50 protein-coding genes and 1 pseudogene are annotated in these 49,024 nt (G+C 73.6%); 33 read left to right on the forward strand and 18 right to left on the reverse strand.

The window, feature by feature from the left end:
• Positions 1–103: 103 nt before the first annotated feature.
• Positions 104–523 (reverse strand): TOBE domain-containing protein, encoded by a 420-nt coding sequence (locus ACTT8P_RS22505; RefSeq protein ID WP_442833500.1) that lies wholly within the window; start codon positions 521–523, stop codon positions 104–106.
• 265 nt (positions 524–788) lie between these two features.
• Between ACTT8P_RS22505 and ACTT8P_RS22510 the strand changes: the two genes are divergently transcribed.
• The 3 genes from ACTT8P_RS22510 to ACTT8P_RS22520 all read left to right on the forward strand — a co-directional run bounded on the left by ACTT8P_RS22510 (position 789) and on the right by ACTT8P_RS22520 (position 3,922).
• Positions 789–2,081, forward strand: a complete 1,293-nt coding sequence (locus ACTT8P_RS22510) for an extracellular solute-binding protein (protein ID WP_442833501.1) — start codon at positions 789–791, stop codon at positions 2,079–2,081.
• A gap of 6 nt (positions 2,082–2,087) precedes the next feature.
• Positions 2,088–3,086, forward strand: a complete 999-nt coding sequence (locus ACTT8P_RS22515; RefSeq protein WP_442833502.1) for a carbohydrate ABC transporter permease — start codon at positions 2,088–2,090, stop codon at positions 3,084–3,086.
• 71 nt (positions 3,087–3,157) lie between these two features.
• Complete coding sequence (locus ACTT8P_RS22520) at positions 3,158–3,922, forward strand: carbohydrate ABC transporter permease (protein WP_442833543.1); 765 nt, start codon at positions 3,158–3,160, stop codon at positions 3,920–3,922.
• A 12-nt stretch (positions 3,923–3,934) separates the two neighbouring features.
• Here the strand turns inward: ACTT8P_RS22520 and ACTT8P_RS22525 are convergent, their stop codons facing one another.
• Positions 3,935–4,141, reverse strand: a complete 207-nt coding sequence (locus tag ACTT8P_RS22525) for a DUF5999 family protein (protein WP_361167322.1) — start codon at positions 4,139–4,141, stop codon at positions 3,935–3,937.
• Positions 4,142–4,520: 379 nt separating this feature from the next.
• The gene (locus ACTT8P_RS22530) at positions 4,521–5,105 is read right to left on the reverse strand and encodes a hypothetical protein (RefSeq protein WP_442833503.1); all 585 of its coding nucleotides are present in this window, start codon (positions 5,103–5,105) and stop codon (positions 4,521–4,523) included.
• 575 nt (positions 5,106–5,680) lie between these two features.
• On the opposite strand from ACTT8P_RS22530, the gene ACTT8P_RS22535 reads away from it, so the two are divergent.
• Together ACTT8P_RS22535 and ACTT8P_RS22540 are read left to right on the forward strand one after the other, a co-directional pair.
• Entirely contained in the window at positions 5,681–7,180 is a 1,500-nt protein-coding gene (locus ACTT8P_RS22535) for a glutamate--cysteine ligase (RefSeq protein WP_442833504.1), read from the forward strand.
• A 126-nt stretch (positions 7,181–7,306) separates the two neighbouring features.
• A complete protein-coding gene (locus ACTT8P_RS22540) occupies positions 7,307–8,104 on the forward strand; it encodes a CPBP family intramembrane glutamic endopeptidase (protein WP_442833505.1) in 798 nt (265 codons plus the stop codon).
• 62 nt (positions 8,105–8,166) lie between these two features.
• On the opposite strand, the gene ACTT8P_RS22545 is transcribed toward ACTT8P_RS22540, so the two are convergent.
• Positions 8,167–8,982 carry a PhzF family phenazine biosynthesis protein gene (locus ACTT8P_RS22545; RefSeq protein WP_442833506.1) on the reverse strand — a complete coding sequence of 272 codons (816 nt, stop codon included), beginning with the start codon at positions 8,980–8,982 and terminating at the stop codon, positions 8,167–8,169.
• A 152-nt stretch (positions 8,983–9,134) separates the two neighbouring features.
• Here ACTT8P_RS22545 and ACTT8P_RS22550 point away from each other — a divergent pair, with 152 nt between their 5' ends.
• The 4 genes from ACTT8P_RS22550 (at position 9,135) to ACTT8P_RS22565 (ending at position 12,982) form a co-directional block, all read left to right on the forward strand.
• On the forward strand, positions 9,135–9,779 hold the full coding sequence (locus tag ACTT8P_RS22550; RefSeq protein ID WP_442833507.1) for a PadR family transcriptional regulator: 645 nt from the start codon (positions 9,135–9,137) through the stop codon (positions 9,777–9,779).
• A 188-nt stretch (positions 9,780–9,967) separates the two neighbouring features.
• On the forward strand, positions 9,968–10,510 hold the full coding sequence (locus tag ACTT8P_RS22555; RefSeq protein ID WP_442833544.1) for a Clp protease N-terminal domain-containing protein: 543 nt from the start codon (positions 9,968–9,970) through the stop codon (positions 10,508–10,510).
• A 213-nt stretch (positions 10,511–10,723) separates the two neighbouring features.
• Positions 10,724–11,722, forward strand: coding sequence for an EamA family transporter (locus ACTT8P_RS22560; protein WP_442833508.1), 999 nt, complete (start codon positions 10,724–10,726; stop codon positions 11,720–11,722).
• Positions 11,723–11,917: 195 nt separating this feature from the next.
• Positions 11,918–12,982 (forward strand): DMT family transporter, encoded by a 1,065-nt coding sequence (locus tag ACTT8P_RS22565; RefSeq protein ID WP_442833509.1) that lies wholly within the window; start codon positions 11,918–11,920, stop codon positions 12,980–12,982.
• Here the strand turns inward: ACTT8P_RS22565 and ACTT8P_RS22570 are convergent.
• Positions 12,904–13,596 (reverse strand): pyridoxamine 5'-phosphate oxidase family protein, encoded by a 693-nt coding sequence (locus ACTT8P_RS22570; RefSeq protein ID WP_442833510.1) that lies wholly within the window; start codon positions 13,594–13,596, stop codon positions 12,904–12,906. The two genes, ACTT8P_RS22565 and ACTT8P_RS22570, sit on opposite strands and share 79 nt — an antisense overlap.
• A 35-nt stretch (positions 13,597–13,631) precedes the next feature.
• On the opposite strand from ACTT8P_RS22570, the gene ACTT8P_RS22575 reads away from it, so the two are divergent.
• Positions 13,632–14,963 carry an aminotransferase class I/II-fold pyridoxal phosphate-dependent enzyme gene (locus ACTT8P_RS22575; protein ID WP_442833511.1) on the forward strand — a complete coding sequence of 444 codons (1,332 nt, stop codon included), beginning with the start codon at positions 13,632–13,634 and terminating at the stop codon, positions 14,961–14,963.
• Positions 14,964–15,080: 117 nt separating this feature from the next.
• Here the strand turns inward: ACTT8P_RS22575 and ACTT8P_RS22580 are convergent, their stop codons facing one another.
• Positions 15,081–15,548, reverse strand: coding sequence for a pyridoxamine 5'-phosphate oxidase family protein (locus ACTT8P_RS22580; RefSeq protein WP_442833512.1), 468 nt, complete (start codon positions 15,546–15,548; stop codon positions 15,081–15,083).
• 36 nt (positions 15,549–15,584) lie between these two features.
• Positions 15,585–16,088, reverse strand: coding sequence for a Rieske (2Fe-2S) protein (locus ACTT8P_RS22585; RefSeq protein ID WP_442833513.1), 504 nt, complete (start codon positions 16,086–16,088; stop codon positions 15,585–15,587).
• 188 nt (positions 16,089–16,276) lie between these two features.
• Between ACTT8P_RS22585 and ACTT8P_RS22590 the strand changes: the two genes are divergently transcribed.
• From ACTT8P_RS22590 to ACTT8P_RS22620, 7 genes are all read left to right on the forward strand, one after another.
• On the forward strand, positions 16,277–17,050 hold the full coding sequence (locus ACTT8P_RS22590) for a HipA family kinase (protein ID WP_442833514.1): 774 nt from the start codon (positions 16,277–16,279) through the stop codon (positions 17,048–17,050).
• Positions 17,047–17,496 (forward strand): DUF3037 domain-containing protein, encoded by a 450-nt coding sequence (locus ACTT8P_RS22595; RefSeq protein WP_442833515.1) that lies wholly within the window; start codon positions 17,047–17,049, stop codon positions 17,494–17,496. The genes ACTT8P_RS22590 and ACTT8P_RS22595 overlap by 4 nt, the downstream gene beginning before the upstream one ends.
• Positions 17,497–17,668: 172 nt before the next feature.
• Positions 17,669–18,430 (forward strand): 3-oxoacyl-ACP reductase FabG, encoded by a 762-nt coding sequence (fabG, locus tag ACTT8P_RS22600; protein WP_442833516.1) that lies wholly within the window; start codon positions 17,669–17,671, stop codon positions 18,428–18,430.
• 13 nt (positions 18,431–18,443) lie between these two features.
• A complete protein-coding gene (locus tag ACTT8P_RS22605) occupies positions 18,444–19,211 on the forward strand; it encodes an SDR family oxidoreductase (RefSeq protein ID WP_442833517.1) in 768 nt (255 codons plus the stop codon).
• A 172-nt stretch (positions 19,212–19,383) separates the two neighbouring features.
• Positions 19,384–20,985 (forward strand): ABC transporter substrate-binding protein, encoded by a 1,602-nt coding sequence (locus ACTT8P_RS22610; protein ID WP_442833518.1) that lies wholly within the window; start codon positions 19,384–19,386, stop codon positions 20,983–20,985.
• Positions 20,986–21,075: 90 nt separating this feature from the next.
• Entirely contained in the window at positions 21,076–21,759 is a 684-nt protein-coding gene (ung, locus tag ACTT8P_RS22615) for a uracil-DNA glycosylase (protein WP_442833519.1), read from the forward strand.
• 141 nt (positions 21,760–21,900) lie between these two features.
• On the forward strand, positions 21,901–22,458 hold the full coding sequence (locus tag ACTT8P_RS22620; RefSeq protein ID WP_442833520.1) for a hypothetical protein: 558 nt from the start codon (positions 21,901–21,903) through the stop codon (positions 22,456–22,458).
• Positions 22,459–22,471: 13 nt separating this feature from the next.
• Here ACTT8P_RS22620 and ACTT8P_RS22625 read toward each other — a convergent pair whose 3' ends face one another.
• Positions 22,472–22,987 (reverse strand): hypothetical protein, encoded by a 516-nt coding sequence (locus ACTT8P_RS22625; protein ID WP_442833521.1) that lies wholly within the window; start codon positions 22,985–22,987, stop codon positions 22,472–22,474.
• 412 nt (positions 22,988–23,399) lie between these two features.
• Between ACTT8P_RS22625 and ACTT8P_RS22630 the strand changes: the two genes are divergently transcribed.
• Positions 23,400–24,305 (forward strand): Gfo/Idh/MocA family protein, encoded by a 906-nt coding sequence (locus ACTT8P_RS22630; RefSeq protein ID WP_442833522.1) that lies wholly within the window; start codon positions 23,400–23,402, stop codon positions 24,303–24,305.
• Here ACTT8P_RS22630 and lnt read toward each other — a convergent pair.
• Positions 24,229–25,812, reverse strand: a complete 1,584-nt coding sequence (gene lnt / locus ACTT8P_RS22635; protein WP_442833523.1) for an apolipoprotein N-acyltransferase — start codon at positions 25,810–25,812, stop codon at positions 24,229–24,231. The genes ACTT8P_RS22630 and lnt overlap by 77 nt on opposite strands.
• Positions 25,813–25,889: 77 nt before the next feature.
• The gene (locus ACTT8P_RS22640; RefSeq protein WP_442833524.1) at positions 25,890–26,588 is read right to left on the reverse strand and encodes an NADPH-dependent F420 reductase; all 699 of its coding nucleotides are present in this window, start codon (positions 26,586–26,588) and stop codon (positions 25,890–25,892) included.
• Between the two features lie 100 nt (positions 26,589–26,688).
• Between ACTT8P_RS22640 and ACTT8P_RS22645 the strand changes: the two genes are divergently transcribed.
• Together ACTT8P_RS22645 and ACTT8P_RS22650 are read left to right on the forward strand one after the other, a co-directional pair.
• The gene (locus ACTT8P_RS22645; protein ID WP_442833525.1) at positions 26,689–27,072 is read left to right on the forward strand and encodes a winged helix-turn-helix transcriptional regulator; all 384 of its coding nucleotides are present in this window, start codon (positions 26,689–26,691) and stop codon (positions 27,070–27,072) included.
• Positions 27,073–27,111: 39 nt separating this feature from the next.
• Entirely contained in the window at positions 27,112–27,852 is a 741-nt protein-coding gene (locus ACTT8P_RS22650) for an SDR family NAD(P)-dependent oxidoreductase (RefSeq protein WP_442833526.1), read from the forward strand.
• Positions 27,853–27,953: 101 nt separating this feature from the next.
• Here ACTT8P_RS22650 and ACTT8P_RS22655 read toward each other — a convergent pair whose 3' ends face one another.
• The 3 genes from ACTT8P_RS22655 to ACTT8P_RS22665 all read right to left on the reverse strand — a co-directional run bounded on the left by ACTT8P_RS22655 (position 27,954) and on the right by ACTT8P_RS22665 (position 29,985).
• Positions 27,954–28,133: a hypothetical protein gene (locus tag ACTT8P_RS22655; RefSeq protein WP_361167251.1), complete on the reverse strand. Its 180-nt coding sequence runs from the start codon at positions 28,131–28,133 to the stop codon at positions 27,954–27,956.
• A 71-nt stretch (positions 28,134–28,204) separates the two neighbouring features.
• On the reverse strand, positions 28,205–29,080 hold the full coding sequence (locus tag ACTT8P_RS22660) for an undecaprenyl-diphosphate phosphatase (RefSeq protein WP_442833527.1): 876 nt from the start codon (positions 29,078–29,080) through the stop codon (positions 28,205–28,207).
• Positions 29,081–29,220: 140 nt separating this feature from the next.
• A complete protein-coding gene (locus tag ACTT8P_RS22665) occupies positions 29,221–29,985 on the reverse strand; it encodes a TVP38/TMEM64 family protein (RefSeq protein WP_442833528.1) in 765 nt (254 codons plus the stop codon).
• A 49-nt stretch (positions 29,986–30,034) separates the two neighbouring features.
• Between ACTT8P_RS22665 and ACTT8P_RS22670 the strand changes: the two are divergent.
• The 3 genes and pseudogenes from ACTT8P_RS22670 to ACTT8P_RS22680 all read left to right on the forward strand — a co-directional run bounded on the left by ACTT8P_RS22670 (position 30,035) and on the right by ACTT8P_RS22680 (position 33,124).
• A pseudogene (locus tag ACTT8P_RS22670) lies at positions 30,035–30,756 on the forward strand (DNA alkylation repair protein).
• 258 nt (positions 30,757–31,014) lie between these two features.
• Positions 31,015–32,184 (forward strand): elongation factor Tu, encoded by a 1,170-nt coding sequence (gene tuf, locus ACTT8P_RS22675; RefSeq protein WP_442833529.1) that lies wholly within the window; start codon positions 31,015–31,017, stop codon positions 32,182–32,184.
• Between the two features lie 142 nt (positions 32,185–32,326).
• On the forward strand, positions 32,327–33,124 hold the full coding sequence (locus tag ACTT8P_RS22680) for a spermidine synthase (protein ID WP_442833545.1): 798 nt from the start codon (positions 32,327–32,329) through the stop codon (positions 33,122–33,124).
• A gap of 132 nt (positions 33,125–33,256) precedes the next feature.
• Here ACTT8P_RS22680 and ACTT8P_RS22685 read toward each other — a convergent pair whose 3' ends face one another.
• Entirely contained in the window at positions 33,257–34,558 is a 1,302-nt protein-coding gene (locus tag ACTT8P_RS22685) for an MFS transporter (protein WP_442833530.1), read from the reverse strand.
• Between the two features lie 132 nt (positions 34,559–34,690).
• On the opposite strand from ACTT8P_RS22685, the gene ACTT8P_RS22690 reads away from it, so the two are divergent.
• Positions 34,691–35,128: a DUF4442 domain-containing protein gene (locus tag ACTT8P_RS22690; protein WP_442833546.1), complete on the forward strand. Its 438-nt coding sequence runs from the start codon at positions 34,691–34,693 to the stop codon at positions 35,126–35,128.
• A gap of 70 nt (positions 35,129–35,198) precedes the next feature.
• Here the strand turns inward: ACTT8P_RS22690 and galU are convergent, their stop codons facing one another.
• Entirely contained in the window at positions 35,199–36,161 is a 963-nt protein-coding gene (gene galU, locus ACTT8P_RS22695; protein WP_442833531.1) for a UTP--glucose-1-phosphate uridylyltransferase GalU, read from the reverse strand.
• Positions 36,162–36,324: 163 nt separating this feature from the next.
• Between galU and ACTT8P_RS22700 the strand changes: the two genes are divergently transcribed.
• Entirely contained in the window at positions 36,325–38,877 is a 2,553-nt protein-coding gene (locus ACTT8P_RS22700; protein WP_442833547.1) for a beta-glucosidase, read from the forward strand.
• Positions 38,878–38,926: 49 nt separating this feature from the next.
• Complete coding sequence (locus ACTT8P_RS22705) at positions 38,927–39,562, forward strand: DedA family protein (protein WP_442833532.1); 636 nt, start codon at positions 38,927–38,929, stop codon at positions 39,560–39,562.
• A gap of 81 nt (positions 39,563–39,643) precedes the next feature.
• On the opposite strand, the gene ACTT8P_RS22710 is transcribed toward ACTT8P_RS22705, so the two are convergent.
• Entirely contained in the window at positions 39,644–40,174 is a 531-nt protein-coding gene (locus ACTT8P_RS22710) for a gamma carbonic anhydrase family protein (protein ID WP_442833533.1), read from the reverse strand.
• Between the two features lie 111 nt (positions 40,175–40,285).
• Between ACTT8P_RS22710 and ACTT8P_RS22715 the strand changes: the two genes are divergently transcribed.
• The 3 genes from ACTT8P_RS22715 to ACTT8P_RS22725 all read left to right on the forward strand — a co-directional run bounded on the left by ACTT8P_RS22715 (position 40,286) and on the right by ACTT8P_RS22725 (position 42,269).
• Positions 40,286–41,050: an acyltransferase gene (locus ACTT8P_RS22715; RefSeq protein WP_442833534.1), complete on the forward strand. Its 765-nt coding sequence runs from the start codon at positions 40,286–40,288 to the stop codon at positions 41,048–41,050.
• 68 nt (positions 41,051–41,118) lie between these two features.
• Entirely contained in the window at positions 41,119–41,691 is a 573-nt protein-coding gene (locus ACTT8P_RS22720; protein ID WP_442833535.1) for a helix-turn-helix domain-containing protein, read from the forward strand.
• A gap of 20 nt (positions 41,692–41,711) precedes the next feature.
• On the forward strand, positions 41,712–42,269 hold the full coding sequence (locus ACTT8P_RS22725; RefSeq protein ID WP_442833536.1) for a YbaK/EbsC family protein: 558 nt from the start codon (positions 41,712–41,714) through the stop codon (positions 42,267–42,269).
• 7 nt (positions 42,270–42,276) lie between these two features.
• Here ACTT8P_RS22725 and ACTT8P_RS22730 read toward each other — a convergent pair whose 3' ends face one another.
• Both ACTT8P_RS22730 and ACTT8P_RS22735 read right to left on the reverse strand, forming a co-directional pair.
• Positions 42,277–43,488, reverse strand: a complete 1,212-nt coding sequence (locus tag ACTT8P_RS22730; RefSeq protein ID WP_442833537.1) for a 4-hydroxybenzoate 3-monooxygenase — start codon at positions 43,486–43,488, stop codon at positions 42,277–42,279.
• A gap of 7 nt (positions 43,489–43,495) precedes the next feature.
• Positions 43,496–43,918: a CoA-binding protein gene (locus tag ACTT8P_RS22735; RefSeq protein WP_442833538.1), complete on the reverse strand. Its 423-nt coding sequence runs from the start codon at positions 43,916–43,918 to the stop codon at positions 43,496–43,498.
• Between the two features lie 119 nt (positions 43,919–44,037).
• Here ACTT8P_RS22735 and ACTT8P_RS22740 point away from each other — a divergent pair, with 119 nt between their 5' ends.
• From ACTT8P_RS22740 to ACTT8P_RS22755, 4 genes are all read left to right on the forward strand, one after another.
• Positions 44,038–44,751: a hypothetical protein gene (locus ACTT8P_RS22740; protein WP_442833539.1), complete on the forward strand. Its 714-nt coding sequence runs from the start codon at positions 44,038–44,040 to the stop codon at positions 44,749–44,751.
• A 30-nt stretch (positions 44,752–44,781) separates the two neighbouring features.
• Positions 44,782–45,408: a YigZ family protein gene (locus ACTT8P_RS22745; RefSeq protein WP_442833540.1), complete on the forward strand. Its 627-nt coding sequence runs from the start codon at positions 44,782–44,784 to the stop codon at positions 45,406–45,408.
• 107 nt (positions 45,409–45,515) lie between these two features.
• Complete coding sequence (locus ACTT8P_RS22750; protein ID WP_442833541.1) at positions 45,516–46,679, forward strand: exonuclease SbcCD subunit D; 1,164 nt, start codon at positions 45,516–45,518, stop codon at positions 46,677–46,679.
• On the forward strand, positions 46,676–49,024 hold a 2,349-nt coding region (locus ACTT8P_RS22755), incomplete at its 3' end, for an AAA family ATPase (protein ID WP_442833542.1). The genes ACTT8P_RS22750 and ACTT8P_RS22755, both read left to right, overlap by 4 nt.

The following is a 49,024-nucleotide window of genomic DNA, read 5'->3' on the forward strand; positions in this document are numbered from 1 at the left end:
CGGCCTTCACCACCCACAACCAGGCGATGAAGGCCGACGTCACGCACAGGGACCGGACCATTTACCAACAGTGTCCGACCGGCGGGGCCCCTTCTCGTCGTCGTCACGCGCCGGCGAGGGCCACCTCGGTGGACTTGACCAGCGCGACGACGGGCAGGCCGGGGGCCAGGGCCAGGTCGTCGGCGGCGTCCCGGGTGATGGCGGCGGTCAGTTCGGCGCCCTCGACGGAGATCTTCACGGCGGCCATCGCGTCGCCGGCGGTGAGCGCGGTGACCGTACCGGGCAGCCGGTTGCGCAGGGACAGGCCCGCGACGGAGGCGGTGGCCAGGGACACCTCCGTCGACTTCACCAGGGCCCGGACGGCCGAGCCCGGGGCGAGCGCGAGGTCGTCGACGGCCTCCCGGGTGATCGCCGCGGTGAGGTCCTGGCCGCCGGCCAGACGGATCCGGACCGTCGCCATCGCCTCGCCGGGGGTGACGGCGGTGACGGTGCCGGGGAGCTGGTTGCGGATGCTCAGGCGCATGGGTGCCTCGCTGGGGTCGGACGGGTGGAGGGCAAGCCCACGGTAGTCCGATATGCCCGTTAAGTGGGCTGATTCGTGGCGTTGCGTCGCGTAAAAGGTTCGCGGATTAATCCGAATGTTTCGAGACGCCGAGGCGGCTGGGCTTCCATGACCAAAGATTCGTGGTGCACAGGGGGTTGCCACCGTTTGTGCGCTGTCTCTAGGGTGCGGCAACAGCGCAGCTTTCTGGATTTTCTCCGAAACTTTCGTACCCAAGGAGCGCATCATGGGCGACCCGGCACTGTCCCGCCGCGGCTTCCTGGCGGCCTCGGCCGCGGCCGGTCTGGGCATGACGGCACTGAGCGGCTGCGGCGGTGACTCGGACGAAGGGTCGTCCGGGACCACCACCATCGAGTGGTGGAACATCTCCACCACCCAGCCGACCAAGGACGTCTGGGCGGCCCTCGCCAAGAAGTTCGAGGCGCGGAACCCCCAGGTGAAGATAAAGATCGTCCAGCTGGAGAACGACGCCTACAAGTCGAAGATGACGGCGCTGATCGCCTCCGGCAAGCTCCCGGACATCTTCCACACCTGGGGCGGCGGCGTCCTCAAGCAGCAGGTCGACGCGGGCCTCGTCGAGGACCTCACCGACCGCACCAAGGAGTGGGCCGACGGCATGCTCCCGGTCGCCAAGGAGCCGTACCTGATCGACGACAAGCTCTACGGCATCCCGTTCGACAGCGGCATGGTCGGCTTCTGGTACAACAAGGCGCTCTTCAAGAAGGCCGGTATCAGCGCACCGCCCACCACCTGGAGCGGTTTCCTGACCGCCGTACGCGCGTTGCAGTCGGAGAACATCGCGCCGCTCGCCCTGGCCGGCAAGGAGAAGTGGCCCGGCATGTACTACTGGGCCTACCTGGCGATGCGGGTCGGCGGCGCGGCGGCCGTGCAGCAGGCCGCCGACGACAAGGACTTCACCGGGGACGCGTTCGTGCGGGCCGGGCAGCTCCTGAAGGAACTGGCCGATCTCCAGCCGTTCCAGAAGGGCTTCCTCGGCGCCGCGTACTCCGCGCCGAACGGGCAGGCCGCCGCCGTCGGCAACGGCAAGGCCGCGATGGAGCTGATGGGCCAGTGGGCGCCGGTGGTGCAGGCCGACTCGGGCAAGGGGCTCGGGGACGACCTCGGCTTCTTCCCGTTCCCGGCGGTCGAGGGCGGCAAGGGCGCCCTCACCGAGGTGTTCGGCGGCGCCAACGGACACGCCCTGCGACGCGACGCCCCGCAGGCCGCCGTCGACTTCCTGAAGTTCTTCGCCTCCGAGGCCACCGACCGGGAACTGGTCACCAAGACCGGTGTGCTGCCGGTGGTCCCGGCCGCCGAGAGCGCCTTGAGCGACGTCAACCTGAAGGCCGTACAGAAGCAGCTGAAGGCGGCCACCGGCTTCCAGCTCTATCTCGACCAGGCGTACGCGCCCGCCGTCGGCCAGGAGGTCAACGACAGTGTCGCCGCGCTCGTCGCCGGCTCCAAGTCGCCCGAGCAGGTCACCGAGTCGATCACCAAGGTCGCGAAGGAAGAGCAGTAACCGCCGATGACCTCCACGTTTCTGCCGGACCAGCGGACCGGCCCCGGTGACGGCCCGCCGCCTCCGCCGGCCGCCGCGGCCCGGGGGCGGTCCCGGCGCCGGATCACCCACTGGCTCACCGCGGTCGGCTTCCAAGTGCCCGCCCTGGTGCTGTTCCTCGTCCTGGTCGTGCTGCCGATCCTGTTCGCGCTGTACGCCGCCTTCTTCCGGTGGGGCGGCTTCGGCATGCCCTCGGACTACATCGGCACCGAGAACTTCACCCGGCTCTTCGACGACCCGGTCTTCCTCGGCGACCTGTGGCGCTGCCTGGTCCTGGTGGTGCTGTCGCTGCTGCTGCAACTGCCGTTCGCGCTGGCCATGGCGGTCCTGCTGAACCAGCGGATCCGCGGCCGGGCGCTCTACCGGATGCTGTTCTTCGCGCCGTACGTGCTCTCCGAGGCGATCACCGGGGTGCTGTTCGGCATGATCTTCGCGCCGGACGACGGGCTCGCCGACCGGGCGCTGGGCGGCGTCGGTCTGGACGGGCTGGGCGGCGAGTGGTTCGCCGATCCGTCGATGGTGATGGCGACCCTCTTCCTCGTCATGACCTGGAAGTACTTCGGCTTCCACATGATGCTCTACCTCGCCGGACTCCAGTCCATCCCGAAGGAGTTGACGGAGGCCGCGCTCATCGACGGCGCGAACGCCTGGCAGCGCTTTCGCAGTGTCACCCTGCCGCTGCTGGCGCCCACCCTGCGGATCAGCGTGTTCCTGTCCGTCATCGGCGCCATCCAGCTGTTCGACCTGGTGTGGGTGGTCACCCAGGGCGGTCCCGACCACCACTCCGAGACCATGGCCGTCACCCTGTTCCAGTTCGGGTTCAAGCGCTACCAGGTCGGCTACGCCAGCGCCATCAGCGTCGTCATGTTCGGCATCAGCCTCGTCTTCGCCCTCGCCTACCAGCGGTTCGTGCTGCGGCGCGACCTCCAGGGGGCCACCACGACCATGAGGGGAGACGGCAAGTGAGCACCACGTCCCGCAAGTCCCGCGGGCGGAACCTGCCGCTGCACATCGTCCTGACCGTCGTCGGCGCCGTCATGGCCGTACCGCTGCTGTACGCCGTGCTGTCCGGGTTCAAGTCCAGCGATCAGCTCTCCGACCATCCGGTGGGGCTGCCCAGTCCGTGGCAGGTCTCCAACTACACCGGCATCCTCGGCTCGGGCTCCTTCTGGCGGCTGGTCGGCAACAGCACGCTGATCGCGGTGGCGACCACCGTGATCGTGGTCGCGGTCTCCGCGCTCGCCGCGTTCTCCTTCGCGCGGTTCGCGTTCCGCGGCCGGGAGGCGCTGTTCACGCTGTTCACGATGGGGCTGATGTTCCCCTTCGCGGTGGCGGCGCTGCCGCTGTTCCTGCTGCTGCGCTCGATGGGGCTGCTGGACAACCCACTGGGTGTGATCCTCCCGCAGGCCGCCTTCGGGCTGCCGATGACCATCATCATCCTGCGCGGCTTCTTCCGGGAGATCCCCGGTGAGCTGGAGGAGGCGGCCACCCTGGACGGCTGCGGGCCGTTCGGTTTCTTCTGGCGGGTGCTGCTGCCGATGGCACGGCCGGCCCTCGGCACGGTGTCGGTGCTGGCCGTGGTGACCAGCTGGAACAACTTCTTCCTGCCGCTGCTGGTGTTCACCGACTCGACCTGGTGGACCATCCCGATCGGGGTCCAGCAGTTCCAGGGCCAGTACTCCGCCGACACCGCCCGGGTCTTCGCCTACCTGGTGCTGGCGATGGTGCCGGCCCTCGCCTTCTACTCGGTGGCCGAGCGGCAGTTGGTCGGCGGGCTCGCGGCCGGTGCCACGAAGGGCTGACTCCGGTGCCGGTCAGGCGGCCGTCATCACCTGGCCGGCGCCGAGCGGGCGGTGCGGGGCGATGATCCGGCCGTCCGGCAGGAGCTCACCGGTGTCCTCGAAGAAGAGGACGCCGTTGCACAGCAGGCTCCAGCCCTGCTCCGGGTGGTGCGCCACGAGACGGGCGGATTCCCGGTCGGCGGAGTGGGCTGACGGACACGGTGGCTGGTGCTGGCACATGGCAGGGTTCTCTCGCTCCGGAGTGAGGTGGATGGGGTGGGTGCTGTTCAGGTGTGCTGTCGGCGCTGTCCCGCGGTGTGAAACGTGGTTCATGGCCGTCCCCCGTTGGCTATGTCGGTCCGGACCCAGTGTTGCCCCATGGGCGTCGATCCGCAGGTATTTCGCGGCACCGCCTCTCACAGGTTGAGGACGCGTCACCCGCCCGGACGGTTCAGTCCAACTCCGCTGTCCTTTCGGACGGTTCGCGGGGGTCCGAAGAGGCTGGTCCGGTTGGGTAACGAACCCCTGCGAAACGGGATGAGCGAATCGCTGCTCCTATGAGCGCACGCGACCCCGCCGCCTTTCTCGGCGGCGGGGTCGCGTGCGGGCGTGCGGGAAATCAGGCGGGGGAGCGGAGCAGCGGGGTCGGGGTGGCGCGGTGGGTCAGGACCGGGAGCAGGTCCGCGACCCGGTGCGGCCGGTGCGCCGCGATGCCGGGCGGGGCCGGGGCCAGCGGCACCAGCAGGTCGGCGGCGTCCGGGTGGCCGGCGGCGGCGTCGGCCGTGCGGTCGCCGTGCAGCCACAGGGCGAGCATGTACAGGCCGGGCACCGACAGCAGCCGGGGCTGGAACGGCTGCGGCATCGCCTCGGCGTGGCGCAGCGCGCGCTGGGTCGAGGTGACGTAAGGGCCTTCGAAGAACCGGGAGAAGGCCCAGCCGTCCGGGGTCAGCATGGTGTCCGCGGCGGCCACCACGCGGTCCCCGCTGCGGATGAGGAAGCGCCACCCGGCGAGCCGGACGGCCGGTACTCCCTCGGGCGTGACGTGGTCCAGGACGTGCAGGGGCAGCGGCAGTTCGGGGGTGACCGGGCCCCGGGCGCCGAGCAGTGACGGGGTGCGGGCCTCGGTGACCGCGGTGGGCGAGGAGAGTGCGGTGAGGACGGTGCGCAGGGCGGGCGCGGGAGCCGGGGGGACATGCAGCGGCATGGTGGGTCGCCTCTCAATCACAGGCACGGTGGCGCGAGGGCGGGGCAGGGCGGCGTGGGGCCGGGCGGACGACGCTGTCAGCTCACAGAGGCAGAGAGGCGAGGCCGGGTCCGAGAGCCGGATGCGGGGGTGAGGGCTGCCGTACGTCGCCTCGGCAGCATCTCTCGACCGTAGGCGCCAGCTCTCTGCCGTGTCCGCGAAGTTTATACGACACGTGTTCAGACTGTGTTTCGGCTAGCGGTTTCCGGCAAGACGAACAAGAGCGCATTCGGTCGGCGATATGCGGAGGATATCCTGATTTCGAAGGGGGTGGACGCCGATGACCTCGGAAAATAGCCGAGAAGCGGTCGGCCTATTCTCGTCGGGCTTTTCCACGAGTTGCCCGGGGTTTGCTCGGGGCCGAAACCGTGTGCGCGCCATGCCCAGTGAATGTGCCCCCGGTCACATCGCTCCAGCGTAGCGGCTCGCGGGTCGGCGCGGGGACGTTATCGATCGCTCGGGCGGGGCATCATCCATCCTGACCGGCACCCACCGGCGGCCGGAGGTCGGCCCGCTATCCGAGGAGGACGCTTCCTATGGGGGAGAAGGTCGCGGCAGGCCAGGTGGACCTGTCCGATCGCCAGCGCTACCGCGACAAGCTCCGCCGTTGTCTGACGGGCCTGGAGCGGCTCCTGGCGGAGCGGCGGTTCGACCGTCCGAAGAACCTGATGGGGCTGGAGATCGAACTGAATCTCGTCGGTGCCGACGGGATGCCGAAAATGCTGAACGGGCAGGTCCTCGAACGCATCGCGAGCCGGGACTTCCAAACAGAACTCGCCATGTTCAACCTGGAAGTCAACATAGCCCCACATCGGCTGGAGGGCCGGGTATTCGATCGGCTCGCCGAGGAAATCCGGACCTCCTTGGCATATGCCGACCGAAAGGCCGGGGAGCTGGACGCCGGAATCGCGATGATCGGCATTCTGCCCACCCTCGACCGGGACGACCTGGTCTCCTCCAACCTCTCCGACGTGGACCGCTACGCCCTGCTCAACGACCAGATCGTGGCCGCCCGCGGTGAGGACTTCCACCTGGAGATCGACGGCGTCGAACGCCTCAGCTGCACCTCGAAGTCCATCGCCCCCGAGGCCGCCTGCACCTCGGTGCAACTGCACCTCCAGGTCACCCCCGAGCGGTTCGCCGGGGTGTGGAACGCCGCGCAGGCGGTCACCGCCGCGCAGATCGCCGTCGGCGCCAACGCGCCCTTCCTGTTCGGCCGCGAGCTGTGGCGCGAGTCCCGCCCGCCGCTGTTCCAGCAGTCCACCGACACCCGCCCGCCCGAGCTCCAGGCCCAGGGGGTACGGCCGCGCACCTGGTTCGGGGAGCGGTGGGTGACCTCGGCGTACGATCTGTTCGAGGAGAACCTGCGCTACTACCCGGCCCTGCTGCCGATCTGCGACGACGAGGACCCCCTCGACGTCCTGGACGCGGGCGGCGCGCCGTCGCTGGCCGAACTGGTCCTGCACAACGGCACCGTCTACCGCTGGAACCGTCCCGTCTACGGCGTCGCCGACGGCGTACCGCACCTGCGGGTGGAGAACCGTGTACTGCCCGCCGGCCCCACCGTCACCGATGTCATCGCCAACACGGCGTTCTACTACGGTGTCGTCCGCGCCCTCGCCGACGAACCGCGGCCGGTGTGGACCCGGCTGCCGTTCGAGGCCGCCGCCGCCAACTTCGACGCCGCCTGCCGGTACGGCATCGACGCCCGCTTCACCTGGCCCCGGCGCGGCCGGCTCGGCGGCACCACCGAGGTCGACGCCGCCGCCCTGGTCCGCGACGAGCTGCTGCCGCTGGCCGAGGCGGGACTCGAGGCGTGGGGCATCGAACCCGCCGACCGGGACTTCTACCTCGGTGTGATCGACGAGCGGTGCCGGCGCCGGGTCAACGGCGCCAGCTGGCAGGCGGCCACCTTCCACCGGGCACTGGAGGCGGGCATGAGCCGGGAGGCGGCGCTGGCCGCGACGACCCGGCGGTACGTCGAGCTGATGCACAAGGGGGACCCGGTCCACCTGTGGCCGGTGGGCCGGCCGTAGCCGCGCACACCGGTTCGCCGTTCCTCCGCCCCGCGCGGATGACTGGCTCATCCGTTCACCCGCCCCCGCCGACGTCCGCCGCATACTGATCGGGCAAGCTGTGACGTCCGGTGGAGGCAGGTGTGCATGGCGGAGGCGGGCCCGGTGGTCGATTCCATCCCTCAGAAAGGGCTCTCGCGACGGGGGCTGCGCGACGAGACGCTGCTCGTCCTGGCCCTCTCGCTGGGCGCCAGCGGGGTCTCCGCCCTGATCAGCTTCATCGGCTCGGTCACCCGGCCGGGCGGACTGAAGGACCAGGCGGCCACCCTCAACGCCTCGGCCGCGCCCGGCCGCCCGTGGCTGGACCTCGCCTGGCAGCTCTTCGGCATCGCCACCGCGCTGGTGCCGGTCGCCCTCGTCGCCCATCTGCTGCTGCGTGAGGGACGGAGCCTGCGGGTGCTGGGCTTCGACCGCACCCGGCCGGGGCCCGACCTGCTGCGCGGGGCGGTGATCGCGGCCGTCATCGGTAGCAGCGGCATCGCCTTCTACCTGGCCGCCCGGGGCCTCGGCTTCAACCTCACGGTGGTGCCCGAGGCGCTGCCCGAGGTGTGGTGGAAGTACCCGGTGCTGATCCTCTCCGCCGTGCAGAACTCGGTCCTGGAGGAGGTCATCGTCGTCGGTTACCTGCTGCGCCGGCTCGACCAGCTGGGCTGGACGCCGCGGGCGTCGCTGGTGGCCAGCTCCGTGCTGCGCGGCTCGTACCACCTGTACCAGGGCATCGGCGGCTTCGTCGGCAACATGGTGATGGGCGTGGTGTTCGCGTATCTCTACCGGCGGTGGGGCCGGGTGGGCCCGCTGGTGGTGGCGCACTCGCTGCTCGACATCGGCGCCTTCGTGGGCTACGCGCTGCTGGCCGGGAAGGTGAGCTGGCTGCCGACGGCGTGACGGTGTGACGGTGGGCAGGGGAGCGGGGGTGCGGGAGGGTGTCCCGCACCCCCGCTCCGGTGTCACCAGGCCAGCAGCTCGCCCTCGATCACCGTCACCGCGCGTCCGGTCAGCAGGGTGCGCTCGCCGCGCGGTTCGACCCGGACCAGGCCGGAGCGCGGTGACGCCTGGAGCCCGGTGAGGGCGGGGCGGCCCAGGCGTTCGCACCAGTAGGGGGCGAGCGCCGTGTGGGCGCTGCCGGTGACCGGGTCCTCGTCGATGCCGACGTTCGGGAAGAAGCAGCGGGAGACGAAGTCGTAGCCGCGCGCCGGGTTGTCGGCGCGGGCGGTGGCGATGACGCCCCGCTCGGAGTGGGCGGCCAGCGCCTTGTGGTCCGGCGCCAGCTCGCGGACGGTCTTCTCGTCGGCGACCTCGACCAGCAGGTCACCGACGTTCGGGCCGGTGTCGAGGACCGCGCGGGGTTCGGTGCCGAGGGCCGCGGCGAGCTTTGCGGGGGCCGCGACCGGGGTCAGCGGCGCGGTCGGGAAGTCCAGGGTGATCGAGCCGTCGGCGGCGTCGGGGGTGGCCACGAGGACGCCGCTGCGGGTGGCGAACCGGACCGGTCCCTCGTGGGCGCCGGTGGTGTGCAGGACGTGGGCGGTGGCGAGGGTGGCGTGGCCGCACAGGGCGACCTCGGTGGCCGGCGTGAACCAGCGCAGCGCCCAGTCGGCCGCGCCGCCCTCGGGCAGGCGGTGGGCGAAGGCCGTCTCGGCGTGGTTGACCTCCAGGGCGACCTTCTGGAGCAGGTCGTCGTCCGGGAAGGCGTCCAGCAGCAGGACCCCGGCGGGGTTGCCCGCGAAGGGCCGGTCGGTGAAGGCGTCGACGATTCGGATGCGCATGCCCTGACGCTAAGGGGCCCGGGGAGGCGCGGGCCAAGGCCAATTCGCGACGACTGGACCGGGGGCTGCCTGAACCGGGGGTTGCCAAGCGAACTGTTCCGATATATCGTTGACGCATCGCGACAGATCAACGATGGAATGGAGTGATTGCGATGCGTACCCACGGATACGAGCGTGGACACGGTGGACGGGGCCAGGACGGCCCCTTCGGGCGCGGCGGCTTCGAAGGGCGCCGCGCGGCCTTCGGCCCCTTCGGGCCGGGTGGTCCCGGCGGCCCCGGTGGTGGTCCCGGACCCTTCGGGCCGGGCTTCGGTCCCGGGCCCTGGGGCGGCCGGGGACGGGGCGGTCCGCGGGGCAGGGCCCGGCGCGGCGACGTACGCGCGTCGATCCTGGCCCTGCTCAAGGACCGGCCGATGCACGGCTACGAGATGATCCAGGAGATCGCCGAGCGCAGCGGCGGGGCGTGGAAGCCCAGCCCCGGCTCGGTGTACCCCACCCTCCAACTACTGGAGGACGAGGGCCTGATCGCCAGTGAGAGCGAGGGCGGCAAGAAGCTGTTCGCCCTCACCGAGTCCGGCCGCACCGCCGCCGATGAGGGCCCCGAGGCTCCCTGGGAAGAGGCGTCGCGCGGGGTCGACTGGGAGGCGCTGAACGACATCCGGCAGGCCGGTTTCGGCCTGATGGAAGCGTTCGGCCAGGTCTGGAAGACCGGCAGCAAGGAGCAGCGGGAGAAGGCGCTCGCCGTCATCAACGAGTCCCGCAAGAAGCTGTACCGGATCCTCGCCGACGAGGACTGACGGCCGGCCGCGGCCGGAGAAGACGCCCCGTGGAGCGATCCGCGGGGCGTCTTCGCGTGCGGGCACCCTGCGGCGTGATCTCATCCGTGAGGAGGAGATTGCGGCCGTCGGCGTCCACTCTGCGTGGGACGCCGAAATGCTCCCCTCCGGGGATGACCCGGTCCTATGAGGATTGATGGGGTGGGGTGGTGCAACCCCGTATCTCCCGGCAGTCGGCCGGTGAGCAAGACGCCCGGCGGCCGGACGGCGCCGACCACGACGACCGGCTCAGCCCCGAACTGGCGTCGGTGGTCTCCGGCGCGCGCCGCAGGGCGGTCCGGGACGGGGACCGGCAGATCGACACCGCCCATCTGCTGCACTCGCTCCTGGAGTCCGACCCCGAGGTGCGCGCCGTGCTCGGCGACGGCCCGCAGCTGGCCCGGCTGCTCGGCTATCTGGTGCAGCGCAGTATCGGTTACGGCCTGCGCTGGCAGGGCACCGTCGAGGACTCCGGTGCCGTGCCCGCGGTAGCGGAGATCGCGGGCCTCTCTCCCTCGGCCGCCTCCGCGATCGACCGGGCGGGTGGGCGTGCGGTGCGGCGGGGAGCCGTCCTGGCCGGCGGGGTGGATCTCCTGGCCGCGCTCGTCACGGATCCGGGGGCGCGGGCTGTCGAGGTGCTGGGGCGGGCGGGTGTCGATGCGGAGGCGGTGCTGGCCCGGGTGGGCGACGGACAGGTGGAGCCGAGGTCTTGATCCCGGCCCGGGTTCGGTCGAGGCCCGGTTGGTGGCCGGTGGCCGGTGGCCGGTGGCCGGTGGCCGGTGGCGGGTGGCCAGTCGGTCGGTGGTCCGTGGTCCGTGGTCCGTGGTTGGTTTTCGGTGTCCGGCCGGTGGTCGGTGTTTGATTTGCGGTGGCGAGACAGGTGTGAACGGGGTGACGGTCATGTCTTCGCCTGTCATCATGGGCCGGTGCAGACGACTGACAGCGCGCGTGGCCGCGGGGGAAAGAGTGCCGCGCTCGGCATCGCGCTCGGGTCCGCCCTCGCCTTCGGCGGCTCCGGGGTCGCGGCCAAGCCGCTGATCGAGGCGGGCCTCGACCCGCTGCACGTGGTGTGGCTGCGGGTGGCCGGCGCCGCCCTGGTGATGCTGCCGCTCGCCGTGCGGCACCGCGCGCTGGTGCGCCGCCGGCCCGGTCTGCTCGCCGGGTACGGGTTGTTCGCCGTGGCCGGTGTCCAGGCCTGCTACTTCGCGGCGCTCTCCCGGATCCCCGTCGGCGTGGCCCTGCTGGTCGAGTACCTGGCACCGGCCCTCGTGCTCGGCTGGGTGCGGTTCGTGCAGCGGCGGCCGGTGACCCGGGCCGCCGCGCTCGGGGTGGTCCTCGCGGTCGGCGGCCTCGCCTGTGTGGTGGAGGTCTGGGCGGGGCTGGGCTTCGACGCCCTCGGTCTGCTGCTCGCGCTCGGTGCCGCCTGCTGTCAGGTCGGCTACTTCGTCCTGTCCGACCGGGGCAGCGACGCCGGCGACGACACCCCCGACCCGCTCGGTGTGATCGCCTACGGGCTGCTCGTCGGGGCGGCCGTGCTCACCGTCGTCGCCCGTCCCTGGGACATGGAGTGGCGGGTGCTCGCGCACACCGTGCCGGTCGACGGCACGCCGGTCGCCGCCGTGCTGCTGCTGGCCTGGATCGTGCTGGTCGCCACGGTACTGGCGTACGTCACCGGCATCGTCGCCGTACGCCGGCTGTCGCCGCAGGTCGCGGGGGTCGTGGCCTGTCTGGAGGCGGTGATCGCGACCGTACTGGCCTGGGTGCTGCTCGGCGAGCACCTGTCCGCGCCGCAGCTCGCCGGGGGCGCGGTGGTCCTGGTGGGGGCCTTCATCGCCCAGGCGTCGACACCCGTCTCGGGGGCCGCCGAGCCGGTGGCGTCCGGTGGTCCGGAAAGGGAGTTGTCCCGCCGGGGACCGGCCGCCTAGCCTGCCGGTCATGCATGCGGACGCCCTCGTTCTCCCGCCCCCGGCCGTCTGAGGCGGGCCCACCGATGAGTCGCCCGGCGCGTTGCCGCCGGGCCGGACGGTGCTGCCCGCGGCCGAGGTCCGTGGGGCCCTGACGGTTCGATCCGGGGTCCCTGCCGAACTTCCGCGCTGATCGCGCGACTGCGGAGAACTCTCGTGTCCCCTGTGGTTTCCGGCCTGCCCGTCGGGCGTGGCCTCCTCTTCCTGATCGTCGCCGGTGTCGCCTGGGGCACCGCTGGTGCCGCCGCCGCACTGGTCTACCGGGCCAGCGACCTCGGCCCCGTCGCCCTGTCCTTCTGGCGCTGCGCGGCCGGCCTGGTGCTGCTGCTCGCCGCCCGGCTGCCGCGCCGCCGGACCCGGAAGACCCGGAAGACGGCGGCCGGGCCGCTCCGGCGCAGGGCGGCGCGGGCCGTCGCCACCGGCGTCGCCCTCGCCGTGTTCCAGACCGCCTACTTCGCCGCGGTGCGGTCCACCGGACTGGCCGTGGCGACCGTCGTCGCCCTCGGCGCCGGCCCCGTACTGATCGCGCTCGGCGCCCGGTTCACCCTCGGGGAGCGTCTCGGCCGGGGCGGTGCCGCCGCGGTCGCCGGGGCGTCGGCCGGGCTCGGTGTACTGGTCCTGGGCGGGGGCGGCGCGGCCGTACGCCCGTGGGGTGTGGTCCTGGCGCTGCTGTCCGCGGCCGGGTACTCGCTGATGACCCTGCTGACCCGCCGGTGGGGCCGGGACGGCGGGGCGGACGCCGCCGGTACGTCGGTCGGCGCGTTCGCCGTCACCAGTCTGTGCCTGCTGCCGTTCGCGGCGGCCGAGGGGCTGGTGCCGCACACCGCGGAACCGCTCCGGCTGCTGGCGCTGCTGACCTACGTCGCGGCCGTGCCCACCGCCCTCGCCTACGGCCTGTACTTCGCGGGCGCGGCCGTGGTCCGGTCCGCCACCGTGTCCGTGATCATGTTGCTCGAGCCGGTCGCCGCGGCCCTGCTGGCCGTCACGCTGCTCGGCGAGCGCCTCACGCCGGCCACCGTGGCCGTCACGCTGCTCGGCGAGCGCCTCACGCCGGCCACCCTGGCCGGCACGCTGCTGCTGCTCGGCTCGGTCACCGGCCTCACGGTCGCGGAGGCGGGGCAGGCGCGAAGGGCGCGGGCGGGTCAGGGGCGCGGCGCCGAGAGGTACTCCGGGACCGGGGTGCCGGGGGCCAGGCCGGGGTCGGCGACCGGGGCGCCGTAACCCTGGCGCAGCGGGAGGAGTCCGGCCCAGTGGGGGAGGCCGAGGTCCTCGGGTTCGTCGTTCACGCCGCCGGTGCGGGCCTTGGCGGAGACCTCGCGCAGGTCGAGGCGGATGACGGCGGTGGCCGCCAGCTCCTTCTTGTTCGCGGGCCGGGAGTCGCCGGAGCGGCCCGGTACGACGTGGTCGACCAGGGCGTCGAGGGCGGTGCGCTTCTCCTCCGGGTCCGTGACGTCGTACGCCGTGCCGTGCACCACCACCGACCGGTAGTTGATCGAGTGGTGGAAGGCGGAGCGGGCCAGTACCAGCGCGTCCACGTGCGTGACCGTCAGGCACACCGGCAGCCCCGGGTCCGCCTGTCCCGTCATGCGCAGCGGGCGGGAGCCCGTCGAGCCGTGCAGGTAGAGCCGCTCGCCGACCCGGCCGTACAGCGTCGGCAGCACCACCGGGGCGCCGTCCCGGACGAAGCCGAGGTGGCAGACGTACCCCTCGTCGAGTATCGAGTGCACCAGTTCCCGGTCGTAGCAGGCGCGGTCCGCGGCGCGGGTGGGGACGGTGCGGTCGGTCGGTGGATAGGTGGCGGCGGGCTGCGGCGTCGTCCCCGTGGTCCCCTGCATGGCGCTCTCCATTGCACTAGTGCATAATCGGCTTTGTGCTAGAAGGTTATCCGATCAGTGGGCGGCGTGCAGCCGACATTTCCGCGAGCGTCGAGCGCGCGGTGGCCGCGGGAGAACTGGAGCCGGGCCAACCACTGCCGCCGATGCGGGAGTTGGCCGAGCGGCTCGGGGTGAACCCGAACACCGTGGCCGCCGCGTACCGCGTCCTGCGCGAGCGCGGGGTCATCGAGACGGCCGGGCGCCGGGGCAGCCGGGTGCGGGCGACGCCGGCCACCACCGGGCGGGAGTTCATCCGGGCGGAGGTGCCGGCGGGGGTGCGGGACGTGTCCGACGGCAATCCGGACCCGGCGCTGCTGCCCGCCCTCGGCCCGGCGTTCGCCGCGGCGGCCGGAGACAACGACCGGGAGCCGGTGCTGTACGGGCACGCGCCGGCCGAACCGGAGCTGGTCCGCCTGGCCCGGGCCGAACTGGACGCCGACGGGGTCCCGGACGGCCCGGTGGCCGTCACGTCCGGTTCGCTGGACGCGATGGAACGGGTGCTGGCCGCGCACCTGAAACCCGGTGACGCCGTCGCCGTCGAGGACCCCGGCTGGGGCGGCCTGCTCGACCTCGTCCCGGCGCTCGGGCTGCGCGCGGTACCGGTCGGCGTCGACGACGAGGGGCCGCTGCCCGGCGACGTGCGCGACGCGCTGACGGCGGGGGCCCGCGCGCTGGTCGTCACCGACCGGGCGCAGAACCCGACCGGCGCGGCGCTCAGCGCTTCCCGCGCGCGGGTCCTGCGCTCGGTGCTGCGCGATCACCCGGAGACGCTGCTGATCGAGGACGACCACGGGCACCGGATCGTCGACCTGCCCCTGTGCCCGCTGGCCGGCACGACGCACCACTGGGCGTTCGTCCGCTCGGCCGCCAAGGCGTACGGGCCCGATCTGCGGCTCGCCGTCCTCACCGGGGACGCGGTGACGCTGGACCGGGTGCGTGGGCGGCAGCGGCTCGGACCCGGCTGGGTCAGCCGGATCACCCAGCGGGCCGTGGCCCGGCTGTGGGCGGAGGGTGCGGTGGATGCGGCGGCGGTGGCGGCGGCGTACGGGCGGCGGCGGGACGCGCTGCTCGACGCGCTGGCCCGGCGGGGGGTCGCGGCGCACGGCCGCAGCGGTCTGAACGTGTGGATTCCGGTGCCGGACGAGACGGGCGTGGTCGCGCGGCTGCTGGGCGCGGGGTGGGCGGTGGCGCCGGGGGCGCGGTTCCGGGTGAGTGCGTCGCCGGGGGTGCGGGTCACTGTTTCCACGCTGGGGGAGGGGGAGGTGGGGGTGTTGGCGGACGCGGTGGCGGGGGCGTTGGGGGGTGGGCCGGTGCGGAGTTATGTCTAGGGAGGGGGCGTGGGGGCTGGGTGGGTTTCGGGTGCGGGTGGTTTGGGCGGGGTGCGCGGTTCCTCGCGCCCCTGTAGGTGCGGGGGGTTTGAGGCAAGTGCGCGGTTCCTCGCGCCCCTAGTGTGGGGGCAGTTTGCGGAAATCCCAGGAGACCGTTTTCTCCGGGGTGAGGCGGAGCCAGGCGTGGCGGCCGTCGTGCGGCAGTTCGTCGATGCCGAAGTGTTTGCGGGCGAACAGCGTCTCGGGCAGGTCGAGTTCGGCGCACAGCTCACCCGTGCGGGGCGCCTCGCCCACGAACGCGACGCTGCCCGACAACTCCACGCCGCGCAGCTCGTCGTACTCCTCCCCGGCGTCGACCACGACCGCCACCCGCGGATCGCGGCGCAGCTCGGCCCAGCGCCTGCTGCGCACCACCGAGTACAGCCACAGCGAGCCGCCGTCCCACACGAACCACAACGTGCTGACATGGGGCGCGCCGTTGGCCGAGACCGTGGCGACCCGGCAGGTGCGCTGGGTGGTCAGGAACGCGTCCAGCTCACCCGGCGTCATCATGATCCGGCGGCCCCGGCGCTGTGTCACGGTCATGCGGCTCCCTCGTCCTGAGCGGTCCCGGCCCGGCGGTCACACCAGGGAGATCGACTCCCCGTCGACGGCGATCTCCACGGCGGGCAGCGGCTCACGTGCCGGACCGCTCTGCACACTGCCGTCCGCGATGGAGAAGTTGCTGTTGTGGCAGGGGCAGTTGATGACGCCGTCGGCGACATTCTTCACGGCACACCCCTGGTGCGTACAGGTCGCCGAGAACGCCTTGAACTCACCGGCCGAGGGCTGGGTCACGACCACCTTCCGGTCGGCGAAGACCACACCGCCGCCCTCCGGGATGTCGGCGGCCGTGGCCAGGGCCTGCGCGGGGGCCGCCTCCTGCGTACCGCCGCCGGACGAGGCGGAGGACGTCGGGCCGGTCTCCTCCGGCGCGGCGGCGGAACCGGAACCCGAATCGGCGCCGGAGTCGGCGTCGGAGTCCGAGCAGGCGGTCAGGGCGACGGCGAGACCGGCCGCGCCGGCCGCCGCGACGACGGTGCGCCGGGCCGGTCCTGCTGAGGATTGGAGCGATGCGCGGGTCATACTGACGTTCCCTTCCGGGGGACGGTGCGTGATCTGCCGTGGGGTACGGCCGCGGGACACGTGCTGTTCAGACCGTTCCGAGATGCTGGGATGCTGGCGGTCGCGGGGTCGGACGGGCGTAAGGCAGAGCTGTCGTCGCGCTGTCGGGCGGTCCCGGCGGGCCGCTGGGGCGCCGGTAACCTGGGGCGATGCTCAAGGAAGTCATCGCGACCCGTTACATCACGCCGCTGCGTGAGGGCGGTTCGCTGCCGGGACTCGTCGAGGCCGACGACTTCGGGACGTACGTCATGAAGTTCCGCGCGGCGGGCCAGGGCCGCAAGACGCTCGTCGCCGAGGTGGTCTGCGGCGAACTGGCCCGCCGGCTCGGCTTCAGGATGCCCCGGCTGGTGACCGTCGGTCTCGACCCGGTGCTCGGGCTCGGCGAACCCGACCCGCAGGTGCAGGAACTGCTCCGCTCCAGCGGCGGCGCCAACCTCGGCATGGAGTTCCTCTCCGGCGCCCTCGGCTTCGACCCGCTCGCCTTCGAAGTGAGCGCCGCGGAGGCCGGGCGGATCGTGTGGTTCGACGCGCTGGTCAACAACGTCGACCGGTCCTGGCGCAACCCCAACCTGCTGCGCCACCGGGGCGAGCTGTGGCTCATCGACCACGGCGCCACCATGATCTGGCACCACAACTGGCCCGGCGCCGAAGCCTCCGCCGCCCGCCCCTACGACGCCTCCGACCATGCCCTGGCCGGCTTCGCGCCGGACGTCCGCGCCGCCGCCGCGCAGCTCGCGCCCCAGGTCACCGAGGAACTCCTCGCCGAGGTCACCGCCGAGATCCCGGACGTCTGGCTGGACGGCGAGCCCGGCTTCGGCACCCCGGACGAACTGCGCCGGGCCTACGCGCGGCCACTGCTCGCGCGGGCGACCGTCGTGCACGAGCGGATCACCGGAATCACCGGATGCGAGGGGGGCAAGTGAGCGAGCGGCACATCCACATGGCAGGCAGTGTCGTCGAGCGGCACATCATCCGGGGCGGCGAGACCAACGAACGAGACGTCTACGAGTACGTCCTGCTGCGCGTCGTCCCGCGCGTCGAGCGCGGCGAGTGCGTCAACGCCGGGGTGCTGCTGTACTGCCGGGCCAAGGCGTTCGTCGCCGCGCGCACCCATCTGGACGAGGCGCGGCTGCGTGCCCTCGATCCGGGGGCGGACGTCGACGGAGTGCGCGCCGCGCTGCGCGCCGTGGAGGCGGTGTGCGCCGGTGGCGCCGCGGCCGGGCAGGCGGCCGGCGACGACCCCGGCCGCCGCTTCCGCTGGCTGATCGCGCCCCGTTCCACCGTGGTCCAGCCCGGTCCGGTGCACACCGGGCTCACCACCGACCCGGCGGCCGAGATCGAACGGCTGCTTGAGGTGCTGGTGCGCTGAGCGGACCCCTCCGGGCCGGGCGGGGCGGGGGTGATGGATCACACCCTGCCGGTGTCCCGTTGACACCGCGTGCCAGGGCTTCTAGCGTCACGTCTGCCGAAGGTACTAAGCGGTCGCTCACCGCACGAGGGCGGGCCACCGCAGCCGCATCCCCAGGACGAGGAGAAGCAGCATGTCCACCACTGAGCAGCGGGTCGCCGTAGTCACCGGTGCCGCGCGCGGCATCGGTGCCGCCACCGCCGTACGACTGGCCGCCGAAGGGCACGCCGTCGCTGTGATCGACCTCGACGAGGCCGCCTGCAAGGACACCGTGGAGCAGATCACCGCGGCCGGCGGCAAGGCCCTCGCGGTCGGCTGCGACGTCTCCGACGAGGCCCAGGTCGAGGCGGCCGTCGCCCGGATCGCCGAGGAGCTCGGCGCGCCGGTGATCCTCGTCAACAACGCGGGTGTGCTGCGCGACAACCTGCTGTTCAAGATGAGCGTCTCCGACTGGGACACGGTCATGAACGTGCATCTGCGCGGCGCCTTCCTGATGTCCCGCGCCTGCCAGAAGCACATGGTGGACGCCAAGTACGGCCGGATCGTCAACCTGTCCTCCTCCTCCGCGCTCGGCAACCGCGGCCAGGTCAACTACTCCGCCGCCAAGGCCGGTATGCAGGGCTTCACCAAGACCCTCGCCAAGGAGCTGGGCAAGTTCGGCGTCACCGCCAACGCCGTCGCCCCCGGCTTCATCGCCACCGACATGACGGCCGCCACCGCCGAGCGGGTCGGCATGGGCTTCGAGGACTTCAAGGCCGCCGCCGCCACCCAGATCCCGGTGCAGCGCGTCGGCTACCCCGAGGACATCGCGAACGCCGTCGCCTTCTTCACCGGCGAGGCGGCCGGCTTCGTCTCCGGCCAGGTGCTGTACGTGGCCGGCGGACCGCTCGACTAGGGGATACGCGCACATGACATCCGTGGAACTCCCGGAACTCTCCGGCAAGGTCGCCCTCGTCACCGGCGCCAGCCGCGGCATCGGCTACGGCATCGCCGAGGCGCTGGTCGCGCGCGGCGACCGGGTCTGCATCACCGGCCGGGGCGAGGACGCCCTGAAGGAGGCCGTCGACCGGCTCGGCGCCGACCGGGTGATCGGCGTGGCCGGCAAGGCGCACGACGAGGCCCACCAGGCCGTCGCCGTCGAGCGCGTGATGGAGACCTTCGGCCGGGTCGACTACCTGGTCAACAACGCCGGTACCAACCCGGTGTTCGGGCCGATCGCCGACCTCGACCTGAACGTGGCGCGCAAGGTCTACGAGACCAACGTGATCTCGGCGCTCGGCTTCGCGCAGCGCACCTGGCACGCCTGGCAGAAGGAGAACGGCGGCGCGATCGTCAACATCGCCTCGGTGGCGGGCCTCGCGCCCTCGCCCTTCATCGCCGCGTACGGCGTCAGCAAGGCCGCGCTGATCAACCTGACCGGGCAGCTCGCCCACGAGTTCGCGCCCAAGGTGCGGGTCAACGCGATCGCCCCGGCCGTGGTGAAGACCAAGTTCGCCGCCGCCCTGTACGAGGGCCGCGAGGCGGAGGCCGCCGCGGGCTATCCGCTGGGCCGCCTCGGCGTGCCCTCCGACGTCGGCGGCGCCGCCGCCTTCCTCACCTCGGAGCAGTCCGCCTGGGTCACCGGCCAGACGCTGGTGCTCGACGGCGGCGTCTTCCTCAACGCCGGCGTGAGCTGAGGTTCCGGGGCCGACGGACACCCCGCCGGCCCCGGAATAATCCCCTCCGGGACATGACAACGTAGTCACCCGCCGAAATGATCAAAACCCCTGTTCAAACAGGGTTCGGTGGAGCCGCTGCTGCGATATGGTCGCCCGAGTTTCAGCACGTCTGAACGGGGGATCGAGGAGCGTGCGCGTGTTCGCGTTGAACTGGCACCGTCGGCTGCGCCGCGTGGCCGCGGGGGCGTCCCTGTCCCTTTCCCTGCTGGCGGCCGGCTGTGGCGTCCTCTCGCCCGACGAGGAGCGGGACGAGCCGATCGTCGTCGGCACCACCAGCGCCCCCAGCACCCTGGACCCGGCGGCCTCCTGGGACGGCTCCTGGGAACTGTTCCGCAACGTCTACCAGACCCTGCTGAGCTACCCCAACGGCGCCACCACGCCCCGCCCCGACGCGGCCCGCGGCTGCGCGTTCACCGACAGCTCGAACCAGGTGTACCGGTGCGAGCTGCGCGGCGGGCTGACCTTCTCCGACGGGGACCCGCTCGACGCGGCGGCCGTCAAGTACTCGATCGACCGGATCAGGGACATCGACGTCGACGGCGGCCCGGCCGGCCTGCTGGGCAGCCTCGACCGGGTCCAGGCACCGAGCGAGCACGAGGTGGTCTTCCACCTCAACAAACCGGACGCCACCTTCCCGTTCGTGCTCGCCACCCCCGCGATGTCCATCGTCGACCCCGACACCTACCCGGCGAAGGCCGTGCGCCGGGACGGCGAGGTCGTCGGCTCCGGGCCGTACGCGCTGAAGTCCTTCGCGGAGGGCGAGCGGGCCGAACTCGTCCGCAACGACCGCTACGACGGCTTCGCGGAGCGCCGGAACGACGCGGTGACCATCGAGTACTTCGACTCCTCGCAGGACATGGTGCGGGCGCTGCGGGACGGGCGGATCCAGGTGACCTTCCGCGGCCTGGCCGCGAACGACGTCATCGACCTGGAGAGCGGCACCGCCGAGGAGGAGGACCTCCAGCTGTTCGAGGGCACCGGCGCAGACATCAGCTACCTGGTCTTCGACCCCGACGACCCCTGGACGGGCCGCAAGGCGGTACGGCGGGCGGTCGCCCAGGTCATCGACCGCGCGGCGATCGCCCACGACGTCTACCGGGACACCGTCGAACCGCTGTACTCGATGGTCCCGCAGGGCGTCACCGGGCACACCACCGGCTTCTTCGACGAGTTCGGCGACCCCAGCGTCGGCAAGGCCCGCACCCTCCTCACCCGGGCCGGCATCGACGAGCCCGTCCCGCTCACCCTCTGGTACACCACCGACCGCTACGGCTCCGAGACCGCCCGCGAGTTCAAGGTGCTCGAACGGCAACTGGAGGCTTCCGGACTGTTCACGGTGACGCTCCGGAGCCGCCCGTGGACGACGTACGTGGCCGGGTACCAGAAGGGCGAGTACCAGGTCTTCGGCCGGGGCTGGTTCCCCGACTTCCCGGACGCCGAGAACTTCATCGCGCCGTTCGTCGGGGAGCAGAACGCCCTGGGCACGCCCTACGCCGTCCCGGAGATCACCGACGAACTGCTGCCGCGCTCCCGGCGGGAGAGCGACCGGGCCGAGGTGGTGGAGGAGTTCGAGGAGGCGCAGCGCGTCCTCGTCGACGACGCGCGGCTGCTGCCGCTGTGGCAGGGCCGGCAGTACGTGGCGACGAGCGAGGACATCTCGGGCGCGGAACGGGCACTCGACCCGTCGACGATCATGATGATGTGGGAACTGCACCGCAAGACGAGCTGGTAGCCCCGCTCCGCTGCCTTTCCGCACCGGTTGTCAGTGGTCGCCTGTAGGTTCTGAAGTGCTGAAGCGACCGCACACCGTAAGGAAGTTGACGTGACCGACATCGCCATGCTGCCCGAGTCCTGGCGCGAGGTGCTGGGCGGCGAGCTGGAGCAGCCCTACTTCAAGGAGCTGACGGAGTTCGTCGAGGAAGAGCGGGCGAACGGCCCCGTCTACCCGCCGCGCGAAGAGGTCTTCGCCGCCCTGGCGGCCACGCCGTACGACCAGGTGAAGGTGCTGGTTCTCGGGCAGGACCCGTACCACGGCGAGGGGCAGGGCCACGGCCTGTGCTTCTCGGTCCGGCCGGGCGTCAAGGTCCCGCCGTCGCTGCGGAACATCTACAAGGAACTGCACGCGGAGCTGGACGTCCCGGTCCCGGACAACGGCTATCTGATGCCGTGGGCGAAGCAGGGCGTCCTGCTGCTCAACGCGGTGCTCACGGTCCGGGCCGGCGAGGCCAACTCGCACAAGGCCCGCGGCTGGGAGCTGTTCACGGACGCGGTGATCCGCGCGGTGGCCGACCGTCCGGACCCGGCGGTGTTCGTGCTGTGGGGCAACTACGCGCAGAAGAAGCTGCCGCTGATCGACGAGGAGCGGCACGCGGTGGTCAAGGGCGCGCACCCGTCCCCGCTGTCGGCGAAGAAGTTCTTCGGCTCCCGGCCGTTCACGCAGATCAACGAGGCGGTCGCGGCGCAGGGCCACGAGCCGATCGACTGGACCATTCCCGACCTGGGCTGATCCGGGGCTGTCGGCCGGGTCGCCCCGTGTCCGCGGCATGAGCGGAGGGACAGGGCCTCAACCCGGGGCTGTCGGCCGGATCGGCCCCGTGTCTGCGGCGTGATCGCCGGGACAGGGCCTAACGTCGTCGGCAACAGCCGGATGAGTGGCGCGGAGGACGCGGTGGCCCAGGGACAGGAGCGGACGGCACCGGACGCCGTGCCGACCCGGATCGGACAGGTCGTCATGCTGCATCACGCGGGCGACCGCGAGGAGGCCCGGCACCGCTACCTCGGCCTGTGGGCGGAGATCGGCGAGCACGGCGACCCGCTGCACCGCTGCACCCTGGCCCACTACCTCGCCGACACCCAGGACGACCCGGCGGACGAACTGGCCTGGGACCTGCGGGCGCTGGCCGCCGCGGAGGAACTCACCGCCGGGCACCCGGCCGGTCACGAGGGCGCGCTCGCCGCGCGTTCCCTCTATCCCTCCCTGCACGCGAACCTGGCGGCCGACTACGACCGGCTCGGCCGCCCCGACGCCGCCCGGCTGCATCTGCGGTGGGCCCGCCGCGCGGCCGAGACACTCGGGGACGACCGCTACGCGGCGGGGGTGCGCGCGGCGATCGGCCGCCTGGAGCGCAGGCTGGGGCAGAGCGGTCCGCACGGTCCTTCCCCGGAGGGGCCGGGGCCCTGGGGGCCGCCCAGGCAGCGGCCCTGAGCGGGAGCGGGGTTCACCGGCCGTAGGTCCGCTCGCAGATGGCCGCCTCCGGGCTGCCCGGCCGCCAGCCGCCGTAGGTCCGGCCCAGAGCGCACAGGTCCGCGTCGCCGCCGCGCTGTTCGGGGAGCGGCGCGGGGATCCTGGGGGAGGCGGGTTCGGGGCGCCGCCGCGACGGCTCGGACCTAGGAGGCCGGGGTGCGGGCCGGGGTTCGGTACGGGCGGCCGGTGGCTGCTCCGGTGGCTGCTCCAGTGGTGCGGCGGTGGGCGAGAGAGCCGACGGGGCGGGCGCGCGGGGCGGTGGGTCGGTCCCGTGGGCCGGTTCCCCGGCCGGTTCGGTCAGTTCCAGGGCCTCGCGGACCGGGGCCTCGACGGCACGGGGGTGCCGGGGGCCGTCCGGACGCGGGGCGGAGGGCCGGGCCTCGCCGGTCGCCGGATCGGGGGCGGGCGGACGCTGGACGGTGACACAGCCGGTCACGGCCGTGACGGCCACGGTCACCAGAAGCGCCGCGGTGGTCGTCGTTCTCTGCACCCGCGCCACTCTGCTGGCCGGTCCGCCCGCACGGCGGCGGACCGGCGCAGGTTGCCCCACATGGGTGACCTTCGGCCCCGTACGAGGTGCCACCCCGTACGGGGTGCCGGGGGCCACCGGGGCTGACGGCGGTGTCCGCTCCGTCCGGGACGGTTCCCCCCGGGGGGCGGGGTGGGGTCTGAACGCGGGGGTTCGGAGGTGCGGGCTCGGGGCGGGGCTCTGAACGCGCGGGTTCGCAGGCGCAGGCGCGGAAGCACGGGTCCCGAAGCCGCAGGTCCCGAGGTGCGGGCCCGGTGTCCACACCCCCGGCCGGCGCTCCTCGCCGCCCCGTATGCTGCCGAGCGGACCCGGGGCGGCGTGGCAGGCGGACCGGGCCGGTGATCTGTGAAGAACTTCCCTGAGGAGAACGCCCGTGAAGGTCGGCTGCATCGGACTCGGCGACATCGCGACCAAGGCGTACCTCCCCGTGCTCGCCTTCCAGCCCGGCGTCGAACTGCACCTGCACACCCGGACGCCCGCGACCCTCACCCGCGTCGGCGACGGACTGCGGGTGCCGCCGCAGCGGCGCCACACCGGCCTCGACGCGCTGCTCGCCGAGGACCTCGACGCCGCCTTCGTGCACGCCCCGACCGAGGTCCACCCCGAGATCGTGACCCGACTGCTGCGGGCGGGCGTCCCGACGTACGTCGACAAGCCGCTCGCCTACGAACTCGCCGACGCCGAGCGGCTGGTGGCCCTCGCCGAGGAACGCAACACCAGCCTGGCCGTCGGGTTCAACCGGCGGCACGCCCCCGGCTACACGCAGTGCGCCGAGCACCCCCGCGAGCTGATCCTGCTCCAGAAGAACCGCATAGGGCTGCCGGAGCAGCCGCGCACGATGATCCTCGACGACTTCATCCACGTCGTCGACACCCTGCGCTTCCTCGTCCCGGGCGAGATCGACGACATCACCGTGCGGGCCCGGGTGCAGGACGGACTGCTGCACCACGTCGTGCTCCAGCTCGCCGGCGACGGCTTCACCGCGCTCGGCGTCATGAACCGGCTCAGCGGCTCCAACGAGGAGATCCTCGAAGTCTCCGGGCAGGACACCAAACGCCAGGTGGTCAACCTCGCCGAGGTCATCGACCACAAGGGCCAGCCCACCGTCAGGCGGCGCGGCGACTGGGTGCCGGTCGCCCGGCAGCGCGGCATCGAGCAGGCGGTCCTCGGCTTCCTCGACGCGGTCCGCGCGGGCAAGGTGCTCAGCGCCCAGGACGCGCTGCGGACCCATGAGCTGTGCGAGCGGGTGGTACGGGAGGTTCAGGAGCGGTCCGCCTGAACCGCAGCGCCCGCCCGCCCGCGGCGGCGGCCCAGCCGACGAGGACGCCCAGTGCCGCGTACGGCGGCCAGTCGCCGAAGCGGACGTAGGGCGTGCTGCCGTGGGCGAGCGGGACGTCGTACACCCGGGCGCCGCTCACGTCGGTGCCGAGCGCCGGCCCGATCCGGGCGCCGCTCGCGTCGTACACGGCGGAGACGCCGGTGAGCGTGGCGTGCACCATCGGGCGGCCGGTCTCGGCGGCGCGCAGCGCGGCCAGCGACGCGTGCTGCGCGGGCGCCCAGCTGTGCTGGAACGTCGACGTCGACGACTGGGCGACCAGCACCTCGGCTCCGTCCTCGGCGAGATGACGGCTCATGTCGGGGAACGCGCTCTCGAAGCACACCATCGGACCGACCCGCAGGCCGTCCCCGGCGTCCATCACGACCTGTGCCGTGCCCCGCCTGCGGTCCTCGCCCGCCGCCTTGCCGACCGAGGTGGCCCAGCCGAGCAGCGAACGGGCCGGGACGTACTCGCCGAACGGGACGAGCCGCATCTTGTCGTAGCGCTGACCGGTCGGTCCGGCCGGGCCGACCAGGACCGAGCTCTTGAATATGCCGGGCCGGTCCGAGCGCCGCGCGTCCACGTTGACCAGCAGGCCGGCGCCGGTCTCCCGGGACAGCGCCGCGAGCCGCCGGGCCAGGTCCGGCCGGTCGCCCAGGTCGAAGCCGACGCTGCTCTCGCCCCACACGACCAGGTCCACGCCCTGTCCGGCCAGCTTGCGGGTCAGCGCCTCCTCGCGGTCGAACCGGCGGGCGGGGCTGCCGGTGCCGGCCACCACCCCGGCCTGGACGACACCGATCCGCACCCGGCCGTCGGCGTCCGAGTGGCCGGGCGGCGGCGACCAGACCCAGGCCGCGGAGCCGGCGGCGGCTGTGGCGAGGAGACCGGCCACGGCGGGCATCCGGGCCCGCCGCGCGGCGACCAGCACGACGACGGCGACATTGACGGCCACGATCAGGAAGCCGACCAGCCACACCCCGCCGACCGAGGCGAGCCGCAGCGCCGCCGGGACCTGCCACTGACTGGCGCCGAGTACGCCCCACGGCCCGCCGAGCCCCTGCCAGGACCGCACCAGCTCGATCACCAGCCACCCTGATGGCAGCACCACGAGCGCCGCCGCGATCCCGGCCCGCGAGGGTGTCCCGCCCAGCAGCCGCCGCGCGAGCCGGCCCCACGGCGCCCACAGCGCGCCCAGCAACGCGGCGATGACGAAGGTGAACACGTGCAGGCTCGGCAGCAGCCAGTGGTGCATCGCCAGCATGAACCCGAACCCGCCGCACCAGCCGTCGTACCCCGCCCGCCGTCCGGTCGGCGCCGCGCGCACCAGCAGCAGCCAGGGGACCAGCGCGCACCAGGCCCACCACCACAGCGACGGCGCGGGGAAGGCGAGTACCGGCAGGGCGCCCGCGAACACCGCGAGCAGGGAGCGGCGCCAGGGAGCGGCGAGCCAGTGGCCGAGGGTCTTCATGGGCGCCTCCCTACCCCGCGGTGCCTCCAGTGTGCGCCGTCGCGGTCATCCGATCAGCGGGAGGCCCGTTCAGTTGATCACACCGGGATGATGGGCGCTGTCTGTCGGGGAGCGGGAGCGGGAGCGGCCGGCTCCTGGTCCGAGGGAAGGCGAGGGACCGCCGAGCCGGGGTCGAAGCCGGCGAAGGCCAGGCCGATGACGAAGCCGGCCGCCTCCTCCAACTGGCGCGCGCGGCCCAGCCCGCCCAGCGTCGCCGGGAGCGCGCCGGCGTCCTGGACCAGGCGCCCGACCACGCGCAGCGCCGCCGCGTCGTCCCCGCACATCGCCACTGTCGCCGGAGGCCGGGCGTCGTCCGAGGGGTCCGTCCACCGGTCGGCGGGAAAGAGATGGAACGCCTTCACCACCCGGGACCCGGGAGCGAGCCCGGCGATCCGCTCCGCCATCGACTCGCCGGGACCGGTGAGCAGGGTGCCGACGCCGTGGCCGACGGCGTTCGTGGGGTCGATCAGCGGCATTTCCGCCAGCGCGCCGTCGGCGGCGCCCGCCGAGCGCAGCATGTCCTCGACCCCGTCCCACGTCACGGCGAGCAGCACCGCGTCGCGGCCGGCGACCGCGGCGTGCGGGGCGACGGCGTGCACGCCGGCGCCCAGTCGCTCGGCGAGTTCGCGGGCCTTGGCCGACGACCGTCCGCCGAGCGCCACCTCGTGTCCCGCGCGAGCCCAGCGCTCGCCCAGGGCCGCCGCGAGTGTCCCGGTGCCCAGAATTCCGATGCGCATCTGTCCGTGCCCTTCCCTCGGCAGTCCGTGAAGTGGCCACGGTAGGGAAGGCGACACGCACCGATCGGTGCGTGCCGGACGCGCGATGATGGGCGGCGCCATGACTGACGCCGATGCCCACTGCTACGAAGCGGTCGCCGACTGCCGGCTGCGTGCGGCCACCGATCTCTTCGCCCACACCTGGGACCCCGTTGTGCTGGCGGCGCTGCGCGAGGGGCCGCGTCGGCGGCGTGAGCTGCGCGCGGCGATCGGTGGCGTCAGCGACAAGGTGCTGACCGACGCCCTGCGCCGGCTGCTCGCGGCGGGACTGATCGGCCGCCGGGCCCGCGCCGAGGCCCCGCCCCGCGTCGACTACGCGCTGACCGGCCTGGGACAGAGCCTGGTCGAGGGGCCGATGAGAGCGCTCGCCCGCTGGGCGGTCGACCACGGCGACGAGCTTCTCGCCGCCCAGGAGAGCCAGGAAAGGGATACCCCTGTGGACTAGGATGATCGATGATCGATCAAATCTGAGCAGGGGGTACCCATGACGCGTCCCATCACCGTGGTCACCGGCGGCAGCCGGGGCATCGGCGCCGCGACCTGTCTGCGGCTCGCGGCGGACGGGCACGACCTCGCCGTGGGCTACGTCCGGGACTCGGCCGCCGCCGAGGCGGTGGCCGACGGGGTGCGGGCGGCCGGCGGGCGGGCCGTCGCCGTACGGGTGGACACGTCGGTGGCGGCGGACGTCGAACGGCTCTTCGCCGAGACCGAGTCCCGGCTCGGGCCGGTGACGGGACTGGTGAACAACGCGGCGGTGACCGGTCCGCTGGGCCGGCTCGCCGACAGCGACACCGCCGATCTGCGCCGGGTCCTGGACGTCAACCTGCTGGGCACCCTGCTGTGCGCGCGGCGCGCGGCGCAGCTGATGGCCGCCCGGGGCGGCGGCGCCATCGTGAATGTCTCCTCGGGCGCCGCGACCCTCGGCAGCCCCGGGGAGTACGTGCACTACGCGGCGAGCAAGGCCGGGGTGGACGCCCTGACGGTGGGCCTGTCCAAGGAACTTGGCCCGGACGGCATCCGCGTCAACGCGGTCGCGCCCGGTCTGGTCGACACCGACATGCACGCCGCGATGGGCGCCCCGGACCGGGTCCGGCAGATGGCCCCGGGCGTTCCGTTGCGCCGCGCCGGGCGCGCGGAGGAGATCGCCGCGGCCATCGCCTGGCTGCTGTCACCGGACGCCTCGTACACGACGGGCGCGGTACTGCGGGTGGCGGGCGGCCGCTGAGGCGGTCCGGTCACCGGGGCCGGCCGGTCCGGTCACCGGGGCCGGCCGGTCCTGTCACCGGGTGTGGCCGGTCCTGTCACCGGGTGTGGCCGGTCCGGTCCTCACGCCGCCTCGATCACCTCGCCGCGCATCGCGGCCGCCCACTCGACCACCAGGAGTTCGTACTCCTCGCGCTCCTGGGCCGACAATGATCCGCCCGCGCGCCGCCACAGCGCGCGGATCCGCTCGTTCAACTCGGCGGCGGAGCGCGCGGAATCGCGGGCCGGGGCTTCGGGGGACATGCCGACAAGCCTAGGGGCAAGCACTGACAGTCCGCTACCGGGCGGCTACAGAAGCCGCCGGGACCGCACGGCTAGTGCGCCGCCTCGCCCGCGTCCGGGCTCAGTACGCCCATGCTGACCAGCACGATGAGCACGATGCCCAGGACGACGCGGTAGTAGACGAAGGGCATGAAGCTCTTGGTGGAGATGAACTTCATGAACCACGCGATCACCACATATCCGACACCGAACGCGATGATCGTCGCGAAGATCGTCGGACCCCAGGCGACGTGATCGCTCTCCAGCGCGTCCTTCAGCTCGAACAGGCCCGAGGCGAGCACCGCGGGGACCGCGAGCAGGAACGAGTAGCGGGCCGCGGCCTCGCGCCGGTAGCCCATGAACAGGCCGCCGCTGATGGTCGCGCCGGAGCGGGAGACGCCCGGGATGAGCGCCGCCGCCTGGCAGAGGCCGAAGATCAGGCCGTCCCGCACGCCGAGGTCCGTCAGTTCCTTGCGCTGCTTGGCCACCCGGTGCCGGCCGCCGCTCTCGTCGCGCGCCGCCAGCCGGTCCGCGACCCCGATCACGATGCCGACGACCACCAGCATGGTGGCGGTGATCCGCAGGTCGCGGAACGGGCCCTCGATCTGGTCCTTCAGGGTCACCCCGAGCACGCCGATCGGGATCGACCCGATGATGACCAGCCAGCCCATGCGCGCGTTGTGATCCCCCCGCATCTCCTTGTTCGCCAGCGACTTGCTCCACGCCCCGATGATCGAGGCGATGTCCTTGCGGAAGTAGATCAGCACGGCGGCCTCGGTACCGATCTGGGTGATCGCCGTGAAGGCCGCCCCCGGGTCGTGCCAGCCGGAGAACGCCGCGGTCAGCCGCAGGTGCGCGCTGGAGGAGACGGGGAGGAACTCGGTCAGCCCCTGGACGAGTCCGAGGATGAATGATTCAAACCAAGACATGAGGTTACGAAGTCCAAGTGCCGATCGTGAACGGGCGGAACGGGCGACGGACACGTCTGCCGACGCCTGCGGTGATCAGGATCGGGCGTGCCGAGGGGCAGCGTAGCGCCCCCGGATGACAGGCCGGGCACAGGGCCCGGTCAGCGCGGACGCAGCCGGTTCCGCTTGCGCCAGGCCAGCACGGCACCGGCGAGACCGGGCAGCGCGATGCAGGCCAGCGCGATCAGGAAGGCGGGCGAGGTGGGGGTGGCGGCGCGGGCGCCGGCCACGACGTAGGCGGCGGTGTTCGGGACGGAGCCGAGCGCCGTCGCGAGCAGGAACGGCAGCAGCCCCATCCGGGAGACCGCGGCGCAGTAGTTCGCCGCCGCGAACGGCACCCCGGGGAACAGCCGCGCGGCCAGCATCGACCGGAAGCCGTGTCTGCTGAGCTGCCCGTCCGCGGCCTTCAGCCACTTGCCGCGCAGCAGCGGACGCAGCGCCTCCTGGCCGAGGATCCGGCCCAGGCAGAAGGCGATGCCGGCGCCCAGCACCGTGCCCGCCAGCGCGGAGCCGAGGCCGAGTGTCGAGCCGAAGAGCGCGCCCGCCGCCAGGTTGAGCAGCGGGCGGGGCACGAAGGCGACGGTGCACAGTCCGTACGCGACCGCGTACGCCAGCACCGCCGCGGCGCCGCCGACGTGCGGTGGCCAGCCGTGCACCAGCAGCTTCTGCGGCTGGAACAGCAGCACCGCCGAGGCGGCCGAGGCGAGCAGCAGGACCAGCAGGGAGAGCCGGGACCACGGCGACAGCAGGATTCTCGTCGCGCGGGCGGAGATCCCGGTCGGCGCGGCGGGGACCGGTGTTGTTCCGGTGGCGGCCCGGGGAGAGGCCGTGGCGGTGCCCCCAGAGCGGGTGGTGGCATCGAGCATCCGGTGACACTAACCGACACATACATGTGATCGCCGTATGGTGCGTCTCATGACTGTCACAGGCGGGCAGAGTCCGGCCGCGCCGAACAGTCCGCTCGCCGACCGCGTGCTGGAGCGGCTCACCGCCGTCTACCCGGCCGCCGCCGACCCGGAGCGGGCCGCGCCGATGCGCGCGTACATGAAAGACGTGGCCCCTTTCCTGGGCCTGACCAGCCCGGTCCGGCGCGACCTGGCCCGTACCGTCCTGCGGGACACCCCGCGCCCCGGCGCGGCGGACTGCGCCGCGATCGCGCTGCGCTGCTGGCGGCTGCCGGAGCGGGAGTACCACTATTTCGCGGTGGATCTGCTGCGCCGTCATGTGTCGGTCCTCACCTCCGGTTTCCTGCCGGTGGTCCGGCATGTGCTCACCACCGTCCCGTGGTGGGACACCGTGGATCCGCTCGCCGCGCATGTCGTCGGCGGCCTGGTGGCGGCAGGCCCGGGGCTCCGTACGGTGCTGGACGCCTGGATCGAGGACGACGACCGGTGGCTGGTCCGCGCGGCCCTGCTGCACCAGCTCCGGTACCAGGAACGCACCGACACCGACCGGCTCTTCGGGTACTGCCGCGCCGCGCGGACCACGGCGACTTCTTCGTCCGCAAGGCGATCGGCTGGTCCTTGCGCGAGTACGCCAAGACCGACCCGGCGGCGGTCCGCGGCTTCGTGGCGCGGCACCGGGAGCGGCTCGCTCCGCTGTCGGTCCGGGAGGCGCTGCGGTCCGTCGGGCCCTGAGCCGCCGCATCGCCTATCGAACTCCCGTGCCATAAAAAACCATTCGACGTGGGGCAAAGCGTCGGCAATCATCGGCGTCATGTTCCGGTACGCCTTCCACCTCGTCGCATCCGCAGCCGCGGATGGACCGAAGGCTGCCGTCGGCGGCGCCCGAAGCTGACCCTCTCCGGATCGTCCGGCGGACCCCGCAGGGGGAGGGTCGGCGAGTCACCGGGGTCCCTCTCGCTCATCCCCCTCACGAGGCTTCGAGGTAACGCCATGTCCAAGACGGCGTACGTCCGCACCAAACCGCATCTGAACATCGGCACGATGGGCCATGTCGACCACGGCAAGACCACCCTGACCGCCGCCATCACGAAGGTCCTCGCCGAGCGCGGCGGCGCCGCGTTCGTGCCGTTCGACCGCATCGACCGGGCCCCCGAGGAGGCGGCGCGCGGCATCACCATCAACATCGCGCACGTCGAGTACGAGACCGACACCCGCCACTACGCGCACGTCGACATGCCCGGTCACGCCGACTACGTCAAGAACATGGTCACCGGCGCCGCCCAGCTCGACGGGGCGATCCTCGTCGTCTCCGCGCTGGACGGGATCATGCCGCAGACCGCCGAACACGTGCTGCTCGCCCGGCAGGTGGGCGTCGACCACATCGTCGTCGCGCTCAACAAGGCCGACGCGGGCGATGAGGAGCTGACGGACCTGGTGGAGCTGGAGGTCCGGGAACTGCTCACCGCGCACGGCTACGGCGGTGACACCGCGCCGGTCGTACGGGTCTCCGGACTGAAGGCACTGCACGGCGACCCCCGGTGGACGGCGTCCGTGGAGGCGCTGCTCGACGCGGTGGACACGTATGTGCCGATGCCCGAGCGGTATCTGGACGCGCCGTTTCTGCTGCCGGTGGAGAACGTGCTCACCATCACCGGCCGGGGCACGGTCGTCACGGGTGCCGTCGAGCGTGGCACGGTCCGGGTCGGCGACCGCGTCGAGGTGCTCGGGGCGGGCGTCGAGACGGTGGTCACCGGCCTGGAGACGTTCGGCAAGCCGATGACGGAGGCCCAGGCCGGCGACAACGTGGCGCTGCTGCTGCGCGGGGTCCCCCGGGACGCGGTCCGGCGCGGGCACGTGGTGACGGCGCCGGGGAGCGTGGTGCCGGCGCGGGGGTTCACGGCCCAGGTGTATGTGCTGTCGGCGCGGGAGGGCGGGCGTGCGACGCCCGTCTTCAGCGGATACCGGCCGCAGTTCTACATCCGTACGGCGGATGTCGTCGGGGACGTCGACCTGGGGGAGGGCGGTGTCGCCCGGCCCGGGGAGACGGTCACGATGGCCGTGGAGCTGGGGCGGGAGGTGCCGCTCGAGCCGGGGCTCGGGTTCGCCATCCGCGAGGGCGGACGGACCGTGGGCGCCGGGACGGTGACGGAGGTGCGGTGAGAGCCGGGCTCCCGCACCGGCGCGGCGGACGGCCGGGCACCGGCACGATGGAGAGCGGAAAGCCGGGCACCGGCACAATGAAGAGGTGAACGCCGATCCCGTACCCGTCTCCCGCGTCACCGAGCACGGGCTCGCCAAGCTCATGCCGGACATCGACCGGGAGCGGGCCTGGCTGCTGACAGTCGACGGGGCGCCGCAGTCGTACGTCGACCTGGACCAGCCGGAGCATCTGGAGTTCGAGTACACGCGACGGCTCGGGCATGTGCTGGACGTCGTGGCCGAGCCGGGGCGGGCGCTGGACGTACTGCATCTCGGCGGGGGCGCGTTCACCCTGCCCCGGTACGTGGCGGCGACCCGGCCCGGCTCCCGGCAGGACGTGGTGGAGTTCGACCGCGGACTGCTGGAGCTGGTCGCCGAGCACCTGCCGCTCCCGGCCGGCGCCCGCATCGCGCCGCACCCGGCCGACGCCCGCGACTGGCTGGCCAAGGCCCGGGCGGACTCGGCGGACGTCCTGGTCGCCGACGTCTTCGGCGGCTCCCGGGTGCCCGCGCACCTGACCTCCGTGGCCTACGCGGAGCAGGCCGCGCGGGTGCTGCGGGGCGACGGCGTGTACCTGGCCAACCTGGCCGACGCCGCGCCGTTCGACTTCCTGCGCTCCCAGCTGGCCACTCTCGCCACTCGGTTCGCGGAGCTGGTGCTGATCGCCGAGCCGGGTGTGCTGCGCGGGCGCCGGTTCGGCAACGCGGTGCTGGCCGCCGCCCACCGGCCACTGGACGTGACCGCGCTGGCCCGCCGCACCGCCGCCGACGCCTTCCCGGCCCGGGTGGAACACGGCCCGGGACTGCGGAGGTTCATGGGCACCGCACGGCCGGTGCGGGACGCGGACGCGGTGCCGTCACCCGAGCCGCCCGAGGGGGCGTTCGGTATCGGCATCGGGTGAGGCGGTACCGGGGTCCTGGTGCCGTGGCTGTCGGGAACGTGCGGTGGGCGGTATCGGCTGATGCGGTGCGGGGGCCTTCGGTGTCGGCGGGTTGCCTGCGTCTGGCCGGCGCGGGACGCGGACGCGGCACCGTCACCCGGGCTCTCCCAGAGGGCGTTCGACATCGGCTGACGCGGCGCCGCCGCCCTTCGCCGCGCGCGTCACCGGCGAAGGGCGGCGGCGCAGGTTCCGTACGTCCGGGACGCCCAGTACGGCCGCCGTGACCAGGACCACCAGCACCGCGCAGCCCCACAGCGACTCGGTGCGCCCGAACGCCGACTCCGAGGGGCCCGCCAGCGCGGTCGCCGCCGGCACCAGCGCGACCGAGCCGAACCAGTCGTACGCCGATATCCGCGACAGCTTCTCCTCGGGCACCTCCTGATGCAGCGCGGTCATCCACGAGACGCCGAAGACCTCGATGGACACGCCGGTGACGAGCATCACCGCGCACAGCACGCCGACCGGCGCCGTCAGCGCCAGGGCGGCGGAGGGAAGGGCCAGCGGGAAGACGCACAGGGTGCCGGCGAGCAGCAGGCGGCGCGGTTTCCAGCGGGTCATCAGCAGCGCGCCGCCGACCGTGCCGGCGCCGAAGCAGGCCAGCGCCAGGCCCCACGGGCCGGCCCCGCCCAGGTGGTCGCGGGCGACCAGCGGGCCGTAGACCGCCTCGGCGGCGCCGACCACCGCGTTGGCGACCGAGAACTGCACCACGACGCCCCACAGCCACGGCCGGCCGCTGAACTCCCGCCAGCCCTCCCGCAGATCGGCGAACAGGCCGTCGCCCGGGGCCCGCGGCAGGATGTGGCTCACGTCGAGCAGCCCGCGCAGCGCGGCCGCACAGCCGAACGCCGCCGCGTCCGCCGCGAGCACCCAGCCGGGACCGATCGCGGCGACCAGCGCGCCGCCCAGCGCCGCGCCGCCCAGGCCCGCGCCGTGCACCGCCATCCGGAACACCGCGAAGGCCCGTCCGGCGTGCTCGCCGTCGACCGAGGACATCAGCATGCCCTCCGCCGCCGGGGAGAAGAACGCCTGCCCGGTGCCGCCGAGCCCGGCCAGCAGCATCATCTGCCACAACCGCGGCTCCCCGGCCAGGACCAGCACCGCGAACGCCGCCTGCGACACACAGTTCAGCGTGTTGGCGGCGACCATCACCCGGTGCCGCGGCAGCCGGTCCGCCAGCGCGCCGCCGATCAGCAGGAAGAGCACCAGGGGCAGGGTGCGGGCGGCGGCCACCAGACCCACGTCGCCGCCGTCGCCGCCCGCCTCCAGCACGGCGAACGCGGCGGCGATCAGCGCGCCGTTGCCGCCGAGGCCGGTCACCACCGTGGCGGTGGTGAGCAGGGTGTAGTTGCGGGTCGCCCAGACGGGGCGGCGGGGGCGGAAGGGCAGGGTCGGCACTGGGTGACTATCGCCGTCCCGGCCGCCGATGACAATCCGTGTATGCCGCATCCGGTGCTTCCGGGAAGGGGCGGACGGCCTCTGGCCCCCGATGCTACTCACGGGTAACCTGTCGTCATGAGCGCAGACCAGATGTCGATCGGCGAGATGCTCGCCGCCACGGTGCCGATGGTGCGGACCCTGAAGCTGGAGTACCTGGAGACCGGTCCGGACCGGGCCGTACTGGCCCTCCCGGACCAGAGCGAGTACCGCAACCACGTCGGCGGACCGCACGCCGGAGCGATGTTCACCCTCGGCGAGTCGGCCAGCGGCGCGATCGTGCTGGCCGCGTTCGGCGACCAGCTCTCACGGGCCGTGCCGCTGCCGGTCAACGCCGAGATCGCGTTCAAGAAGATCGCGCTGGGCCCGGTCACCGCCACCGCGACGCTCGGGCGGCCCGCCGCCGAGGTGGTCGCGGAGCTGGACGAGGGCCGGCGCCCCGAGTTCCCGGTGACCGTGGCCATCCGGCGCGAGGACGGCGCCGTCACCGGGGAGATGACCGTGACCTGGACCCTGCGGCCCAACGGCTGAGCACCACGGCAGCGCGAGCCGCGAGGGCCCGGCCGGGTGGTGCCGGGCCGGGCCCTCGGACCAGCGGGCGTCAGGCGGCGAGGTGACCGCCGGTGCCGTCCAGGGCGCCGTCCCCGCCGCCCGCCAGGCCGGCCACGAACTCCTTCAGCCACGCCGTGAAACCCGGCCCCAGATCGGGCCGGTCGCAGGCCAGCCGCACCACCGTGCGCAGGTACTCCGCCTTGTCCCCGGTGTCGTAGCGCAGGCCGTCGAAGACCACCCCGTGCACCGTGCCGCCCGCGGCGAGGTCCTGGAGGGCGTCGGTGAGCTGGATCTCCCCGCCCCGGCCCGGCGCGGTGCGCTCCAGGACGCCGAAGACGGCCGGGTCCAGGACGTAACGGCCGATGACCGCGTACCGGCTCGGCGCCCGCTCCGGGGCCGGCTTCTCCACCAGCCCGGTGACCCGGACCACCCCCTGCTCCCCGGTGGCCTCGACGGCGGCGCAGCCGTACAGGTGGATCTGGTCCGCCGGCACCTCCATCAGCGCGACGACGCTCCCCGCGTACCGGCCCTGGACGTCGAGCATCCGGCTGAGCAGCGTCTCGCGCGGATCGATCAGGTCGTCGCCGAGCAGCACGGCGAACGGCTGGTCGCCGATGTGCCGGCGGGCGCACAGGACCGCGTGGCCGAGGCCCAGCGGCTCGCCCTGCCGGATGTGGTGGATGTCCGCGAGCCGCGCCGGATCGCGCACCGCGTCCAGCCGTACGGTGTCGCCCTTCGCCGCGAGGGTCTGTTCCAGTTCCAGGGCGTGGTCGAAGTGGTCCTCGATGGCCCGCTTGTTGCGCCCGGTGATCATCAGTACGTCGTCCAGACCGGCCGCCGCCGCTTCCTCGACGACGTACTGGATGGCCGGTTTGTCGACCACCGGCAGCATCTCCTTGGGGGTGGCCTTCGTGGCGGGCAGGAACCGCGTGCCGAGCCCGGCGGCCGGCACGACCGCCTTGCGCACGGCACGGGCGGGACCGGTCGTGGTCGGAGTGGGGGAGGCGATCATGGGGTCATGCTGACCCGGCCGGATGGGAAACGGCCGAGAACCGCCTCGGAGCGAGCTGTGGGTCATTGCGGGCGCCTTCGCGCCGCGCCGCGTCGCCCGGCGGGATGCCGGGCCCGCCTTGGCGCATAGTGCCTGCGTGCACAGACCCCAGGAGCCCCGGACCGTGACCCCCGCCGCCTCCCGGCGGACCGCCCTGCGCCTGCTGACCGGCGCCGCCGTCGCCGGGGCGGTGGCCGGAACCGGCGGCCGCGCCCACGCCGCCGGCGGCAGCGGACGTGTCGACGGACGTATGTCCGCGGTCGGCGGCAGCGCGGGAGTCGACGGACGTATGTACGCGGTCGGGGGCAGCGCAGGTGCCGACGGACGTACGTACGCCGTCGACGACCTCGTCGCCCGGCTGACCCTCTCCGAGAAGGTCTCCCTGCTGCACGGGGCACCCGATCCCGCCCCCCTGGGCCAGGCCGGCCACCTCCCCGGCGTGCCCCGCCTCGGCATCCCGCCGCTGCGCCTGGCCGACGGCCCGGCCGGCGTCCGGGTCGCCGCTCCCGCCACCGCGCTGCCCGCCCCCGTCCTGCTGGCCGCCGCCTTCGACCCGGACCTGGCCCGCCGCTACGGCGAGGTCATCGGCCGCGAGGGCCGCGCGCTGGGCCAGGACGTGCTGCTCTCCCCGATGGTCAACCTGATCCGCATCCCGTACGCCGGCCGCAACTTCGAGACCCTCGCCGAGGACCCGCTGCTCGCCGCCGACCTGGTCGCCGCCGAGATCGAGGGCATCCAGAGCGAGGGACTCGTCGCTACCGTCAAGCACTTCGCGCTGAACAACCAGGAGAAGGACCGCGAGACGGTCGACGTCCGGGTCGACGAACGCACCCTGCACGAGGTCTATCTGCGTGCCTTCGAAGCCGCCGTCACCGCCCGCGCCGGCGCGGTGATGGCCGCCTACAACAAGGTCGGCGGCACCCACGCCGGCGAGCACCCGGACCTGCTCACCGGCGTGCTGCGCGAACGCTGGGGCTTCGACGGCCTGGTGATGAGCGACTGGTCCGCCACCCACTCCACCGCCCGCGCCCTCGCCGCCGGCCTCGACCTGGAGATGCCGGACGGCAGGCACTACGGGGACGCCCTGCTGACCGCGGTGCGCGCCGGCACCGTCCCCGAGCAGCACGTCGACCGCGCCGTACGCCGCGTCCTGACCGTCATGGACCGCTTCGGCCTGCTCGCCGCCGCCCCGCCGTCGCGCCCCGCCCGGGACGCCGCCGCCGGGGCCGCCGTGGCCCGCGAGGTCGCCGAGGCCGGTGCCACCCTGCTGCGCAACGAGCACGGCACCCTGCCGCTGGCCCCCGGCCGCACCGTCGCCGTGATCGGCCCCACCGGCGCTCGCCCGCTGGTCGGCGGCGGCGGCAGCGCTCATGTCGTCCCCGACCGCGCCGACGCCCCCTTGGACACCATCGGCGCCCGCGCCGCGCGGGTGACGTACGCCCTCGGCGAGGACATCTTCGGCAAGCGCCTGCCCGCCGACGCCCTCACTCCCGCCCTCGACACCGAGTCCCGCCCCGTCTCCGCCGGCCGCAGCTGGACCTACGACGGCACCCTCACCGTCCCCGAGGACGACGAGTGGACCCTCCTCCTGCACTACTCCGGCGACCCCGCCCACCGCCCCGAGGTCCGGCTCGACGACGCGAACCTCTTCCCGATGGCCCCCGGCTACACCGAGTACTTCCCCGGCGGCCTGCTCACCACCGCCCCCGACGGCCTCGCCGTCCGCCGCCGCACGCTGCGGCTCGGCGCGGGCCGGCACCGGCTGCGGATCACCGCGTCCGGGGGCGAGCGGGGCCAGACCTTCCGGCTGCGGCACCTCACCGGCGCGACCCGCGCGGCCGACGTCACCGAGGCGGTACGCGCCGCCCGCGCCGCCGACGACGTGGTCCTCTTCGCCTACGAGGACGCCACCGAGGGCCAGGACCGCACCACGCTCGCCCTGCCCGGCGGCCAGAACCGGCTGATCGAGGCCGTGACCCGGGCCAACCCCCGCACCACCGTCGTCCTCAACACCTCCGGGGCCGTCCTGATGCCGTGGCTGGCCGGGACCGGCGCCGTGCTCCAGATGTACTACCCCGGCCAGGAGGGCGCCGCCGCCACCGCCGCCGTCCTGTACGGCGAGTGCGACCCGGGCGGCCGGCTCACCCAGACCTTCCCCGCCGCCGACGACCGCCACCCGGTCGCCGGGGACCCGCGCCGCTACCCGGGCGTGGCCGGCACCGAGGAGTACCGCGAAGGCGTCCACATCGGCCACCGCTGGTACGACAGGCACGGCGTGCGCCCGCTGTTCCCCTTCGGGCACGGACTGTCGTACACCTCCTTCGCCTACACCGGCCCGGTGGCCCGCCCGGTGCGGGACGGCGGGCTCGACGTCACCTTCACCGTCCGCAACACCGGCGACCGGGACGGCGTGACGGTGGCGCAGGTCTACGTGGGTCCCTCGCCCGACCTCGCCCTCGACCAGCCCGTACGGGCGCTGGCGGGCTACCGGCGGCTCGCGCTGCGGGCGGGGGAACGCCGCCGGGTGACCGTGCGGGCCGGCGCCCGCACCCTGTCCTGCTGGGACGTCCGGCGCCACGACTGGGTGCTCGGCACCGGCCGGCGGGCGGTGTGGATCGGGACGTCCTCGGCCGATCTGCGGCTGCGCACGAGCGCGGACGTGGGTGCGCCCGGGTGACCAAGTAGGCTTCCCGGGACAGCAGGAGCGAAACCCCGAGGAGCCGACAGTGCACGTCCAGGAGTGGCTCGACACCGTGCCCGCGGCGGCCGTCTACGCCGTGGTGGGACTGGTCATCGGTCTGGAGAGCCTGGGCATCCCGCTGCCCGGCGAGATCATCCTGGTGTCGGCGGCCCTGCTGTCGTCGCAGCACGGCGGCATCGACCCGGTGATCCTCGGCGCCTGCGCCACCGCCGGCGCGGTGATCGGCGACTCCATCGGCTACGCCATCGGCCGCAAGGGCGGCCGGCCCCTGCTGGCCTGGCTGGGCCGGAAGTTCCCGCGCCACTTCAGCGAGGGCCACGTCGCCACCGCCGAACGGTCCTTCACCAAGTGGGGCATGTGGGCGGTCTTCTTCGGCCGCTTCATCGCCCTGCTGCGCATCTTCGCCGGCCCGCTGGCCGGTGTCCTGCACATGCCGTACTGGAAGTTCCTGATCGCCAACGTCCTCGGCGGCATCGTCTGGGCCGGCGGCACCACCGCCGTCATCTACTACGTCGGGGTGGTCGCCGAATCCTGGCTCAAGCGCTTCTCCTGGCTGGGCCTGGTGGCGGCGGTCCTCATCGGCGCCACTTCCATGCTGGTGCTGAAGAGGAGGGCGAAGAAGGCGGAGCCCCTCACGGCACCGGAGGCGGAAACCCCCTGAGGGGCGCGGGACTGTATCGATGTGCGGCTCCGCCGCGTGGGCGCGACCAGCCCCCACGCACCCGCAGCCCGGGAAATACCGTCATCCTCCGAGCTCCCCCCGGTGCACCTTCGCCAACCCCGCGTACCTCGTGCCGTTGAGGGTCAGCCCCTCCCTTTCCTCCCGTGTCAGCTCCCGCCGCACCTTCGCCGGCACCCCCGCCACCAACACCCCCGCCGGCACCACCATCCCCTGCGGCACCAGCGCCTGCGCCGCCACCAGCGACCCCGTCCCGATCACCGCCCCGTTCAGCACGGTCGCCCCCATCCCGACCAGACAGTCGTCCTCGACGGTCGCCCCGTGCACCACCGCGTTGTGCCCGATGGACACCCGCTCCCCGACGGTGACCGGGAAGCCGGGGTCGGCGTGCAGCGTGCAGTTGTCCTGGACGTTGCTGTCCGCTCCGACCGTGATCCGCTCGGCGTCGCCGCGCAGCACCGCCCCGTACCAGACGCTCGCCCCCGCGCCCAGTGTCACGTCCCCGATCACCGAGGCGGTCGGCGCCACGAACGCCGCCCCGGCCACCTCGGGCTCCCTGCCGCCGATGCCCGTGATCAGTGCCTTGTGCGTCATCGTCGCCTCCTGGTCGGGTGAGGTGTCCCCGGCACGGTAGCCCACCGGTGGGGCGAAGATCACAGCCCGCCCCGCACCCTCACCGGGCGGCCCGCTGAGTACCGTGTGCGGGTGCCGAAGCGCGAGAACACGTATCAGTCCTGGGGGCGCCGCCTCGCGCAGCGGGCCGTCCACGCGGGCTGGGACTGGGTGCGGCGCACCGGTTCGGTCACCGCCGAGCAGCCCGGACGGTTCCGCTTCGGCGCCCTCGGCCCCGGCACCCGGCTCGCCTTCCCGCTCGGCACGGTCTTCGGCGAACCCTGGATCCACCTCGGCGCCCACTGCATCATCGGCGAGCAGGTCACGCTGACGGCCGGTCTGATGCCCGACCTCGACCTCGGCCCGGAGCCGATCCTGCGCCTCGGCGACGGCGTCGTCCTCGGCCGGGGCAGCCACGTCATCGCCGACACCACCGTCACCATCGGCAGCGACTGCTACTTCGGCCCGTACGTCTACGTCACCTCCACCAACCACTCCTACGACGATCCGCACCAGCCCATCGGCAAGCAGTGGCCCCGGATGGAGCCGGTCGAGATCGGTCCCGGCTGCTGGATCGGCACCGGCGCGGTGATCCTGCCGGGCGCCCGGATCGGCCGGAACGTGGTGGTGGCCGCCGGCGCCGTGGTCCGCGGCGCGGTGCCCGACCACGCCGTGGTGGCGGGCGCGCCCGCCCGCGTCGTACGGCGCTGGACGCCCGACGGCGGCTGGCAGCCCCCGCTGCGCACGCCGGCCCCGGTGCCGATCCCGGACGGGGTCACCCCGGAGCAGTTGCGGGCGCTGTCGGCGCTGGACGAGGAGACGGCCGCGCACCTCGCGCGGCTGGACGCGGAGTCCTGACCTCGGCCGGTCCGGCAGTACAGTGCACTGAACGATCTGGTACAGCCACGCACCACCCTGGACGGAACGTGTCGGACCTCGACCTGCTGACCCAGTCGCTCGCGCGCAACGTCAGACGCTGGCGCACCGAGCGCGGCTTCACCCTGGACGCCCTGGCCGGCCGGGCCGGGGTCAGCCGGGGCATGCTGATCCAGATCGAACAGGCCCGGACCAACCCCAGCCTCGGCACCGTCGTCAAGATCGGCGACGCGCTCGGCGTCAGCATCCCCACCCTCCTCGACCACGAGCAGGCCGCCACGGTCCGGGTCGTGCCCGCCGACGCGGCGGTACGGCTCTGGCACACCGACGCCGGCAGCTACAGCCGGCTGCTGGCCGGCACCGAGGCGCCCGGCCCGCTGGAGATGTGGGACTGGCGGCTGATGCCGGGCGAGCACAGCCCGTCCGACCCGCACCCGGCCGGCACGGTCGAGCTGGTGCACGTCATGGCCGGCGAACTGACCATCACCGTGGACGGCACGCAGTACCGGGTGCCGGCCGGGGCGAGCGCCTCCTTCGCGGCCGACACCGCGCACACGTACGCCAACACCGGCGGCGTACCGATGGAGATGGTCATGGCGGTCTCGGTGCCGCCGGTGCGCTGAGCCCTTGTTACCGTGCGGGCATGCAGCCACCCATCGGAGACTTCGACCGGGCCACCCCCGCCCCCGACTGCCTCGACGACCTGACCCGCCCGGTCGCCGACGCGGTCCGCCACTGGCGCGGCGGCGTCCCCGCCGAGCAGCTCCTCTACGTCGACACCGACCCGGAGTGGGCCGACACCGCCACCTTCGTCGAGCACTACGGCCGCGACCTGCTGGAGCAGTCCGCCAACTGCGTCGTCGTCAGCGGCAAGCGCGGCGGCGAGAGCACGCTCGCGGCCTGCCTGGTGCTGTCCACCACCCGGGTCGACGTCAACGGCGTGGTCCGCCGTCACCTCGGCGCCCGCAAGGCGTCCTTCGCCCCGATGGACACGGCCACCGGCGAGACCGGCATGGAGTACGGCGGCATCACGCCGGTCGGCCTGCCCGGCGACTGGCCGCTGCTGGTGGACTCCGCCGTCGTCGACCTGCCCTACGTCCTGGTCGGCAGCGGCCGGCGGCGCGGCAAACTGCTGGTACCCGGCAAGGCGTTCGCGGACCTCCCGGGCGCGGTCGTCCTGGACGCACTGGGCGTCGCCTGAGCGGGCCCTACTCGCCGGTGCGTGTGCCGAGGTACTGCTCGGCGAAGGCCGCCGCGGCGACGGGGGAGTCGAACAGCCGGCGCAGCCGGGCGAGCGCGCTGCCCGCCCGGTACGGGTCGCCCGACGCCGTGCCGTGGTACACCTCCGACAGCCAGCCGCTGAACTCCTGGTAGTCCCACACCCGTGCCAGGCAGGCGCCGGAGTACCGGGCGAGGAGGGTGTCGTCGCCGTCCCGCAACCGCGCGACCAGTCCGTCGGCCAGCAGGAAGGCGTCGTGCAGGGCGAGGTTCATGCCCTTCGCGGCGATCGGCGCGGTCAGATGGGCGGCGTCCCCGGCCAGGAACAGCCGCCCGGACACCATCGGTTCGACCACGTAGTTGTGCATGTCGAGGACGCGCTTCTCGATCAGCCGCCCCTCGTTCAGCGGTGGCGCGTCCGCCGCGCGCAGCCGCTCCCGCAGCTCGTCCCACACCCGCTCGTGCGACCAGTTCGCCGGATCGTCGCCCGGCGGGCACTGGAGGTAGTACCGGGTTGTGTCGGGGCTGCGCTGCATGTGCCCGGCGAAACCGCGCGGATGCATCCCGAACACCACGCTCCGCGCCGACGGCGGCGCCTCGGCGAGCAGCGCCAGCCAGCCGATGCCGTAGTCGAACCGCGCGATCCGCGTCCGCCCGGCCGGCACCGCGGCCCGTGTCACCCCGCGCGCCCCGTCGCACCCGGCGACGAACGCGCACTCCACCACCCGGCGTTCACCGGCCTCGGCGCAGGTGTACGACACCTCGGGCCGCTCGGTGTCCAGGCCGCGCAGCCGCACGTCCCGCACCCCGAACCGCACCGCGCCGCCCCGCACGTCCACGTACTCCCGCACGAGGTCGGTCACCAGGAAGTGCTGCGGATACACCCAGTGATGACACCCCGTCAGCTCGCCGTACCGGAACCGGTACCGCTCCCCGCCGAACCGGAACTCGCACTCGCTGTGCCGCTGCGCCCGCTCCAGCAGCCGCCCGGCCAGCCCGCGCCGCTCCAGCCCGCGCACCGCCCACTCCTCGATCACCCCGGCCCGCGGCCGCTGCTCGACGAACCGGCGGCTCTCGGTCTCCAGCACCAGACAGTCCACCCCGGCGGCCCGCAGCACACAGCCCACGGTGAGCCCGGCGGGGCCGGCGCCGACGACGACGACCGGGAACCGCTCGGCGGCACGCGACGATGAGGTGGTCACCCGCGCATTATGACGGCGGGCGCTGTCCCAGGCGAGGTATCTCGATGGCCGGGCAGCGGTCCATCACCATGTCGAGCCCGGCGCCCCGGGTCCGCTCGTACGCCGCCTCGTCGACCACCCCGAGCTGGAACCACACCGCCTTCGCGCCCTTGGCGACCGCCTCGTCGGCGACCGCCCCGGCCAGCTCGCTGTTCACGAACACATCGACCACGTCCACGTCGAAGGGAATGTCCGCGAGCGAGGCGTACCCCGGCTCGCCGTGCACCGTCTCGGCCTTCGGGTGCACCGGTACGATCCGCTTCCCGAACCCCTGGAGCACCGCCGCGACCCCGTAGGCGGCCCGCCGCTGGTTGGCGGAGAGTCCCACCACCGCCCAGGTGCCACCGGTCCCGGTGAGGATCCTGCGGACGGTTGCCTCGTCGCCGTACATGCCGCTCTCCTCGCGCTGTCGGACTTCCCGGACGGGTCCCATACCGCACAACGGATCACGGCGGGCGGAGATTCCCGTGCCGTCCGGCCGCGGCGGCCCACAGGCCCTAGGCTCGCACCGTGCTCCGCATCACCGACGCCCGGACCGGCGAAACGGTCGCCGCCGCCCCCGCCCGCCGGGGCCTGACCCGCGTGCACGCGCACGTACCGGAGCGCGACGCCACCGCGCTGCGCGTGCTGCTCGTCACCGACCTGCTGGTGCGCGCCCTGGAACTCGGCGGTACGCCCGTGTGGGCGCTGCTGTCCGGCGGCCGTCAGGAGGCGGAACTGCGGGCGGACGCCGCGGCCCTCGGCACGCACCCCCTGGAGGACGGCCGGGACGCCGGCGCCGACCCGGGCGAGGCGCGGGCCGTCCATGTCGTCGCCGAGGGCGGCACGGCTCCCGACGGTGTCCTGGTGAGCGTCGCCCCCGTCGACGACCTGACCGGCTCCGCCGCCGACCCCCACGCCCTGCGGCTGGCCCTGCTCGCCCGGCCCCGGGGCGAGGCGGTACGGCTCGACGCGGCGGCCCTGGACGACGCCCGGGAAACCCTGCGGCGCCATCGCCGCGCGGTGGCCGACTGGGCGCGGCAGCCCTCGCGCCCCGTCCCGGAGGACGTCCGCGCGGGGCTGCGCGCCGGGTGGGAGGACGACCTCGACGCGCCCGCCGTACTGCGGGTCCTGCGCGAGGTGGCGACCGGTTCCGGACTGCCGGACGGCGCCCGCTTCGAGACGTACGCCTACGCCGACCGGTTCCTCGGCCTGCATCTCGTCCGCGACGTGGGCTCCGGATAGGGCCGGACGGCCGGCGCATAGGCTGGCCCGATGCAGGACCAGTACCGCACCGTCGCCCGCGCGGGTGTGCACGAGACCGAGATCAACCGCTCGCGCTTCCTGTGCGCGCTAGCCCCGGCCGGCAGCGAGCAGGAGGCGCAGGACTTCCTCGCGGCCGTGCGCGAGGAGCACGCGGACGCCACCCACAACTGCTGGGCGTACGTCATCGGCGCCGACGCCGCCGTGCAGCGCGCGAGCGACGACGGGGAGCCCGGTGGCACCGCCGGGGTGCCCATGCTCCAGATGCTGCTGCGGCGCGACATGCGGTATGTCGTCGCCGTCGTCACCCGCTACTACGGCGGGGTCAAACTGGGGGCCGGGGGACTGATCCGGGCGTACGGGGGCGCGGTCGGCCAGGCGCTGGACGCCGTGGGGACGGTGACCCGGCGGCGGTTCCGGCTGGCCGTCGTCACCGTCGACCACCAGCGGGCCGGCAAGCTCCAGAACGAGCTGCGCGCCACCGGACGCACGGTGCGCGACGTGCGCTACGGCGAGGCCGTCACCATCGGCATCGGGCTGCCGGACGCCGACGTGCCCGCCTTCCGGTCCTGGCTGGCGGACGCGACCGCCGGGACGGCCGGGCTCGAACTCGGCGGCGAAGCCTACGGAGATGCGTGAGGACAAAGCAGACAAACCAGGCAAAGCTCGCTTAGTGCTTGCCGCGGACGGGAGGAAACGGGAGTAACCGAACGTGCTGTCAGACCCGGCCGTTAATGTCGGGGAGCATGAGACTGCTGCACACTTCCGACTGGCACCTCGGCCGGGCCTTCCACCGGGTGAACATGCTCGGTGCCCAGGCCGGGTTCATCGGCCACCTCGTCGAGACCGTGCGCGAGCACGCCGTCGACGCCGTGGTCGTGTCGGGAGACGTGTACGACCGGGCGGTGCCGCCACTGGCCGCGGTCGAGCTGTTCGACGACGCCCTGCACCGCCTCGCCGCCCTCGGGGTGCCCACGGTGATGATCTCCGGCAACCATGACTCCGCCCGGCGGCTGGGGGTCGGCGCCGGGCTCATCGACCGGGCCGGGATACATCTGCGGACCGCACCCGCCGAGTGCGGCACCCCGGTGCTGCTGGCGGACGCCGACGGACCGGTGGCCTTCTACGGGCTGCCGTATCTCGAACCGGCCCTGGTGAAAGACGAGTTCGGGGTGGAGCGGGCCGGGCACGAGGCGGTGCTCGCCGCCGCCATGGACCGGGTCCGCGCCGATCTCGCGGGCCGGGCGCCGGGCACCCGGTCCGTCGTCCTCGCGCACGCCTTCGTCACCGGGGGCAGCCCGAGCGACAGTGAACGGGACATCACGGTCGGCGGGGTCGCCGCCGTGCCCGCCGGGGTGTTCGACGGCGTCGACTACGTGGCCCTCGGCCATCTGCACGGCTGCCAGACCCTCACCGAGCGCGTCCGCTACTCCGGCTCTCCGCTGCCGTACTCCTTCTCCGAGGCGACGCACCGCAAGAGCATGTGGCTGATCGACCTGGACGGCGACGGGGCGGTCGGCGCCGAGCGGCTCGACTGTCCGGTGCCGCGGCCGCTGGCCCGGCTGCGGGGCACGCTGGAGGAACTGCTCGCCGACCCCGGGCTGACCCCGCACGAGGAGGCGTGGGTGGAGGCGACGCTGACCGACCCGGTCCGGCCCGCCGACCCCATGGCGCGGCTCAGCGAGCGTTTCCCGCACACGCTCAGCCTCGTCTTCGATCCCGAACGGCCGCCGGACGATCCGGACGTGTCGTACGCGCGGCGGCTGGCCGGGCGGGACGACCAGGAGATCGCGGAGGACTTCGTCGCCCATGTGCGCGGCGCCGGACCCGACGCGCGCGAACAGGCCGTCCTGCGGGACGCGTTCGACGCCGTACGCGCGGACGCGACCGTACGGGAGGTGGCGCGGTGAGGCTGCACCGGCTGGACCTCACCGCGTTCGGCCCCTTCGGCACCGCACAGCGCGTCGACTTCGACGCGCTGTCCGCGGCCGGCCTGTTCCTGCTGCACGGACCCACCGGGGCCGGCAAGACCTCCGTCCTGGACGCCGTGTGCTACGCCCTGTACGGGTCGGTGCCGGGCGCCCGGCAGAGCGGCCAGGGCATCGGCCTGCGCAGCGACCACGCCGCCCCCGGCACCCGTACCGAGGTCCGGCTCGACCTCACCGTGGCCGGCCGCCGGCTGGAGATCACCCGGCAGCCGCCCTGGCAGCGGCCCAAGAAGCGCGGCGCGGGCACCACGCTCGACAAGGCGCAGACCTGGCTGCGCGAATACGACGCGGTGGCCGGCGGCTGGAAGGACCTCAGCCGGTCGCACCAGGAGATCGGTGAGGAGATCACGCAGCTGCTCGGGATGAGCCGGGAGCAGTTCTGCCAGGTGGTGCTGTTGCCGCAGGGCGACTTCGCGCGGTTCCTGCGCGCCGACGCCGAGGCGCGCGGCAAGCTGCTGGGCCGCCTCTTCGACACGCAGCGGTTCGCGGAGGTCGAGAAGCGGCTCGCCGAGCGACGGCGGTCCACCGAGGCCCAGGTGCGCGACGGCGACAGCACGCTGCTCGCCGACGCCCACCGCATGCAGCAGGCCGCCGGCGACGCCATGGAGCTGCCCGAGACGGCACCGGGGGAGCCGGGCCTGGCCGAAGCCGTGCTCGGCGCCGCCGCCGTCGCCCGCAGCACCGCGCGGGAGCAGCTCGCCGTCGCCCGCTGCCGGCTCACGGCCGCCGAGTTTGCCCAGACCGCCGCCGAACGGGAGCTGGCCGGCGCCCGGGACCGCGACCGGTTGCAGCGCCGGTTCGCCGAGGCGCGGGCACGGGCGGCGCGGCTGGCCGAGCGGGCCGATACCCACCGCGAGGCCGAGGCCCGGATGGCGCGGGCCCGCAAGGCGGAGACGGTGGCCCCCGCACTGGAGCTGCGGGACGCCGCCGAGGCCGAGCACCGCCGGGTGAGCGGGGCCGAGGCCCGCGCGCGGGCCCTGCTGCCGGACGGCCACGCCGAGTCCGGCGCCGCCGGGCTGGCCGCCGCCGCCCGCCGGGCCGCCGAGGAACTGGGCCGGCTGGAGTCGGCCCGTCGCGCCGAACAGCGACTGGACTCCCTCGTCGCCGAGCGCGCGGACCTCGACCGCGACGAGCGCGCCGACGACGACCTCCTCGCCGAGGCGGAGAGCTGGCTCGCGGGCTGGGACGACACCCGCGAGACGCTCAGGTCGGCGGTCGAGTCCGCGCAGGAGGCCGCCTCCCGCGCGCCCCAGCTCGCCGAGCGACGCGGGAACGCCCAGCGCCGGCTGCGCGCCGCCCGGCAGCGCGACCAGTTCGCCGGCGACACGGACGACGCCCAGCGGGCCGCCCTCGCCGCCGCCGAACGGGCCGCCGAGGCCCGCGCCCACTGGCTCGACCTGAAGGAACAGCGGCTCGACGGCATCGCCGCCGAACTCGCCGCCCGGCTCACCGCCGGCACCCCCTGCGCCGTCTGCGGCGCCACGGAACACCCCGCCCCCGCCCGCAAGGATGCCGGACACGTCGACCGGGCGGCCGAGGAGCGCGCCCTCACCGCCTACCAGCGGGCCGAGGAGGACCGCGCCGAGGCCGAGCGGCGGCTCGGCACCGTACGGGAGGCGCTCGCCGCCGCCACCGCCGAGGCGGGCGACACCCCCACCGGGCGGCTGGCCGAGGAGGCCGCGGAGATCGAGCGGGCCTGCGCGCACGCCCGGGCCGCCGCCTCCCAACTGCACGCCGCGCAGGAGCGGTTGCGCCGCGCGGAGGGGGAGCGCGAGCAGCGGATCACCGCGCAGCGCGAGGCCGCCGTCCGCGGCGCCGCCCGGGTCGGCCGCCGGGAGCGGCTGGAGCGCGAACGGGCGGTGCTGGAGGAGGAGGTCGCGCGGGTGCGCGGCGACGCCGGCAGTGTGGCCGCGCGCGCCGCCCAGTGCGAGCGCCGGGCCGCCCTGCTCACCGACGCCGCCGACACCGCCCGGGACGCCGAGGACGCGGCGCAGCGGCTGAAGGACGCCGACGCGCGCCTCGCCGACGCGGCCTTCCGCGCCGGGTTCGACACCCCGCGGGCGGCGGCAGCCGCGCTGCTGGACGACGCCGCCCACCGGGAACTGCAACGGCGGCTCGACGCCTGGCAGGCGGAGGAGGCCGCGGTACGCGCGGTGCTCGCCGAGGAGGACACGGCCGCCGCCGCGCGGCTGCCCGCCGCGGACGTCGGGGCGGCGGAGTCGGCGGCCGAGGCGGCGGTCCGGCGGCTGCGCGAGGCCGCCTCCGCG

Source organism: Streptomyces sp. JW3 (assembly GCF_052216785.1).
Classification (GTDB): Bacteria; Actinomycetota; Actinomycetes; order Streptomycetales; family Streptomycetaceae; genus Streptomyces.

Bases quoted from the DNA above. Each gene is read 5' to 3' on its own strand.
- ACTT8P_RS22505 (WP_442833500.1), bottom strand. From the start codon at position 523: ATGCGCCTGAGCATCCGCAACCAGCTCCCCGGCACCGTCACCGCCGTC.
- ACTT8P_RS22510 (WP_442833501.1), top strand. From the start codon at position 789: ATGGGCGACCCGGCACTGTCCCGCCGCGGCTTCCTGGCGGCCTCGGCC.
- ACTT8P_RS22515 (WP_442833502.1), top strand. From the start codon at position 2,088: ATGACCTCCACGTTTCTGCCGGACCAGCGGACCGGCCCCGGTGACGGC.
- ACTT8P_RS22520 (WP_442833543.1), top strand. From the start codon at position 3,158: ATGGCCGTACCGCTGCTGTACGCCGTGCTGTCCGGGTTCAAGTCCAGC.
- ACTT8P_RS22525 (WP_361167322.1), bottom strand. From the start codon at position 4,141: ATGTGCCAGCACCAGCCACCGTGTCCGTCAGCCCACTCCGCCGACCGG.
- ACTT8P_RS22530 (WP_442833503.1), bottom strand. From the start codon at position 5,105: ATGCCGCTGCATGTCCCCCCGGCTCCCGCGCCCGCCCTGCGCACCGTC.
- ACTT8P_RS22535 (WP_442833504.1), top strand. From the start codon at position 5,681: ATGGGGGAGAAGGTCGCGGCAGGCCAGGTGGACCTGTCCGATCGCCAG.
- ACTT8P_RS22540 (WP_442833505.1), top strand. From the start codon at position 7,307: ATGGCGGAGGCGGGCCCGGTGGTCGATTCCATCCCTCAGAAAGGGCTC.
- ACTT8P_RS22545 (WP_442833506.1), bottom strand. From the start codon at position 8,982: ATGCGCATCCGAATCGTCGACGCCTTCACCGACCGGCCCTTCGCGGGC.
- ACTT8P_RS22550 (WP_442833507.1), top strand. From the start codon at position 9,135: ATGCGTACCCACGGATACGAGCGTGGACACGGTGGACGGGGCCAGGAC.
- ACTT8P_RS22570 (WP_442833510.1), bottom strand. From the start codon at position 13,596: ATGCAGGGGACCACGGGGACGACGCCGCAGCCCGCCGCCACCTATCCA.
- ACTT8P_RS22580 (WP_442833512.1), bottom strand. From the start codon at position 15,548: ATGACCGTGACACAGCGCCGGGGCCGCCGGATCATGATGACGCCGGGT.
- ACTT8P_RS22585 (WP_442833513.1), bottom strand. From the start codon at position 16,088: ATGACCCGCGCATCGCTCCAATCCTCAGCAGGACCGGCCCGGCGCACC.
- ACTT8P_RS22590 (WP_442833514.1), top strand. From the start codon at position 16,277: ATGCTCAAGGAAGTCATCGCGACCCGTTACATCACGCCGCTGCGTGAG.
- fabG (WP_442833516.1), top strand. From the start codon at position 17,669: ATGTCCACCACTGAGCAGCGGGTCGCCGTAGTCACCGGTGCCGCGCGC.
- ACTT8P_RS22605 (WP_442833517.1), top strand. From the start codon at position 18,444: ATGACATCCGTGGAACTCCCGGAACTCTCCGGCAAGGTCGCCCTCGTC.
- ACTT8P_RS22620 (WP_442833520.1), top strand. From the start codon at position 21,901: ATGAGTGGCGCGGAGGACGCGGTGGCCCAGGGACAGGAGCGGACGGCA.
- lnt (WP_442833523.1), bottom strand. From the start codon at position 25,812: ATGAAGACCCTCGGCCACTGGCTCGCCGCTCCCTGGCGCCGCTCCCTG.
- ACTT8P_RS22640 (WP_442833524.1), bottom strand. From the start codon at position 26,588: ATGCGCATCGGAATTCTGGGCACCGGGACACTCGCGGCGGCCCTGGGC.
- ACTT8P_RS22645 (WP_442833525.1), top strand. From the start codon at position 26,689: ATGACTGACGCCGATGCCCACTGCTACGAAGCGGTCGCCGACTGCCGG.
- ACTT8P_RS22650 (WP_442833526.1), top strand. From the start codon at position 27,112: ATGACGCGTCCCATCACCGTGGTCACCGGCGGCAGCCGGGGCATCGGC.
- ACTT8P_RS22655 (WP_361167251.1), bottom strand. From the start codon at position 28,133: ATGTCCCCCGAAGCCCCGGCCCGCGATTCCGCGCGCTCCGCCGCCGAG.
- ACTT8P_RS22660 (WP_442833527.1), bottom strand. From the start codon at position 29,080: ATGTCTTGGTTTGAATCATTCATCCTCGGACTCGTCCAGGGGCTGACC.
- ACTT8P_RS22665 (WP_442833528.1), bottom strand. From the start codon at position 29,985: ATGCTCGATGCCACCACCCGCTCTGGGGGCACCGCCACGGCCTCTCCC.
- tuf (WP_442833529.1), top strand. From the start codon at position 31,015: ATGTCCAAGACGGCGTACGTCCGCACCAAACCGCATCTGAACATCGGC.
- ACTT8P_RS22680 (WP_442833545.1), top strand. From the start codon at position 32,327: ATGCCGGACATCGACCGGGAGCGGGCCTGGCTGCTGACAGTCGACGGG.
- ACTT8P_RS22690 (WP_442833546.1), top strand. From the start codon at position 34,691: ATGTCGATCGGCGAGATGCTCGCCGCCACGGTGCCGATGGTGCGGACC.
- galU (WP_442833531.1), bottom strand. From the start codon at position 36,161: ATGATCGCCTCCCCCACTCCGACCACGACCGGTCCCGCCCGTGCCGTG.
- ACTT8P_RS22710 (WP_442833533.1), bottom strand. From the start codon at position 40,174: ATGACGCACAAGGCACTGATCACGGGCATCGGCGGCAGGGAGCCCGAG.
- ACTT8P_RS22725 (WP_442833536.1), top strand. From the start codon at position 41,712: ATGCAGCCACCCATCGGAGACTTCGACCGGGCCACCCCCGCCCCCGAC.
- ACTT8P_RS22735 (WP_442833538.1), bottom strand. From the start codon at position 43,918: ATGTACGGCGACGAGGCAACCGTCCGCAGGATCCTCACCGGGACCGGT.
- ACTT8P_RS22745 (WP_442833540.1), top strand. From the start codon at position 44,782: ATGCAGGACCAGTACCGCACCGTCGCCCGCGCGGGTGTGCACGAGACC.
- ACTT8P_RS22750 (WP_442833541.1), top strand. From the start codon at position 45,516: ATGAGACTGCTGCACACTTCCGACTGGCACCTCGGCCGGGCCTTCCAC.